We start from the raw sequence: 57,671 nt of genomic DNA, 5'->3' as shown, positions 1-57,671 counted from the left end.
CTTAAATGAGTCACAAGACCAATTTCTTTTGCATAATTCCCATCAAAAACACGGGCTGTTAAGGTGAGTTCTTTTGCAAGGTCAACACCAATTAAGCCTTTCAATGAGCGAGTAAGTCCCATATCTGGAACTAAGCCCCAACGGCTTTCCATAATCGACATTTTAGTGTCTGGATGAGAAATGCGAATATCAGCTGCTAAGGCAAGTTGCATTCCGGCACCAAAACAATATCCTTCAAGAGCTGCAATCACAGGTACAGGTAAATTTTGCCAAATAAGAAATGCTTTCTGGAAGAGGCTTTGGCCAGGTTTAACAAGCTCCCAAATGGCAAAAGCGGAGTTTTTCGGATTATTCAGATCAGATAAATCAATTCCAGCACTAAAAACTTGTGCTTCCCCTGTCAAAATCACACAGCGGATATCTCTATCTTTTTTAATGGCTTTTGCTGTTGAAACGAGTTCTTTGAGAAGGGCAAAACTCATGGCGTTACGTTTATCAGGGCGGTTTAGATAAACTGTTGCAATGCCATTATTCTTTTCAATACGTAAAAGTGCCATGAAATTCCCGCTTATTTTTTTATCGATAAGCGGAGCATAACATGGCTGTAATTTGGAAACATGACAGCTCAGTCATACCAGTTGGTAGATATGCTAGTCAGGAATCACCAAGATTTGATGAGCAGCACTTTCAACTTCTTTAACAACAAGTCCTAACTCATCAAAGCGTCTCATAACTTCTTCAATAAACCCTTCATCGGCTATACGGCGTTCTTTGCGTAGTGTTGAAATAAATTGCTCAAAATCACCTGTCACTTGTTGCAGTTTTGGAGTACCTACATAGCGGGTGGCGCCATAAAGACGATGTAAAACATGCTCAAGTTGAGGGAAGTCTTCGAGCTCGATGAGCTGCTGCATTTCGTCTAGCTCAGTTGGGAAACTATCAACTAACATTTTAAGTAAATCTTGAGCAAGATCTTCTTTATTTGCTGCAAGCTGCAAACTTTGTTGCCAGTTTAGAATTTCTGGGTCTAATGCTTCTGCAACGACATGATGGTCTTTATCTAGAGCTTTTGATGTAAAGTTGTTTTTGGTCCATTGCGTTAAAATTTGGATAATTTGTTCCATTTGAATTGGCTTGGTAACATAGTCATTCATGCCTACTTTGAGGAGTTTGTGCTTTTCATCAGCAAGGGCATGGGCGGTTAATGCAATAATTGGAAGCTGCATTTCACCATCTAAAGTCGACTCTAATGAGCGAATAGCGCGAGTTGTATCAATACCTGACATAACAGGCATTTGAATATCCATAAATACCAAATCAAATGGTTTAAGCTTCTGGTCAATTCGCTCTTGGATCAGGTTCAGCGCTTCTTGACCGCTGAGAGCTTTAGTTGTTCTAACGTTAAGTTCACCCAGTAGGGCTTCTAAAACAATTAAGTTAGGTAAGTGGTCATCGACTGCCAGAATGTGTAAACCTTGACCATTAAAATCTTGTTGCTCCTCTTCAAAAATAGGCTGATCATTTAATAATTGAATGAGTCCGCTTCGACTTAATGGTTGATAGAGAGGGCGAGCACGATATTCATTGAGCATATTTGGCTCAAGTGTCATTTGATAGCCATAGACTGCCAAATTGCCTTGATAACGACTACGGATTTCTTTTAATAACGCTTCAGTATCGCCGCTGTGGTCAACAATGAGCCATGTATTATCTTTTTGATCAAGATGTTTTAAACGACTAAATAAGTCCAGAATCGATTGTGTCTCGATATGAGGAACATGATAGTTCTCAAGGTAATAACGTAAAACACTTGCTGTAGCAGGGTGGGCAAGATAAGACACCACTTGTAAATGTTCAAAGTGCGGGTGTTCAATCTCGTAATCTTCATCTACCACAAATTGTGCTGTAAACCAGAAGGTCGAGCCCTTTTCTGTTGGAGCGCGTTCTTGGTTATCCTCAAAGCCAATTTGGCCATGCATCAGATGAACAAGCTGTTTAGAGATCGCAAGGCCTAAACCTGTACCGCCAAATTGGCGTGTAACAGATGCATCACCTTGCGAGAATGATTCAAATAATTTTTTACGATCTGTGCCGCTTAAACCAATACCACTGTCTTGAACACTAAAATGAAGTAGGCATTGTCCGATATCATCATGTTCCATACGAACACGAACAATAATTTCGCCATCTGGAGTGAACTTAATCGCATTTGAAATCAAATTAGTTAGAATTTGTTTAAAGCGTAAAGCATCACCAATCACTTGTTGTGGAATATTGTCCGCATAATAAAAAGCCATTGCGATATGCTTTTGAGCAGCCAGTGGAGACAACATATCCATGACATCAAAGACAGCTTCTTCTAAATCAAAGGGTGCTGTTTCAAGCTCTAACTTACCGGCATCAATTTTTGAGAAATCTAATACATCATTAATTAATGCTAATAAATGGGCAGATGATTTGCGAATAGTTTGCAGGTAAAGGTTTTGTTCGTTATTTAGATTTTGCTGACGAAGTAATAAATGAATAAAGCCATCAATACTGTTTAGAGGTGTTCGAAGTTCATGACTAATATTGGCAAGGAAAACTGATTTTGCTTGATTCGATGAAATCGCTTGGTCGCGCGCTTGACGATAAGTGATGTTTTGAACTTCTAAAGTATCTAAAGTTCTGCGTAAGTCTTCTTCGGTTTGTTCTGTGTGTTCTTTTAACTCTAAAAAGCTAAAATGTAAGCGTTTTACAACGTTTGCAATATCTCGCTGTAATAAGCGTAATTCACCTGTACTGTTAATGACCATATGCTGGTCCAACGTGTCTGCATTTAAACGTTGCAACTGCATGCGAATCTCGTACATCGGTGCAATCCAGCGACGCGAATAAAAATTCAAGCAAAGTAAAAGTAACAGTAAGGTCATTAAGCCAGTAATGACGAGGGCAATCAAAATACGGTAACGTGCCAATTCTAGGGGCTGATTATCCATTTCAATGACGAGCCAGACAGGTGCTTTTCCGGGTGTGTCGCTAATCCGCTGTCCATAAATATTGTTGTGGTTATAAGATATTGGACCAAAAAAATTACTACTTTGCGTAAAGTTTGGCCAGTAGCGATTGTCGCGATAACCGATACTTAAATAGGTCTGGCCATTACTATCAATTAAAGCAGCACGTTTTAGATTTTTTTCACTAAACATGCTTTGCATGATGTGCTGGGCGTGATCATATTCATCGGGCTCTAGTTCAACAAGCTTATATAAATCGATCGCGATTTGATTGTAGCGAGCTAAAATTGCTGAGGCATGATGTAGCTGTTGTTGTTTTACTGAATGTGAGGTTTCAGTTAAAACCAGAAAAGCACCAACACACGTTAAAATCATGATGGGCACAAAAATAAGAGCAATTAATTGTCCATATGCATGATTCAGACGTAAGCGTTTCGATAAGGTTTTATTGAAATTAGACATGGCTACATCAGATTTATCTCTCTGTAGGGCATCTTATCACGCTTTATTTTAAAACAGACGGCATTTTATAAATGACCGAGCTTTAATCGCTTTCATGAAAAAGCATATTGAAATGGGTGCAGTACCGAGCATTTTTTCATACAATAGGCCCACCTCGATATAGGTGTTGATCATGAGTAATACACAACCTGATTTTTTAGCCGACGAATTTTTGTTAGATCACTATGTAGGTAAGACGCCTCTAGTTCGTTTGCAGCGATTAGCTTCTCATACGCAAGCGATAGTTTTAGCAAAATTGGAAGGTAATAATCCGGCAGGTTCTGTAAAAGACCGTCCTGCATATAACATGATTATGCAGGCAGAAAAACGTGGTCAAATTAAACCGGGTGATACATTAATTGAAGCAACCAGCGGTAATACAGGTATTGCTTTGGCTATGGTTGCGGCAATGCGCGGCTATAAAATGAAACTTATTATGCCGAACAATATGAGCCAAGAGCGTAAAGACGCAATGTTGGCTTATGGCGCAGAGCTGATTGAAGTGACACCACAGCAAGGAATGGAAGGTGCACGTGATTTAGCCTTACAAATGGAAAAAGAAGGTAAAGGTCACGTTTTAAATCAGTTTGGTAATCCTGATAATGTTGAAGCTCATTATCTGACGACTGGTCCTGAAATCTGGAAACAAACAGGCGGTAAAATTACCCATTTTGTGAGTTCAATGGGCACAACCGGTACCATTATGGGTGTTTCTAAATATTTAAAAGAACAAAACCCAGATATTCAAATTGTTGGTTTACAGCCTGCAGACGGATCAAGTATTGCCGGTATTCGCCGTTGGCCAAAAGAATATTTGCCTACTATTTTTGATAGTAGCCGTGTTGATCGTATTATCGATATTCCACAAATTGAAGCTGAAAAAACTATGCGTAAATTAGCTCGTATGGAAGGTGTTAGTGCTGGTACATCTTCAGGCGGTGCAGTTTGGGCATCAATCAAAATTGCAGAAGAAAATCCGGATGCTGTTATTGTTTGCATTATCTGTGACCGTGGCGATCGCTACTTGTCTACAGGTCTGTTTTCAGTACAGGACGATAACTCATAATTGAGAGAAATAATGCGTTTCCCTACCTTAGTTTTTGATATTGAAACTTTAACTGATTTAAAAGCGGGTGCGCATTTATATCATCTTGATTTACCTGAGGCCGATGTAGAGCAAGCATTGACGAAAATCCGTCGTCAAGAATCTGGTATGGACTTTCAGCGTTTGCCTTTACATGAAATTGTTTGTATTTCTGGCTTATGGATCGATGAGTCTGGTTTTCGATTATTTTCTTTTAGTCGAGAACAATATTCTGAAGCAGAAATTTTACAGAAATTTTTATCTATTTTTGATAAGCGCCATCCGACTCTAGTAAGTTGGAATGGTTCGCAATTTGATTTACCAGTTATCCTATTTCGCGCTATGTATCATGGGCTATCTGCCCCCGGTCTGTTTGATCAAGGCGAGATTGATAGCCAGAAGCGTTTTAATAATTACCAAAACCGTTATCACCATCGCCATATAGACTTAATGGACGTTATGGCAATGTTTAATGGCCGTAATTTTCAAAAGCTTGACGATATTGCCTGTATTTTAGGTTTGCCGGGTAAGCGTGGTGAGTCGGGTTATCATGTGCCTGAATATGTTCGTAATCAACAGTGGTTAAAATTAACGAGCTATTGTGAAGGGGATGTGCTCAATACGTGGTTTATTTATTTGCGTTGGTTAGTACTAAAAGGCCAATTAAATGCAGATGAACATAACCATTGGATTAGTTCGAGTATTGAATATTTACAGACCATGCCACAGCAGGCTGATTTCCTTGAAGTATGGGAACGCACTTCAAAACATACTGAATTTACTTCTCACTATTTTAATTCTTCAGATTTTTAGGTTCATTCTTTGAAACAACAAGCCAAATCCCGCAACCTTCAACAACCAGAATATATTTTTCAGGTTGAAACACTTTCTCATGAGGGGCGGGGAATTGCGCATTATGGTTCTCATCCAGATCATCCGGCAGATAAGCATGGTAAAAAAGTTTTTATTCGTTATGCATTGCCAGGAGAAACTGTAAAAGCTCGGATTACCCATCAAGCGAAGCGTCTTGAAGAAGCTGAAATGTTGCAGTTGTTAGGAGAACCTTCATCATATCGTATCGAGGCAATTTGTCCTCATTATGGGATCTGTGGTGGATGTAGCATGCAGCATATTCACCCTGATGAACAAATCCGTTTAAAACAAAGTGTACTTCAGTCACATTTACAGCATTTTGCAGGTATTCAGCCTGAACAGTGGCTAGAGCCGATTCGATCTTTACAAAGCGATTATCGTCGTCGTGCTCGAATCGGTGTGCGCTATTTGCCAAAACCAGATCGCTTAATTATGGGTTTTCGCGAACATCATAGTAATCGTCTAACTTCGATTCATAGCTGTAGTGTTTTGGATAAAAACTTATCAAATAGTCTGCCTGAGTTACGCACTTTACTCCAAAGTCTAAAAGGCAAAGCACATATTGGTCATGTAGAATTAGCAAAAGGTGATCATGAAGTTTCTTTATTGGTTCGTCATGTAGAAAAATTAAACAATTTTGATGTCAACCAATTAAAGCAATTTGCGTTACACAAAGGGTGGCAATTGTATTTGCAACCTAAAGGTCCGGAAAGTATTCATCGTATTGATGATGAACAAGGTGCTTTACGTTTACATTATGCCTTGGAGAGGTTTAATGTAAATTTTGCTTTTTCGCCATTGGATTTTACTCAGGTCAATGCCACAGTAAATCAACAGATGGTTCAATTGGCATGTGAATTGCTTCAGTTGCAACCAGGTGAAAAGGTACTTGATCTATTTTGCGGTTTGGGCAATTTCTCACTCCCGTTAGCACGATGTGTTGGTGAGAGTGGTCAGGTTGTCGGTGTTGAAGGGAGTGAAGAAATGGTGCAGCGAGCAACAGCTAATGCGAAATGCAATAGTTTGGTGCAAGCAACCTTCTTTTCACAAGATTTAACAAAAGATTTTTCGCATCATTCTTGGGCAAATCAAGGATTTGATGCATTATTGATTGATCCTCCTCGTGCTGGTGCATATGAAATTATGCAGTATGTATCAAATTTTGGAGCAAAAAGAATCGTTTATGTATCATGTAATCCAGCTACACTGGCAAGGGATGCGGGTGTTTTGGTCCAATATGGTTACCAGTTAAAAAAAGCAGCAGTGATGGACATGTTTACGCATACCGAACATGTTGAATCCATTGCACTATTTGAAAAAATTCAAGAGATAAACGATTAAAAACATGAGTTACATATTGAGGAGAATGGTATGGTCACAGTACGTGAACAGTTACCTGAACAACTAACCGAGTTGTCAGAGGAAACGACTGTAGAGCATGCCGCCGAAACGCAAATCGGTTTAGCCTCATGGTTGGATCGGGTGCGTGAAATATTAGATGGGGCGGAGCTTGAACAACTTGAAAAAGTCGCTCATTTAACCCTGCAAAAAGAGTTAGATTCAACGGTTAATCATCGTTCCAATACTTTTGCTACAGGCGTTGGAATGGCCGATATTCTGGCACATCTTCACGTAGATGAAGATACTTTATCAGCAGCAATGCTTTATCGTAGTGTGCGTGAAGGCATTACCGATATAGAAGAAGTAAAACAGAAATTCGGAGAGCAAGTTTACAACCTTGTCAAAGGTACTTTGGCAATGGGTAAACTCTCAGAACTTATTGAAAAAAATAAACGGTTAGAAGATCACTTTAATAATAATCAACGAGAACATCTAAGCGGCATTTATAAAATGCTGATTTCGGTGACCGAAGATGTTCGTGTTGTTTTAATTAAACTTGCTGAACGTACTTATTCTTTGCGAGAGCTTGCAAATTCCTCTCGTGAACGCCAAGAACGTGTAGCGCGTGAAATCCTTACTATTTATTCGCCGTTGGCACATCGACTCGGTATTGCTCAGCTTAAATGGGAACTTGAAGATCTAGCGTTTCGCTATTTGGCTCCAGATCGTTATAAAGAGATTGCTTCATTACTCAATGAAAAGCGTTTAGAGCGTGAGCATTATATTCAGTTCGTCATTGACCGTTTGAAAAATGAGTTAGCGTCTTACGGCATTGAAGCTGAAATTACAGGGCGTGCAAAACACATTTATTCGATTTATCGAAAAATGAAGAGCAAAAACCTGAGCTTCGACCAACTTTATGACATTCGTGCCTTACGTGTGTTGGTCAATAGTGTGCCAGAGTGCTACCACTCTTTAGGTATCGTACATCAAATCTGGCGTCATATTCCGCATCAGTTTGATGACTATATTACCAATCCGAAAGCCAATGGTTATCGTTCTTTGCATACGGCTGTAATTGCTGAAAACAAATCTCTTGAAGTGCAAATTCGTACTCACGAGATGCATGATGAAGCAGAGTTAGGCGTATGTTCACACTTTAACTATAAAGAAGGGTCAAAGAATACCGACCATTCCTTTAACCATCGTTTGCATTCATTGCGTGCCGTTTTAGAACACTATCAAGAACGTAATGAAACGACGGTACACCAAAACGAAGATGAAACAGAAGGCTTTGAACAGTTACAAGACTTTGAAGGCTTTGAGAAGATTTATGTTTTCAGTCGTGATGGTGATATTAAGGAATTGCCGCGTGGCTCAACAGTTTTAGATTTTGCTTATCATGTGCATACAGAAGTAGGGAATAAGTGTTATGCAGCGCGGGTCAACCAGCGTTATGTGCCACTTACCTATACTTTAAAAACGGGTGAGCAGGTTGAAATTTTAACTAAAAAAGATCGTGAACCAAACCGTGACTGGTTGGTGAACTCTCTGGGTTATATTAAAACCTCTCGTGCACGTGACAAGTTGCGTCATTGGTTTAGACAGCAAGACCGTAGTAAGAATCTTGAAGTAGGCCGAGAACTGCTTAATAAAGAGTTAGCTCGTCTTGCGATTCACCCAAAAAGTATCGACTTAAACGATTATTCATCACATTTTAATGTGAAGACTGGCGACGACATTTTGGTGAATCTGGTCAGTGGCGATATTAGCTTACATGCCCTGATTAATCAGGTGAACCGCCAAATGCATCTAGATCAGGATGAGCCTGAACTAGTACTTAAACCAACGTTAAATCCGCGTGCTAGCCATACGCTATCAGCACATGGCATTTTAATTGATGGTTTAGATAATGTAGAGCTGCACATTGCTCAGTGCTGTCAGCCGGTGCATGGTGAATCAATCGCTGGATATATTACTTTGAACCGTGGTGTCAGCATCCATAAAGTCATTTGTTCTGACTATCAGCGTATGATTAAGCAAGAGCCAGAGCGTGCTGTTGAAGCTGATTGGGAAATGCAGCCAACACGTGGTCAAAGCGTTCAGATTGTGGTGGAAGCTTATGATCGTCGTGGTCTGCTTAAAGACTTAACTCAAGTGATTTTCTCTGACCAAATCAATATTCGTCAGGTTAATACAATTTCTGAGGCAGATGGTATTGCTAATATGAAGTTACTCATTGAGGTTAAAGGTTTAGCACAGCTTTCTCGTTTATTGGCTCGCCTAGAGCAGCAACCTGGAATTATTAGTGCTCGACGCATGATTCAAGGCGTTTAATAAATTAAGTAAAAAGGCTGTCAAATGACAGCCTTTTTACTGCAAATTACTTTCTAGATAAATAAATATTAGTGAGTCGATTTAGAAACTGAGGGCTCAACGTTGATAGTTGATAAAGCAGTTTGGTTTTTATACCCACTGGAGTGTGGGTAGGTGTCCAAAAATGAGCCTTTTTCTCTACAAGCGTAAGCACCTGCTGAGCAATATCATTTGGGGTTAAATCTATCCCCATATTCTGAATGGTGCCTGCATCCATATTGTTAACCATTGCAGTTTGTACAAATAGCGGCATCACATCTAAAACGCGAATACCATATTTTTTCCATTCCACATCTAAACCTTCAGTAATTCCACGAACTGCAAATTTACTAGCAGAATAAGAAATCAAATCAGCTTGACCATAAATTGCAGAGGCTGAAGAGAGGTTGATAACGCGTGCAAAAGACGCTTGCTTTAAGTAGGGGAGAGCAGCGTGACAGCCATTGATTACGCCGTTTACATTAATATTTATTGTTCTTTGATGAGCTTTAATATCAGTTGTTTCAAATGCACCAGAATATAAAATACCGGCATTATTTACCAAGATATTAAGTTCACCAGCCCATTCGGTAAATTCTTTTAATATGTGTTGCCACTGGCTGTAGTCACTTACATCTAGATAGCCGGCACGGGCATTTGGCCCTAAGTCATTTGCTAGTTCCTGAGCAAGCGATTCATTAATATCATAAATGCCTACTTTATATCCTTGTTTGTAGAATACGCGTGCAATTTCAGCCCCAATACCTTGAGCGGCACCACTAATCAGAATACTGTATCTCATCTTTTTTCTCTTTGTCAGTACAATAGTGCGACTGATTTAATCGCTTTGATTTTGATCATAACAAATTAAAATCTTAGTTTGACTGACCGACTTTTTAAACTTGAGGGTTACCATGGATAAATTGCTTAAAATCATGCAAGAGTTACGTGAAAAATGTCCGTGGGATCAACAACAAACCCCAATGTCACTGACTAAATATGCGATTGAAGAGGCGTATGAAGTCGAGGCGGCCATCCGTCAAGGTGATATTAATGAAATTAGAAATGAACTAGGCGATTTGTTATTGCAAGTTGTGTTTCAATCACAAATGTTTAGTGAGCAAGGCGCTTTTAACTTTCAAGATGTTGTTGAGGCAATAAGTGAAAAGTTAATACGCCGTCATCCCCATGTTTTTCAGGCAGATCAATTTAATACTTTAACACCCGAACAAGTAAGTGAGCTTTGGAAACAAATTAAGCAACAAGAAAAACAAGGCAAGCGGCAATCAAGATTAGATGAAATTAAACATGGGCCAGCTCTGTTACAGGCACAAGAAATTCAAGCAAATGTAGCTAAGGTTGGGTTTGATTTCGAAACGGTAGAAGATGCTTATGAAAAACTAGAAGAAGAGTTGGATGAGTTTAAGCAGGCCCTAAAAAATCAAAATATTGATGAAATTCAAGACGAATTTGGAGATTGCCTGTTTTCATTAGTCAATGTTGGACGTAAACTTGCGATTTCAAGTGAAACATCACTTTTATCGACAATACATAAATTTAGAAGCCGTTTTGCTTTTATTGAAGATCAAGCGCAAAAACAGCAAAGAACATTAGAGGACATGACCTTGTTTGAAATGGATGAATTGTGGAATCAGGCAAAGCGGCAGTTAAAGTTAGGGGAAAAAACACATGCAGCTCAGCATGAATCTTTGGAAGAATAAGCACAACATTTTCATTGTTTTATTTTGGAGCCTGATTTCTTCAACCTTTGTTCAGGCTCAATCTTTTGATCAAAATTTTAAGGAGTGGAAGGCTAAACAGCAGATGTATGATCAGAAGTTGAGCATGCAACAAGCCTCTCATTCTAATAGTCCAAAAAGCTCAGTTATGACTGATTCGTCAGGGCAAATACACTTGAATCAAGCCAATATTGATGAGCTCCAAAAGCTAAAAGGTATTGGTGAGAAAAAGGCTCAGGCGATTGTAGAATACCGTCAAAAGAATGGTGGCTTTAAAAATATTGATGAATTTAAAAACGTAAAGGGCATTGGTCCAGCCATTTTTGAAAAGAATAAAACGCGTTTGACTTTATAAATCATCTGTCTGTCAATTATCATTTCATGCGCAAACTACAGAGAATCAAATTGCCCTTTGTGTGCGTTAGAGCTATGATTAGCGACAACTTGTTATTTACGTCCTGACGTAGGAGACAGCGTCTTTTGCAAACCTTGCGAGCGTCAAAATGTGGTTTGTCCACAGCCCAACTTCCTTCTTCGATTTTAGATGTGATCGATAGCCTGACTAAAGCTGGCTATGAAGCTTATATTGTTGGGGGTGGTGTCCGTGATTTAATGCTAGGGCTTAATCCTAAAGATTTCGATGCAGTCACTAATGCAACACCTTCCCAGATTAAAGAAGTTTTTGGTCGACGTTGTCGAATCATTGGCCGTCGATTTGAATTAGCACATGTCTATTCAGGGCGTGAGCTTATTGAAGTTGCAACTTTCCGTGCTCCTCCAAAAAAAGCAGTCACTAGTGCTTCAGGCATGATTTTACGTGACAATAACTGGGGAACCATCGAACAAGACTTTGCTCGCCGTGACTTTTCAATCAATACGCTATATTACCAACCGCGTAAGAGTGTTGTGCTTGATTTCTGCAAAGCAATTGACGATGTAAAAAATAAAACTCTACGTTTATTGGGCGATCCGGCACAGCGCTTTGAAGAAGACCCTGTGCGTATGCTGCGGACTTTACGTTTTGCAGCGAAGTTAAATTTTAAAATTGATTCAGATATTCTCGATATATTTGATGCAGAGATGACGCAATTATTACGTGATGTTTCTCCGCATCGTTTATATGATGAATCTCAGAAGCTCTTTACAATGGGACATTTGGCGCGTGTTTTGCCAATGTTGATTGAGTTTGGTGTTTGGAAACAACTCTTTGCCGATATTCAGCCTAACCTCACTCCATTTATTTTAAGAGCAGCAAAGAATACAGATCAGCGTATTCAAGTGGGTAAAACAATTAACCCTGCATTTTTCTATGCAGTCTTATTGTGGCAACCATTTTTAGAGCGTTGTGAATTTTATTTATCTAAAGGTGTGGTACCAGCTGAAGCGCGTGCACAAGCTGGTTTAGATGTCTTAAAACGTCAGGCAACCCGCACTGTGATTCCTCGTTTTGCAGAAACTTTTATTCGTGAAGTTTGGGAAATGCAGACCCGTTTGCTTAATCCGAAACCACAGCAAATTGAAGCATTGGCTGGACATGCGCGTTTCCGTGCAGGTTTTGACTTCTTGTTACTTCGTGAAAAGTCAGGTGATGACACAACACAGGGAATGGGAAGCTGGTGGGAAGCGTACCAAGAAATGTCGAATGACGAAAAAGAAGCTGCAATTAGCCAGTACAATCGTCAGAAGGCTAGAAACCGTCGTAAAGCCGTTGCTGAACCTGTTGAAAACAATAAAGTTGAGACAGAAATCGAACCTTTGGTTGATATTCCTGAACCACGCAGCCGTCGTGGGAAAAAAGAACGTGCTCGACAAGAGCAATCGATGGGTCGTTTCGTTGAAAAAGCCTCTGCTTCAGAAGCTGGAGTGATGAGCGACCATCCGATTTTGAAGCGTAAGCGTGTACAACGCGATTTAAGCCAAGTTATTTTTGGGCCAACGCAATGACAACGAAGACCTATATTGGCTTAGGAAGTAATTTGGGTGATTCGCGCCAAATCTTATCTGAAGCCATTGCTAAGCTTAAAACTTTAGGTGGAGTGAAAGTTTCTAAACTTTATCAAAGTCCACCTATGGGGCCTCAAGATCAACCAAATTATTTAAATGCAGTTGCAGAGCTAAATACGGATCTCACTCCTTTAGATTTGTTAGACCAGTTACAACGATTTGAGCAAGAAGCTGGTCGTGTACGTCTTCGTCGTTGGGGAGAGCGTACTTTAGATCTAGATTTGCTTATATATGGTGATGAAAAAATTCAAAATGAGCGCTTAACTGTGCCACACATTGGAATTCTAGAGCGAGATTTCGTTGTAATTCCTTTATTAGATTTAGACGCTGATTTACATATTAATGATCAGCCACTTAAAAATTTAGAACTCATACAGCAGCCTACGCTGACTGTACTTGCTGATGAGTCTTGGGCTTAAAGCCTGACTTATTACGTTCTGCAAACTCCTGTAGAGGATACCATCATGATTAGTCTAAGTGACTTAAGAAAATTTAAAGCCGAAGGACGTAAGTTCTCTTGTCTAACTTGTTACGATGCGAGTATGGCAAAAGCAATGGAACTTGCTGAAATTGATACAATCTTAATTGGTGATTCTCTTGGAATGGCAATTCAAGGTCGTGACTCAACTTTACCTGTAACTGTTGAGGACATGGCTTATCATACGGCGGCAGTGCGTCGCGGTAACCAGCATGCTTTGATTATGACTGACTTACCATTTATGAGTTATGCCACTTTAAATGATGCTTTGCAAAACGCAAGAACAGTTATGCAAGCTGGTGCCCAGATGATCAAAATCGAAGGCGGCGCTTGGCTAAGTGAAACTGTACAAGTGTTAACTCGTAATGGTGTACCTGTGTGCGTACATTTAGGTTTAACTCCTCAATCTGTACACGTATTTGGTGGTTACAAATTACAAGCTAAAACACGTGAAGCAGCTGATCAACTTATTGCTGACTGTACGGCAGTGGTTGAAGCTGGCGCAGCAGTTCTATTGCTTGAATGTGTTCCTGCTCAGTTGGGACAAGAAATTGCTGAACTATTTCCAAATACACCTGTGATTGGTATTGGTGCGGGTAATGCGACTGATGGTCAGGTACTTGTAGTACAGGATATGTTGGGCTTAACTTTTGGTCGAGTTGCGCGTTTTGTCCGTAACTTTATGAAAGAACAATCTGGCGAAACAGCAATCTTAGACGCTTTTAAAGCTTTTCATGCTGCTGTGCAGGACCAGTCATTTCCAGCCAAAGAACATACTTTCCACGTTGAGCTGTAATTCATGAAAACAGAAACCACCATACAAGGTCTTGCAGCTTCTTTAAATCCTGCTAGAGCTGCGCGTAAAATTATTGGTTTTGTTCCAACCATGGGAAATCTACATGAAGGACATCTCACACTTGTTCGTGAAGCGAAAAAGTTATGTGATGTTGTGGTTGTTAGTATCTTCGTAAATCCAACCCAATTTGGACCGGGTGAAGATTTTGATAACTATCCTCGTACTTTAGAACAAGATAGTCGTTTATTAGCCGATGTTGGTTGTGACATTATTTTTGCGCCATCGGTTGAGCAAATGTACGGTACTCAGCCTCGTTTAACCAACATAAGTGTCAGCCAAATTACTGATACTTTATGTGGTAGCTCGCGTCCAGGTCATTTTGATGGCGTAGCTTTGGTGGTCACCAAACTCTTTAATATTGTGCAACCTAACTATGCTTTCTTTGGTCAAAAAGATTACCAACAGTTAGCAGTGATTCGCCAGTTTGTACAAGATTTAAATATCCCGCTAGAAGTCATTGGTGTGCCAATTGTTCGTGCAGCAGATGGTTTGGCCCTTAGCTCAAGAAATGGTTATTTAAGCCCAGAACAACGTCAAGTCGCTCCAGTTATTTATCAAAGTTTAAAGCAAGCTGAACAGCAGTTACATCAAGGTAAAGATCTACAACAAGTTTTAGAAGATATTAAAACTCAGTTGACAGATAATGGCTTTGTTGTGGATTATGTCGAAGCTCGTCAATCAAATCTGTTACCTGCTACTCAGTTTGATCGTGATATTGTGTTGTTTGTCGCGGCAAAATTAGGTGCAACACGTTTGATTGATAATTTAGAAGTTGCCTTTACACCCTAATAAACAGATCAAAGGACAGCCATGCCATGAAGCGTATACTTATCGTGACAGGACAGTCTGGTTCAGGAAAATCTTCGGCTCTCCAAGTGTTAGAAGATTTGGGTTATTACTGTATTGATAATTTGCCTTTGGCATTGCTGCCCGAAATTGTGGCAAAGCTAGATCATGAAAATAATCTAGAGCAGTTGGCATTAGGTGTGGATGTTCGAAGCACTCGTGCAGATATGCAAGAGTTCGATCATGTTTTTGAGCAACTACAAAAACATGGCACAGTTGATGTGATTTATCTGACTACGCAAGATCAGGATTTGATCGCACGTTTTAGTGCATCGCGTCGTCCGCATCCATTGGCCAATCGTTTTAAAAGTCTGTTGCAATGTATTCATGAAGAAAAGCAGTTACTGCTGCCAATTCAGTTCCGCGCTACGGTTCATATTGATACAACGGATAAAAGTGTTCATGATTTAAAGCATATTTTACTGTCTAAATTGGGGCAGTCAGATAAGCTCATCGTGATATTGCAGTCATTTGGATATAAACATGGCATTCCTTTAGATGCTGATTATGTTTTTGATGTACGGCATTTACCAAATCCGCATTGGGATTTAGAATTGAGACGTTTTTCTGGTTTGGATGAGCCAGTAAGACAATTTTTAGAAGCAAGTCCGCAAGCAAACGAAATGTTTGATGATATTCTTCACTTCTTAAAAAAATGGCTTCCAGCATTTGCTGAAGGACATCGTCACTATATGACGATTTCTATTGGTTGTACTGGTGGTCAACATCGTTCCGTTTATATCGTAGATAGACTAAAACAAGCACTTGAGGCAGAATGGTCTGTTCAGGTCTTACACAGAGAAATGAAGCACTGGTCATGATAGACACAACTGTTGATGTAATTAATAAACTCGGTTTACATGCTCGTGCATCAGGAAAACTGATAGAGGTCACTACAAAATTTCGTTCGTCAATCCAAATTGGAAAAGGCGATCATTTAGTAGATGCAAAAAATATTATGTCTTTGCTGATGTTAGGTGCAGGTAAAGGGACCACTTTACGATTGGTCATTGATGGTACCGACGAAGAGCAGGCATTAAATGAAGTACAGGCGTTATTCGCCGCAAAATTTTATGAGGCAGATTAATCGTGGCACGTCGTCCCCAACGTTATACTGAAGAAGATTTTGGCTCTTTAGAAGGACGTGCAAGTAAGACAGAACAGAAAAAAGCAGTTCAACGTATGGCTGCTTTAGGCGAGCAGTTAGCACAACTTTCTATTAAACAGATTCAAAAACTCCCAGTAGATGAACGTTTAATTGATGCGTTAATGGAAGTACAGAACATTAGTTCTTTTGAAGCTCGTCGTCGTCAGTTTCAACGTATTGGTAAATTATTGCGCAATGAAGATGAGACCGTTATTTTGTCTTATCTAACTCCGCAGCAAGGCGCAAAAAAGCAGGCTCAATTGATGCGTTGGGTTGATCGTATGATCGAACAAGGCGACCCTGCAATTAATGAATTTAGCAAAATTTATAATGCATCGGAACGTCACACATTGCGTCAGCATGTGTTGAGAATCAAGCGTGATAAGACTCAAGAAGTGAGTGAAGCAGAGCTTGAGGCATCAAAAGGTAAATTTGTTAACTATGTGCAGCAAATTGCCTTATTGTCTGATCAAGGCTAATTGCTCTTCAATAGTAAAAAGCGACGCTCAAGGCGTCGCTTTTTTTATTTATATATTTTCAGCTCGTTCTTTTGCCCATTCGCGCAAAATGAATTTCTGTAATTTACCTGTCGATGTCTTTGGAATTTCAGTAATAACTACATCTTTAGGCACTTTAAAGCGCGCTAACTCTTTTTGGCAATGTGCAATAATCTCTTCAGGTGTTGCTGTAGTACCCATCTTTAACTCAATAAACGCGCAGGGTACTTCTTGCCAACGGGCATCAGGTTTAGCAACTACCGCAGCAGTTAATACAGCAGGATGTTTATATAAAACGTCTTCTACTTCTAAAGATGAAATATTTTCTCCACCAGAAATAATGATGTCCTTCGAACGATCAGTAATTTTTGCATAACCATCTGGGTGGCAAACAGCCAAGTCTCCCGTATGGAACCATCCACCTGCAAATGCTTCTTGAGTTGCTTTAGGGTTCTTTAAATAGCCTTTCATGACAATATTGCCACGGAACATAATTTCTCCCATGGTTTGACCATCATTAGGCACAGGTTCCATAGTCTCGGGATCTAACACACGCATACTATCTTGTAATGGGTAGGGTACGCCTTGGCGCGAATGAAGCTGGGCTTGTTCAGCAATTGATAGCTCATTCCATCCAGATTGCGAAGCACATAGAGCAGAAGGTCCATACGTTTCTGTTAAGCCATATACATGGTTTACGTTAATTCCCATGTTCCGCATCCCTTCAATAATGGCAACAGGGGGAGCTGCCCCAGCAACCATGACTTCAACATGGTGATCAAAGCTGGTTTGTTTTTCTTTAGGTAAGTTAAGAATCATTGAAAGAACAATAGGCGCACCACAGAAATAATCAACTTTGTGTTCTGCAATCAATTGCATGACTAATTCAGGATCGACTTTGCGTAAACAAATATTAGTTCCACCACTTGCTGCTATGCTCCATGCAAAACCCCAGCCATTACAATGAAAGAGCGGCAGTGTCCATAAATACACAGCACGCGGTTTCATTCCACAAGCCAAGATATTGCTTGCAGCATTAAGATAAGCCCCGCGATGATGATAGACCACACCTTTAGGATTACCTGTAGTTCCAGATGTGTAATTTAAGCTAATCGCATCCCATTCATCTTCTGGTAAATGCCAAGAGAAGTTAATGTCACCTTGAGCGATCCATTCTTCATATTCAAAGGAACCCAAAAACTGATTTTCGCCTTCATATTCGGTATCAGCTACATCAATTACAATAATGTGTTGATTAGGAATAAGTGAGAGAGCCTCTCTTGCCAAATTCACAAATTCAGGATCAACCAACAGCACTTTACTTTCAGCATGTTCCAACATGAAAGCGATTGTTTTTGCATCTAAACGTGTATTGAGGGTATTAAGTCCCGCCCCAGCCATAGGAACTGCAAAATGCGCTTCAATCATGGCTGGAATATTTGGCAATAAAACGGATACCGTATCATTTTTCTCAATTCCCAGTTGCTTGAGCTGAGATGCAAATTGACAGCAGCGCTGATAAGTTTCTTTCCATGAAATTTGGCGCTTACCATGAATAATTGAAGCTTGATCTGGGTAAATATAAGCCGCACGCTCTAGGTAGCGTAGAGGTGATAACGCAACAAAATTTGCGGGTGTGCGTGGTAACTCATCATAAGCACTAACCATGTGAAACAACTCCGTGTTCTATTTTTAATTCATTCTTTGAACATATGATGTAATATTAATCAAAGCATCTATGCTTTAGTCTTAAAGGCGATACCCTCCAGTCAAAAAATGAGCAGAAATGCTATTTTCTTCATCTTAAACCACTTGTGTTAAACATGTTTAAAAATCATCTCAATATATTTTTAAGTCATTTATTGCTGTTTACGCGATAAGCAAAATGTATTTATGATTTTATGGACTCAAAGGTTTTCACATTGCTTGAACAAGTGTAAAATCTTTCAGGTTTTTTAACTTTGATTTACACCGTTTTTATATTTTGAGGTTCGCCTCGATCATAATCTCGCGGTGAAATGCTCCTTCGTATAGGGCATCACTCCTTAAGGATTTTTTTATGCCAATTATCACATTGCCAAATGGCGATCAAAAGAGTTTTGATCACGCTGTATCTGTTATGGAAGTTGCCCAAAGTATTGGGCCTGGTCTAGCAAAAAATACTGTTGCTGGCCGTGTAAATGATCGCTTAGTTGATGCATGTGACTTAATTACCGAAGATTCGACCTTACAAATTATCACTCCAAAAGATGAGGAAGGTCTTGAAATTATTCGCCATTCTTGTGCACACCTTGTAGGGCATGCTGTTAAACAGCTTTTCCCGGAAGCCAAGATGGTGATTGGTCCAGTCATTGAAGAAGGTTTTTACTACGACATCTGGATGCCACGTCCTTTTACCTTGGATGATATGGCAGCTATCGAAGAGCGGATGAAAAAGCTCATCGATCAAGATTACGATGTCGTTAAAAAAATGACACCACGTGATGAAGTTATTGCTGAATTTACTGCGCGTGGTGAAGAATATAAATTACGCTTGATTGCAGACATGCCTGAAGAAACACAAATGGGCTTGTACTACCATCAAGATTATTTGGATATGTGTCGTGGTCCACACGTACCGAATACCAAATTCTTAAAATCGTTCAAGCTCACTAAAATCTCTGGTGCATACTGGCGTGGTGATGCGAAGAACGAACAGCTTCAACGTATTTATGGTACAGCTTGGGCAGACAAAAAACAGCTCGCTGCATACATCAAACGTATCGAAGAAGCTGAAAAGCGTGACCATCGTAAAATTGGTAAAGCTTTAGACTTGTTCCATATGCAAGAAGAAGCACCGGGTATGGTGTTCTGGCATCCAAATGGCTGGACTATTTACCAAGTACTTGAACAATACATGCGTAAAGTTCAGCAAGACAATGGTTACCTTGAGATTAAGACACCACAAATCGTAGATTTTACATTGTGGGAAAAGTCAGGTCATGCGGCGAACTATGCTGACAACATGTTTACGACTCATTCTGAAAATCGTAACTATGCCGTTAAACCAATGAACTGCCCATGTCACGTGCAAGTTTTCAACCAAGGTTTGAAGTCTTACCGTGATCTACCGATTCGTTTAGCAGAGTTTGGTTCTTGTCATCGTAACGAACCATCAGGTTCTTTACACGGCATTATGCGTGTACGTGGCTTTACACAAGATGATGCACACATCTTCTGTACTAAAGAACAGATCGGTCAAGAAGTTGCTGACTTTATTAAGCTGACTTTAGAAGTTTATAAAGATTTTGGCTTTGAAGAAGTGCAAATGAAACTTTCTACACGTCCAGAAAAACGTGTGGGTGATGATGCACTTTGGGATATGGCTGAAAAATCTTTAGCAGATGCTTTAGATGCAGCGGGTCTCGAATGGGAATTACAACCTGGTGAAGGCGCGTTCTACGGTCCGAAAATTGAATTCTCATTGAAAGACTGTCTCGGACGTGTATGGCAGTGTGGTACTATTCAGTGTGACTTCAACTTACCAGAACGTTTAGATGCGTCTTACGTGACTGAAGACAATGATCGTGATCAGCCTGTGATGTTGCATCGTGCAATTCTTGGCAGTTTTGAGCGTTTTATTGGTATACTAATTGAACACTACGCTGGTTTCATGCCACCTTGGTTGTCGCCGTTACAAGCATGTGTCATGAATATTACGGACTCTCAAGCTGAAGCTTGTGAGAAAGTCGTAGCAAAACTCAAAGAAAATGGCCTTCGTGCTATTTCTGACTTGAGAAATGAAAAAATCGGATTTAAGATTCGTGAGCGTACTCTAGAGCGTATTCCTTACCTATTAGTTCTTGGTGATCGAGAAGTTGAAGAAGGTACAGTGAATGTGCGTACCCGCTCAGGAAAAAATTTAGGTACTATGTCAGTAGATGCATTCATTGACTTAGTGAAGTCTGCCGTCGCCGAACGTGGCCGGTATATTGTGGAGTAAGAAAGATTAAACAGCCTGACCGTAACCAACAACAAGGTGCAAAAAGCAACCGTCCAGCAATTAACGACGAGATCCGTGCAAAAGAAGTACGCCTCGTTGGTGCTGATGGTGAGCAAAAAGGAATTGTTTCATTAAATGAAGCACTGCGCGCTGCTGAAGAGGCAGATCTTGACCTAGTTGAGATCGTTGCAAACGCCGAGCCGCCTGTTTGTAAAATTATGGATTACAACAAGCACTTGTTTGACCTTAAGCAGAAGCAAAAAGATGCGAAGAAAAAACAGCATCAAGTGCAAGTGAAGGAAATCAAACTGCGCCCTGCAACTGATGTTGGTGATTATCAAGTTAAGCTTCGTGCTATTTTGAAATTCCTTGAAGAAGGAAACAAAGTGAAAATCACTTTACGTTTCCGTGGTCGTGAAATGGCTCACCAACAACTTGGCTTAGCTCAATTACAAAAAATTGAAGCAGATGTCGCTGAGTTTGGGGTTGTGGAACAAGCACCTAAAATGGAAGGCCGTCAAATGGGTATGTTACTTGGACCGAAAAAGAAAAAGTAATACTCAAAAAAAGCACTGCAAAAGCAGTGCTTTTTTATATCCTTATCATAATAAAAAAGATGATTAAATTTTCTTTGTTCAGTTTTCTTTAAGACAATTGCGATATCTTTTAAAAGAAATTCAATTCTTGAATTTTATGTATTTTTTAGTGTTGGAAACCTCATCGTTTCTCTTAAAACATGCTATAACGCAAGATGCAGTCATGATAACGATGAATAGGAAATAGAATGATTGATCTCTATTATTGGGGAACTCCCAATGGACATAAAATCACAATTGCCTTAGAAGAAATGGGACTGGATTATACTCTTTACCCCATCAATATTTTAGAAAATGATCAATTTCAACCAGACTTTCTGAGAATTTCTCCAAATAATAAAATTCCGGCAATTGTTGACCAAGATGGACCACGTGGTGAGCCAATTTCGATATTTGAATCAGGCGCTATTTTGCAATATTTAGGTCGGAAAACTGGATTATTTTATCCAGCAGATGAGCAAGAGCGAGTTGAAGTTGAACAATGGCTCATGTGGCAAATGGGTGGACTAGGACCTATGCTTGGGCAGAATCATCATTTTAACCGCTTTGCACCAGAAAAAATTCCATACGCTATAGACCGCTATGTAAATGAGACTAAACGTTTATATGGCGTTTTGAATAAACAGCTCATTGGTCAGAAATTTGTTGCAGGTGAATACTCGATTGCTGATATGGCGATTTTACCTTGGATCTTGCGCTATGAATGGCAGGGTATCCAATTAGAGGATTACCCTTATGTCCAAGAATACATTGTTCGCTTAACGGCACGTCCTGCGATTCAAAAAGCATTGTCTATTAAAGTAGCTTGATTTTTGCGTGGATTTAATAAATGTTTAAAGCAAAAAGTCATTTGGTTTGATGAGTTATGCTGAGTTACTTTTTGCTTTTTTTAAGTGCTTTTGGGGCGGCCACATTATTACCGTTACAATCAGAAGCTGTGCTCGCTACCTTATTATTAAAAAAAGAACACTCAGCTTTTCTTCTCATTTCTATTGCCACTTTCGGAAATGTACTGGGCTCGTGTGTTAACTGGTGGCTTGGTTTAAAAATAGAGAAGTTTAAACACAAAAAGTGGTTCCCAGTTTCTGAAAAACGCTTAGAACAAGCTCAGCGTTTTTATCATAAGTATGGGTTTTATTCGCTGCTTCTAAGTTGGACACCTGTGATTGGTGACCCAATTACTTTAGTTGCGGGCTTATTCAAAGAAAATTTTTGGCGTTTTTTAATTATAGTTTTGATTGCTAAAGCAGGACGCTATATTTTTATTTATTGGGTGATTGCAGATTTTATTTAAGATAAAAGCATCCGAAGATGCTTCTATTAAAACGATTTAATTAGTCTTCTGAGCTTTTAGTAATATCGACTTTAAATAGATCATTGGTTTTTAGCCAACAGAAGGTGACCACTGCAAGTGTCATACAACCACCAAAAATGGTCGCTGCAATCGTTCCTAAATATTTAGCTGCCAACCCTGACTCAAATGCACCAAGCTCATTACTTGATGAGACGAACATCCCGTTTACGGCAGCAACGCGTCCACGCATATTTTCTGGCGGAAAAATTTGCAAAATGGTTTGTCTAACCACAACTGAAATGCTGTCACAAGCACCTGTCATAGCCAACGCAAATAGTGATAACCACATGTTATTTGAGAACGCGAAAAGAATCGTGAAAACACCAAATCCTGCAACAGCAAGTAGCATGTTACGCCATGCATGCTGAGTTGGTGGGAAGCGAGTCAAAGCAATCATAGTGACGAGCGCTCCAATAGAGGGTGCCGCACGCAAATATCCCAGTCCTTCTGGGCCGACTTTTAAGATATCTTCTGCAAAAATTGGTAATAATGCGATGACTCCACCAAATAAAACAGAAGCTAAATCAAGAGAAATTGCCCAAAGAACAATTTTAGTTTTCCAGATAAAACGGAAACCATCTCCTAAACTTTCTAAAACATTAGCAGTTTCAATTTTAGGGAAAGTACGCTTATGCAATAGGTTAATTAAGATAAAACAAATAGCAAGTAAAACCGCAACACTAAATAAGCTTGTTTCTCGGCCTAAATAGGCAAGCATGAAACCACCAAGCATTGGCCCGATAATTACACCACTTTGCCAACCGATTGTCGTCCATGTTGCACCATTTGCATACAGTTCACGAGGTATCAAAAATGGTTTTAAAGACGTTGCAGAAGGATTGTAAAAGCCACGAATTGTACCCAAACCAAAAATAACAGCATAAATACCCCATGAAAGGAAATTTACGCTGATATGACCTAGACCATGCAGATGGAACAGCGACCATAGTACTAAAGGAAGAGGAACCGAGAAAAATAAACAGATTTTCATAATAATCTGTTTATTAAACCGATCTGCAAAATAGCCACCCCAAAGAGAAAGAGCAATAAAAGGAATGGCTTCTGCAAGTCCTATTAAACCTAGAGTCAGAGGATCTTTGGTGATTTGATAGAGTGAGTAAGCAACAATAATTTCTTGAATCAGAATTGCTAAAGTTAAGCAAAATTGATTAATCGTAACAATTGAGAAATCTCTGTAGCGTAAGGCAGCAAATGCATCATGTTTCTGCATTAGGAATATCGTATGTTGATAATTTGATCGTATTATAAATGGAAAAAAGCACAGGTGCTTTATTTATTATTGATATTGTTGGCACGGTTGAATTTGGAAAAGTCTTTCCTGCACTCATAAAAACAGTAACTAATAGTTTTAATTTTAGTCAGCATGCTATAAAATACGCGCTTCCTTACCTGCAGGTCGATTTTGCAATGGTGCAATCGCGCCGAACAGGTGCCTAAAAGAGGTTACTATGGCTAAGTTAAAAACTCGCCGTGGTGCAGCTAAACGCTTCAAAGCGACTGCAAACGGTTTTAAGCGCAAACAAGCATTCAAGCGCCACATTTTGACCAAAAAATCTGCTAAACGTATCCGTCAATTACGCGGCTGTGTAATGGTTCATGTTTCTGACATGAATTCAGTTCGTCGTATGTGCCCATACATCTAAGGAGATTATAAATGGCTCGTGTAAAACGTGGTGTAGTGGCTCATCGTCGTCACAAAAAAATTCTTGCTCGCGCTAAAGGTTACTACGGTGCTCGTTCACGCGTTTACCGCGTAGCGTTCCAAGCGGTAATCAAAGCTGGTCAATACGCTTACCGTGACCGCCGTCAAAAGAAACGTCAATTCCGTGCTCTATGGATTGCGCGTATCAATGCTGGTGCTCGTCAAAACGGTTTGTCTTACAGCCGTATGATCGATGGCTTGAAAAAAGCTCAAGTGATCATCGACCGTCGCGTATTAGCTGACATCGCTATGCATGATGCAGTAGCATTTGCTGCTTTAGCTGAAAAAGCTAAAGGCGCATTAGCTGCATAAGCTTAGAGATTCAAAGAAAGACCGCTTTTTAGCGGTCTTTTTTATTATTTATCTAAAGGCCAAAATAATAAGCCAAAGCACAAATAATAATCGTTAGAATAACCAGTTTAATAACGCCTGAACTAGTGCCTTTATGGTGCTGAGACTTGAGATGCTGTGGATTTTCATTTGATTGCTCAAATGGAGATGACTTAACTACAGGCACCATCTGAGCTGTCTGAAAATGGTTGGCAACTTTTACAATAAGCTTGGCAAACAAATCATCAGTTTTTTGTGTAAAGTTTCTTAAATTGATGAGTTGCTCTTGGTCTAGTTCTTCTCCCAAAGGATCATTTGCAAGGCGTTTCTTTTGTTCTAAATAATCAGCTAATGCTTGAGTACGATATAAAAGTTGATGGGCATAATCTGCGGGATAGCTCTCGGGAATTAATGCAAGTTTTGGCTCTAAGCTTTTAATATTTGTACCATCAAAAAGTGCATTTTGAAGTTCTGGCTCCTCAAAGCCTGCTGCATATTTACTACGAAATAATTCACTATCCATAAAATCAGCTATTTCTTGCCATGGCGGATTTTTTAAATCAGCTTCAATTTTTTTTGATAATTTTTCATTGAGTTCAAAACGCCAGAAAGTTTCTAAACGAAGCTCACAGGTTTGTGAGGCAGGGGCTTCAAACTCATTATCATTGTTATACCATTCGGCAAGCTCATGGCCAAAAATCCAAGCAAATTTCTTATCATTCTGATGGCTCACGATAAAATGAGTATAAGGTAAGAGCTCGACATTACCGTTTGGATTTTGCTCTTCATTGAGAAGGCTTGATAAATGTAAGCTGAGTTTTGAGGTGCCTTGTTTTTTTAATGCTTCTAGCCAGACTTGAAAGTGTTGGGCCAACAAATGTTGAGAAGTTAAGTCACGAAACTGAAAACTATGATGGTCGAAAATATGATGTTGTCGCCATTGGTTAAAGCTTAAATTCTGACGAAGGTATTCATTACCATATGTCACAAGCGTAAGTTGTTGTTTCCAAATCTGATTAAGCGCCATAATAGTTGATCTCATTGACGATGCTACTATCTTATACGTTTTATCTTTTTGTTGCCTAATACATTTTTCATGATGGATAAACTTCATCAATTCGATGAAAAACTGTTAGAATGCAGTGTTTTATTATATTTTTTAAATTTGTTGCTTTGAGAGTTAATATGTCACTGGAAGCCCTGACCACAGAAGCGCTTGCTGCCATTGCAGCAGCTCAAGACCTTGTTGCACTTGATCAGGTGCGTGTGCAATTTACAGGGAAAAAAAGCCAGCTTGCAGAACAATCGAAAGCATTAGGGAAAATGGACCCTGAAGAACGCAAAGTACAAGGTGCTGCGATTCATGCTGTTCGAGAAACAATTAATACTGCATTAACAGAGCGTCAAGCGGCACTACAACAGGCAGCACTTGCACAAAAGCTAGCAAGTGAAACGATTGATATTACATTGCCGGGCCGTGGTCAACGTATTGGTACAGTTCATCCTGTTACTCAGGTACAAGAGCGAATTTGTCAGTTCTTCACTAAAGCTGGTTTTACAGTAGCAACCGGTCCAGAAGTTGAAGATGACTATCACAATTTCGAAGCATTAAATATTCCTGGTCACCATCCGGCACGTGCTATGCACGATACTTTCTACTTTGATGCTACTCACTTGCTACGTACGCATACCTCTGGGGTACAGATTCGTACAATGGAGACGGGTGAGCCGCCAATTCGTATAGTATGCCCTGGCCGTGTTTACCGTTGTGATTCGGATCAAACGCATTCACCAATGTTCCACCAGATCGAAGGCTTATATGTTGCTGAGAACACAAGCTTTGCTGAATTAAAAGGTTTATTGATTAACCTACTGAATGAATTTTTTGAGAAAGATTTAAAAGTACGTTTCCGTCCTTCATATTTCCCATTTACAGAGCCTAGTGCAGAAGTAGATATCATGGATGAGCGTGGACGTTGGTTAGAAGTTTTAGGCTGTGGCATGGTACATCCAAATGTATTGCGTGCTGCGGGTATTGATCCTGATAAATACAAAGGCTTTGCTTTTGGTTTAGGGGTAGAGCGTTTTGCAATGTTGCGTTATGGCATTAATGATTTGCGTATGTTCTATCAAAATGATGTGCGTTTCTTACGCCAATTTGCCTAACATTTTTTCAGGATTAAAAAAGGTTTATAAAGATGAAGATTAGCGAAAATTGGCTACGCACATGGGTTAACCCGGCAATTGATAGTGAGACATTGTCTGATCAGTTAACTATGCTTGGTCTTGAAGTTGATGAACTTGCACCTGTTGCTAAGCCATTTACTGGCGTCGTGGTCGGCGAAGTTTTAACAGTTGAGCAGCATCCAGATGCAGATCGTTTGCGTGTAACGACAGTTAATATTGGTTCGGGCGAGCCTTTACAAATTGTTTGTGGGGCACCGAATGTTCGTGCTGGCATGAAAGCTCCAGTTGCAACGATTGGTGCTGTATTACCAGGTGATTTCAAAATCAAAAAAGGTAAACTTCGTGGAGTTGAGTCACAAGGCATGCTTTGTGGTGCTTCTGAAATTGATCTTGAAGATAAAATCGATGGTTTGCTTGAGTTACCTGCCGATGCTCCAGTAGGGATAAACATCCGTGAATACTTAAAACTCGATGATAACGTCATCGATATCAGTATTACACCAAACCGTGGTGACTGTTTCAGTATCCGTGGTATCGCTCGTGAGATTGCAGTAATTAACCAACTGCAAATGAATGAACCTGATATTAAATCAGTTGACGCGACAATTGCTGATGAGAAGAAAGTAGTGATCAGCACTGAAGGTGCTCCACGCTATTTAGGACGTGTAATTAAAAACGTTAATGTAAAAGCTGCTACTCCTGAGTGGATGGAGCAGGCTTTAGCTCGTTCAGGAATTCGCACGCACAGTATTTTGGTTGATGTGACGAACTATGTCCTTATGGAACTGGGTCAGCCAATGCATGCTTTCGATTTAGCTAAAATCGAAGGAACTGTACATGTGCGTCAAGCTCAGCCACAAGAAAAACTACAACTTCTTAATGATCAAGAAGTTGAGTTGCAAGAAGATATAATGGTGATTGCTGATGACCAGAAAGCTTTGGCAATTGCCGGAATTATGGGGGGGTTAGCATCAAGCGTAACTGATGACACAACTGACATTTTCCTAGAAAGTGCATTCTTCGCGCCACTTGCTATTGCTGGACGTGCTCGCCGTTTTGGCTTGCATACTGATTCTTCACAGCGTTATGAACGTGGTGTAGATTTTGAGTTGCCGTTAATTGCCATGAACCGTGCTTCGCAGCTTATTCAAGAGTTGGCAGGTGGTGAATTTGGTCCAATTACTGTGGCTGAAAAAACTGAAATTTTACCAAAGCGTGAAGCAATTGAACTGAAACAAGCTCAGGTAGACCAATTGTTGGGATATCAATTGACGGCTGATTTCATTGCAGATGCTTTAACTCGACTAGGGTGTGAAGTAACTGTTAAAGCTGAAGGTGAGTGGAATGTAGTACCTCCATCACATCGCTATGACATGGTTATTTATCAAGATTTAATTGAAGAAGTGGCACGTATTGATGGTTATGACAATATCCAAATTAGCTTACCATGCATGGATGTTCAATTAGCTAAATATCAAGACCGATTTGAAATTGCAGAGTTACGCCAAACTATCGTGACTTTAGGTTATCAAGAAGCAATTAGTTTTAGCTTTGCTGATGCAAAACTTGAAAAGCAATTGAACCCGCAAGTAAATCCGTTAATGCTAGCAAATCCAATTTCAAGTGATTTGGCTGCAATGCGTAGTACTCTACTTTCAAGTTTAATCCCTTGCGTACAATATAATCTCAATCGTCAACAAAGTCGTGTTCGTTTCTTTGAATTAGGACTTCGTTTTGATTATCAAAATGCTAAAAGTATTGAAGATCTAAAACAGATTCCAACTTTAGCTTTGGTTGCAGTAGGTTCACAACAATCTGAATCTTGGCATGTTAAGCCTCAGCCAATGGATTTCTTCGACTTCAAAGGAGAAATTGAAGAGATTTTAGCTGCTGGTCGTGTCAAAGTTGAATATGTACGTTCAGAGCGTGCATGGTTGCATCCAGGGCAGTCTGCTGAAATTTTAGTTGATGGGCAACCAATTGGTTATTTAGGCCGTCTGCATCCATCTTTAGAAAATGAGCTAGATTTAAGCACAACTTGGGTTGCTGAACTTAATCAAACAGCCGTTTTGCAATCTTATGTATCTAATTTTACAGAATTATCACGTTTTCCTTCGATTAGACGTGATATTGCGCTTTTAATCTCTGATAATATAAATGTTAGAGATATTCAGCAGTTAATCGAAAAAACTGGTGGAGAGCTTTTAGACTCTACATGGTTATTCGATGTGTATACGGGGCAGGGTGTCGAAGAAGGTAAGCGCTCATTGGCGTTTGCATTATTATGGCAACATCCTTCACGTACGCTTGAAGATGCTGAAATTAAATCTGGTATGGACAATATAATCCAAGTGTTGGAAAACACTTATCAAGCGACATTGAGGGCCTCATGACAGCATTAACTAAAGCAGACATGGCTGATCATTTAAGTGAGTTAACCAGCTTAAATCGCCGTGAAGCAAAACAAATGGTCGAGTTGTTCTTCGACGAGATTAGCCAAGCGCTTATTGCAGGGGAGCAGGTTAAGCTTTCTGGTTTTGGTAATTTCGAGTTAAGAGATAAACGCGAACGCCCAGGACGTAACCCTAAGACAGGCGAGGAAATTCCAATTTCTGCGCGCCGTGTAGTTACGTTCAGAGCGGGTCAGAAGTTTAGACAGCGCGTTGGAAATGAGCAGATCGATTGATCTGCTTTTTTTATATTTTAAATAGCTTTATATAGTTTCTTGGGCAGCAATATAGGACCGCTTAATCTTAGAAAATCAAAATTTAGATATAAAAAAAGAGGACAAAATGTCCTCTTTTTTATCTAATCTAGAATATAGATTAGTGTGCAGCAGAAGCAGCAGCAACGTCAGAAGCAGCAGCAGCAACGTCAGAAGCAGCAGCAGCAGTTTCAGAAGCAGCAGCGTCAACAGCTACAGCAGCTTCAGAAGCAGCAGCAGTAGCTTCAGAAGCAGCAGCTACAGCTTCAGAAGCAGCAGCAGGAGCTTCTTCTTTCTTAGAACAACCAACGAAAGCTAAAGTAGCAGCAACAGCAGCAGCAACAGCGAATTTTTTGAATAACATGGCATCACTCTCACAAAAAAGATTTGAGATTAAAAAAACCTAAGTTGGACTGTTTTGCTTTTATTATTCCTAAAACGTAGCTAGGTAACAACGCATGGAGCAGTCTAACTGGTCTGCCGCTATGCTATCACTGCAAATGCTGAAATACTACTGTCGTCTGTCAAAAAAACGTATGAAAAAGAGAAAAACAGACTGTTTTTTAACAGAAAAAAACAATTAATCAGCTCGTATATATTGGAAAAGGTAGAGGTAAGCTACTAAAAAAATTAAGCTTTTTTATGCAAAAATATTTATTATCAAAAACTTATAAATAATTTTACATAAAAATCAGCGAAATGTATTTTTGTGTAAAGCTTGTCAACCAAATAAAAAACCACTCAAAAGAGTGGCTTTTTATTAAGGTTTAAGCAATTAAGTTGAAGCTTTACGTTTCATTTGATCAAAGAAATCATCGTTTGTTTTCGTTTCTTTCATACGGTCAAGTAAGAATTCCATTGCTGCTAATTCATCCATAGGGTGAAGTAGCTTACGGAGGATCCATACTTTGCGTAATTTATCCTCATCCATTAAACGCTCTTCACGACGTGTGCCAGATTTTTTGATATTCATAGCAGGGAAGACACGTTTTTCAGCAATACGGCGATCAAGCGTAATCTCTTGGTTACCTGTACCTTTGAATTCTTCATAAATTACATCATCCATTTTACTGCCTGTTTCAATCAAAGCAGTAGAGATGATCGTAAGTGAACCACCTTCTTCGATATTACGTGCTGCACCGAAGAAACGTTTAGGGCGCTCTAATGCATGAGCGTCTACACCACCAGTTAATACTTTGCCTGATGACGGAATAACAGTGTTGTAAGCACGTGCAAGGCGGGTAATAGAGTCAAGAAGAATCACAACATCTTTTTTATGCTCAACAAGACGTTTAGCTTTTTCAATTACCATTTCTGCAACTTGTACATGGCGAGCTGGTGCTTCATCAAATGTTGACGCAATAACTTCACCGCGAACAGTACGCTCCATTTCGGTTACTTCTTCTGGACGTTCGTCAATTAATAGAACAATCAAGAATACTTCTGGATTGTTTCTAACAATCGATTGAGCAATATTTTGAAGTAACATTGTTTTACCCGCTTTCGGCGGTGCAACAATAATAGAACGTTGGCCTTTACCAATTGGCGCAACTAAATCAACGACACGAGCAGTTAAGTCTTCTGTCGTACCATTACCTAATTCCATAACCAATTGTTCGGTCGGGAAAAGGGGAGTTAAGTTTTCAAATAAAATTTTATTACGAGAATTTTCTGGCGTGTCGTAGTTAATCTGGTTAACTTTGAGCAACGCAAAATAACGCTCACCTTCTTTTGGAGGGCGAATAGTACCTGTGATGGTATCACCTGTACGCAAGTTAAAGCGTCGGATCTGTGAAGGGCTCACATAAATATCATCCGGACCTGCTAAATACGAACCTGCGGCAGAACGCAAAAAACCAAAACCATCAGAGAGAATTTCGAGAACGCCATCACCAAAAATTTCTTCGCCATTCATTGCATGGCGTTTCAAAATGGCAAAAATAATATCTTGCTTTCTGTTACGAGCCATACCTTCCAGGCCCATAAATTCAGCAATTTTAATTAGTTCGCCGATTGGTTTTTTCTTGAGTTCAGTTAAATTCATAAGGGTCAGAATTAGGAAAGAGTAGAGTGTGGTTTAAAAAGAAGAAAAATCGCTCGCATACAAAAAAGATTATCGCAATTGTATTTACACAATAACAATTCAGAAGTCTGATTAATTGTTTCGAAGAGAAATGTGAAAAAACAATTTCTGTTGCCGAGTGGCGATCTTTATGTTTGTGTCTTGTAAGAAGCCGGACGAAGATGATTCCCTTCAGTGCCTCTTGAGCATGCAATATAAGCCAGCCTAGCAAATTTGTCAATTTATAGGCGAAAAAAATACGCTATAAAAAAGTATAGCGTATTTTCTTTTTTAGCATTTTGACTTAAACATTTTCATCAATAAAGCTAACAAGTTTAGAGCGAGGTACAGCACCAATTTGTTGAGCTACAACTTCACCGTTTTTGAAAAGTAGTAAAGCAGGAATGTTACGGATGTTGTATTTCACTGCTGTATCTTCGCAAGAAGTCACATCAACTTTAACAATTTTTACTTTACCTGCATATTCACTTGATAGATCTTCAAGAACAGGTGCGATTGCTTTACAAGGTGCACACCATCCTGCCCAGAAGTCAACAAGTACAGGGGTTTCAGCATCTAAAACATCTGCTTGGAAGTTATCATCAGTTGTATTTACAATAGTCGCAGACATGGTACGGCTCCAATTTTTAGAAAAAAGTGCTATTACAGGAGAAATTATCTCTATCAGTATTACATAGCTACTTAGTTCAATGTAAGGGTTTGATGCTATTATTCAAGGCTTAACTAAATTTGTCTAATGGATGCTCACGATATTCATCATCGACTTGTACAATCAACTTATAAATAGAAAAATTTAAATGACAGCTAATTGTTGATGAAAATGGCTTTTCAATTGCATTCTTGTGAATTACTCTAGGCGTGAATTGTTATGGGTTTAGTTCAATAATGTCTGATTTTCTGATTGATGAAGAATTACTTGCCGCCATAGATATGGGGTCGAACAGTTTTCACCTTGCAATTGCACGGGTAGATCATGGCGAAGTTAAAAAAGTTGCTTCGATGTCAGAAAAAGTACAGCTCGCAGCTGGTTTAGATGAGAATAAAAACCTAACGGAAGCCGCTCAGCAACGAGGCTTAGCCTGCTTGGCGCGTTTTGTAGGGAGATTAAGTTCTGTTCAACCAAATCGCTTACGAATTGTGGCGACCAATGCTTTGCGTCAGGCAAAAAATGGCCATGAATTTATTCAAAAAGCAGCAGAAATTTTGCCTAAACCTATTGAAATTATTGCCGGACGAGAAGAAGCACGCCTGATTTATCTTGGCGTATCGCATACCATGGCAAATGGTGGTCGACGTTTAGTTGTAGATATTGGTGGTGGTTCTACTGAGTTCATTATTGGTGAAGAGTTTGAGCCTATTTATACAGAGTCATTGCAAATGGGATGCGTGGCTTATACAAAAGCCTACTTTGCCGATGGCGAAATCACACAAAAAGCCTTTGATAAAGCAGTAGTTGCTGCCCGTAAAGAACTTTCAGCTATTGCAACAACGTATAAAATGGAAGGTTGGGATACTGTCGTTGGTTCTAGTGGAACGATTAAAGCTTGCCGCCAAATTATGGTGAATATGGGCTTGAGTGATGAGCAAGAAAACGTCACTCGAGAAGGGTTATATAAACTCAAAGATAAATTACTTAAGTTTAAAAATATTTCTGAAATTGATTTTGAAGGGTTAAGAGAAGACCGACGAGCAGTTTTGCCAGCCGGATTGGCAATTTTGTACGCAGTTTTCGAAGTTTTAGAAATTGATCGTTTGGCATATTCTGATGGTGCATTACGTGAAGGAGTCATGTATGACCTATTAGGTCGTTTTAAACATGAAGATATCCGTGATCGTAGTGTACAAGCCTTAATGGGACGGTATAACGCAGATCCAAAACAAGCAGAACGAGTTGTAAATACAGCACAACAATTATTTGATGGTGTTGCAGAATCTCTTAATTTAACCAGTGAAGACAGTGACTTACTGCGCCGAGCTGCCTATTTGCACGAAATTGGTTTAGCAATTAGTCATGGTGGGTATCACCGTCATGGTGCTTATTTATTGCAGCATTCTGATATTCCGGGCTTCTCACAAATTGATCAAAATCACCTTTCACATTTGGTCGCTCACCACCGTCGTAAATTGCGAAATGATGTAAAAAATGAAATTTTGAAGGCTGGTGGTCATAAATTACTTTATCTATGTTTATTACTTCGCCTAGCAGTTTTACTCAACCATAGTCGAAGTGATCAGATGCTTCCTGCCATTGAACTGACCATCATAAATGATCAACAATGGCAACTTAGTGTTTCTGGTGATGCCAAACAATGGCCATTGTTAGTTGCCGACTTGCATGATGAGCAAGAGCAGTTTAAGCATTGGGACATTGAATTGAATATTCAGTCGGAAAAATTTATCGATTAAAGGGATAATATTCGACCTATGAAAAAAGCTACTCAGTCCAAAGCGTGGACAACGGTTCAAATTGCACGTCATCCTGATCGTCCGCAGTTTCTAGATTATGTCGGTGAAATGTTTACAGAGTTTGATGCCTTGCATGGTGATCGTTTGTTTGGTGACGATGGTGCGATGGTAGGTGGTCTTGCTCGTTTTGATGGTCAACCTGTGATGGTTATTGGTCAACACCGTGGTCGTAGTACCCGTGAAAAATTAAAGCACAACTTCGGTATGGCTAACCCAGAAGGTTACCGTAAATCTCAACGCCTATTAGATATGGCAGAGCGCTTTAACCTTCCGGTCTTCACATTTATTGATACTATGGGTGCTTATCCAGGTGTTGGTGCTGAAGAGCGTGGACAAGCTGAAGCAATTGCAACTAGCCTTGCTCAACTTTCAAGTTTGAAAGTTCCTGTTGTCGCAACAGTACTTGGTGAAGGCGGTTCTGGTGGTGCTTTAGGTATTGGTGTTGCTGACCGAGTAATTATGTTGTCGCATAGTATTTATTCTGTGATTTCACCAGAAGGCTGTGCATCTATTTTATGGAAAACTGCTGAAAAAGCGGCTCAAGCAAGTGAAGCTTTAGGTTTGACTGCAGATAAATTACAATCTCTAGGTATTGTTGAATATGTAGTAGATGAAGGCGAAGGTGCTCATTTAGACCCTGAGCAAGTTATGCAAAACCTAAAAGTAGTTTTGAAGCAAGCTTTGGATGAGTTGCTACCAATGGATGCAAATGAACGATGCGAAGCACGTTATCAACGTTTAATGAAGTTTGGCAGCGAAAATTTAGGCATTGCGTCTTAAAACAGGCTCAAGAGTTTTCAGAAAATAGTACTTTCCTTATTGGATGTAGTGGCGGCATGGATTCAATGCTGCTGCTACATTTGATGTCTCAAATTTTCCCTCATAAGATCCGAATAATTTACATAGATCATCAACTGCAATCAAAAAGTGCAGAGTGGGGCGAACTCGTTGCTAAACAAGCGAGTCTTTTAAATATTCCTTATACCATTCAAAAAGTTCAAGTTACTGAGGGTAATTTGGAAGCGCAAGCACGTCAGGCACGTTATCACGCTTATCTACAACATTTGCAAGCCAACGAAATTTTAGTGCTCGCTCATCATCAGCAAGATCAGGCTGAAACGGTAATATTGCGTTTATTGTCGGGTGCAGGGGTTGATGGGCTTGCTGCTATGCAGTCTATTGATCATCGTGTTGATATGACAATTTGGCGCCCTTTTTTGGATTTAACCCGTGAGCAGATTGCCGAGTGGACTACTCAACTTGAGATTGAGTATGTAGATGATCCTACAAATTACGATATCCATTATGATCGGGCATGGTCGCGTGAAGAACTTTGGCCCTTCTTACAAAACCGTTTTCCAAAAATGCAGCAAGCACTTAGTCGTACTAGCTATTTGATGCAAGATGCTTCTGAAATTTTAGAAGAAGTTTTAAAAGCTGATTTGCAAAATTGTGGTACGGACGAATGTTTGGATTTAACTCAGCTATTAGAACTATCTTCTGCTCGACAGCGTCAATTGCTTTCGGTTTGGATGAAAGGTGATGGGCAATATCGCCCTGCATTTGAAATGGTTGAGCGGTTAAAAAATGAAGTAATTGATTCAAAGTCTGATGCACAAGCGGCATTACATTGGAACCAGTTTTACTATGTCCGTTATCAACATCATCTTTATAGATTGAGTCGACAAGTTTTTCTTGCTGAAAAATTAAACCCAGTTGAAACCGAGATGGAGTATTGTTTTCAACTAGGGGAAATAGTGGAATGCGCTTCAGGACAATTTCAAATTACTCAAAAAAATATGGGTTTGTCTGCATCTTTATTAAATAAAAAATTAAAAATTATTCGACGCCAAGGTGGTGAAAAGGTCCATTTATATGGTCGTGTTGGGCAATGGCCACTAAAAAAAGCAATTCAAGAAGCACATATTTTGCCTTGGCTTCGTCATACAATTCAAATATTAGTCATAGATAATGTTATGCTTGGGGTTTTTACACCGAAAGGATTTTGGTTGGCTCAGTCTCCGTATTGTGAGCAAGGAGGATGGCAACCAGATTTAATTTCTTATTCTTGTAATCTGGTAAATGGCGAAGATGGTTATGACAAGTGCAGTAAATAGTAATATCTGTTTTATTGGTGGTGGTAATATGGCCCAAGCTTTGATTGGTGGGCTCATTTCAAGAGGTTTACCGCCAACACGTATTACCGTTTCAGATCCTGTTGAGCAAATCCGCCAACTATTGCAAGAAAAAGAAGTCCATGTGACACAAGATAATGTAGCTGCAATTAAAAATGCTGATGTCGTTGTACTGGCAGTAAAACCACAAGTTTTGGCGACTGTTTTACGTCCTTTAAAAGGACTGTTATCAGATAAATTGGTTATTTCAATTATTGCTGGTGCTGAAATCCAAACGATATCAAACTTAATTGATAGCAATCGAATTGTTCGAGTTATGCCAAATACGCCAGCTCTAGTTCAGACGGGTGCACATGGTATCTATGCAAATGATGTAGTAGGTACTTCGGATCGTGAATTAACAAGTCAGATTTTAGCAGCCACAGGCTTAACAATTTGGGTAAACTCCGAAGCTCAAATTGATGCGGTAACAGCGGTTTCTGGCTCAGGTCCTGCATATTTCTTCTACCTCATGGAAAGTATGATCCGTGCGGGTAAAAATTTAGGACTTGATGAAAAAGTTGCAACTGCGTTGACTCTTCAAACGGCATTAGGTGCAGCTCAAATGGCAATTACGAGTTCAAACACTCCTTCTGAACTTCGTAAGAATGTGACATCGCCAAATGGCACAACTCAAGCTGCACTTGAAGTTTTTGACCGTGCACAAATCTCCCAAAATATTCAATCTGCATTGGCTGCTGCACAGAAGCGTAGTCAAGAATTGGCTCAAGAATTGAGTGACAGTGCGAAATAGCTTAAATAGGATAAGACAACTATGGGTGCAAATTCTGCGCTAATTTTTGGAATTTTAATTAATGTCGCGATTTTATTGGTCTTTTTCCGTTTTTTAATGCAATTGGCGGCAGTAAGTCCTTATAATCCTGTGGTTTTATCGACCGTAAAGGCGACTAAAATTGTTGATATTTTTGGCCGAATTTTTCCGACGGTCGCAAAAGGCCGATTTAATTTAGCTGCTTTGGTTCTTTTAATTATTTTATATTTGCTGAAAATTTTTGGCGTGATGTATCTTTCTGGTTCTATGCCAAATAGTCCGGTTCACTTAGTGATTCTGACATTTGTGACGATGATTCAGGACCTAATTCGTTTCTGCCGTTATTTAATTTTCGCGACAATTATTTTGAGTTGGGTGGTTATGTTCACTCAATCGCGTTCACCTTATATTGAAGTGATTCAAGATTTAGCTGAACCATTACTCGCGCCTTTCCGTCGTTTATTGCCTAATATGGGAATGATTGACTTATCTCCAATTTTGGCGTTTTTGGCGCTTTATATTGCCGAGATATTAATGAATGAAGTTGCAAAAGTTCTTTTAACGGGGCTTTAAGCTAACGCAAAAAAAGGGCTGTTAATACAGCCCTTTTTTTATTTCTACTAATTAATGGGCATCATCCCAGTTTTGCCCTTGCCCAACTTCAACAACTAAAGGCACAGAAATTTTTACTACAGATTCCATGACAGTCGCGATTTGCTTAGAGAGCTCTTCGGCAATGTTTTGATCTGCTTCAAATACTAATTCATCGTGTACTTGCAGTAGTAGTTTGGCTTGATCTTTTGGCAAGATTTTATCGACTTCAATCATTGCGAGTTTAATGATATCAGCAGCACTACCTTGTAACGGTGCATTAATTGCAGCACGTTCGGCAGCCTTACGTACCATTACATTTCGTGCATCAATATCAGGTGTATAAAGACGACGACCTAAAATAGTTTCAACAAAGCCTTGTTCCGATGCTACTTGGCGGGTACGTTGCATGTATTCGTAAATGCCAGGATAGCGCTGGAAGTATTGTTTGATATAGTTCTGTGACTCTTGACGTGTGAAACCTAACTGACGAATTAAACCAAACTCAGACATACCATACAGTAGACCAAAGTTTACTGCCTTAGCTTGACGACGTTGATCATTGGTCACATCTTCAATTGCAATGCCCAATACTTCTGCCGCAGTACGGCGGTGAACGTCTTGTCCATGCTGGAATGCGTGTACTAATGCTTCATCTTGAGAAAAATGAGCCATTAAACGTAATTCAATTTGCGAGTAATCGGCAGCCAATAGTACTCGGCCTTCTGGCGCAATGAATGCTTTACGAATTTGACGCCCAATTTGTCTACGAATTGGAATATTTTGTAAGTTAGGATCTGAAGAGGAGAGGCGACCTGTTGCTGTGAGCGCTTGGTGATAACTCGTATGTACACGATGCGTATCGTTATGAGATTGCTCAACTAGACGATCAGTATAGGTACTTTTCAGCTTTGCTAAACCGCGATGCTCTAGAATAATTTCCGCTAAAGGATGTTCAATTTTTTCTAAAACACTTTCACTCGTGCTGTATTGTCCAGTTGCAGTTTTTTTACCGCCTTTGATTCCTAATTTATCAAATAGTATTTCGCCTACTTGTTTAGGAGATGCAATATTAAAAGTTTCATCTGCAATTTCCATCGCCTGGTTTTCAAGCCCTTCCATCGTTTTTGCAAATTCAACGCTTAATTTATCTAAGAAGGCATGATCTAGACGAATACCATCTTCTTCCATACCCGATAAAATACGGGCAACTGGCATTTCGATGTTATATAAAATATTTTCTAGCTCAGGAAATGGCTTAAGTTTGTTTGAAAGCACTTCATACAAACGATAAGTCACATGAGCATCTTCTGCAGCATAGTGAGCAGCAATTTCAATCTCAATTTGATTAAACGTTTTTTGTTTAGCACCCTTACCAGCAATTTGTTCAAAAGTGGTGGTTAAGTGGCTTAAGTAGACACGAGCTACATCATCCATGCCGTGACGAGTTGCTGCTGCATTCAATACATAAGATGCAAGCATGCTATCGAAATACCAGCCTTTAAGTTCTATGCCATGATTGGCAAAGATATGCGCATCATATTTAAGGTGATGCCCAATTTTTTTAACTGCTTCATTTTCTAGCACAGGCTTAATTTGAGCCAGAATTTGGTCACGATCCAGTTGCTGCGGCGCATTTTCATAATCATGCGCTAATGGAACATAGTAGGCATCTTTCGCATCAAATGCGATTGAAAAGCCAACCATCTCGGCAATACGGTAGTCCAGACTTGTAGTTTCTGTATCAATAGCAAAATGATCGGCATTTTGCATGCGTTGCCAGAGCTGATCCCATGCTTCTTGGGTTAAAACAGTGTGATAATTTGCAGTTCCAAGCTGGTCATCTTGACTAGTTAAGCTTGCTTGATCTTCGGTTTCTATAGATTCAGCAGGTTTAACTTCATTTTGAACAACAGTCTGTGAAGCTTGTTGTTTATAGCTTGAGCTATTTGGATTGTTTGGATGATCAAGTGACTGTAATTGGTTTCTAAACTCAAGCTCAGTATAAAGATTACGTAGAGCCTCTACATTTGGATCAGTAAGCTTTAACTCATGCCAATCGAGTTCTAAAGGAAGATCACAGACGATACTAGCTAACTGGTGGTCAAGCTTAATATTGTCTAAGTTATCTTTAATATTTTGGCTAAGTTTGCCTTTAAGTTGGTCTGCATTGGCAATAATATTGTCTAAAGTGCCATATTCAGTTAGTAACTTAGCTGCTGTTTTTGCACCTACGCCAGGTACACCCATGATGCCATCAGACGCATCGCCCATAAGGGTTAAGTAATCGATAATTTGATTTGGCCAAACACCAAATTTTTCAAATACCCCGTCGGTATCCATTACGCGGTCTTTAAAGCTATCTTCAAGTTTTACATGATCATTGACGAGCTGAGCCATGTCTTTATCACCGGTTGAGATAAGTACATGGTGGCCTTCGAGTACGGCACGTTTAGCGAGTGTACCGATAATGTCATCTGCCTCTGCACCCGGAAGACTATATAAAGGAATCCCCTGAGCTTTAATCAATGCATGCAAATATGGAATCTGTTGAGATAACTCTTCCGGCATGGTAGGGCGATCACCTTTATAAATAGGTGAAAGCTTGTGGCGGAAAGTTGGCTCAGGCGTATCAAAAATGACAGCCATATGTGTTGGTTGCATACGGCGCATTAATTTTTGAATGGCAGAAATTGCCCCACGTATTGCATTGGTATGTAACCCTGTAGAGGTCGTCAATGGTGGTAATGCATGATATGCACGAAATAAAAAATAGGACCCATCAACCAAGACAAATGGTGGCATTGAACAATTCCTTAATCTGAATTACGGGTATTTTACGTGAAAACGGCTATGAATGCAGGTTTATGATTTTTGCAGTATTTTGTATGTATAAATATACGCTTGTATTGGCTTGAAGTAAGATGACCTGTAATGAAGGTGTCATATTGCTAAGCCCATGTATAAAAAAGACAAACAGGGAATGATCATTGTTTTGATCGCTTTGACTTTGTTTTTAGCCATTTCAATTGGTTTTAAATTTCAGAGTGCTGTTATTGCTTTATCTATTGCACTTACTGTCATTCTAGTTCAATTACTGTCAAATCTGCATGAGCGTTTAACTCATTTAGAACAGCAGTTTTCTCGGCAGAAAACGCCACTTTATTCTATTCACATGCAAAGAACAGTGATTTATGCAGCAGCCTTGGTTGCATTAGTTGCTTATATCAATCATTGGATGTGGATTGCTGGTGGGGCTTTACTGGTTTTATTGCTATGTTTGATTCAAACCATCAGTGCATTTCATACTCGACTATTATACCTCGAGTCAGCAAAACAAACTGTTCATGTAAATGAGACCATACAAACAGAAGTTATAAATCCTGTAATAGAACAAGTTAGTTCCAATAATACAGACACGCTAGTCCCAGCGGGAACGGCACCTTTAAATCAAACAGAACAATCAGCACATGTTCAGACCGCATGGTGGCAACCAGCCGTAGATTGGATGATTCATGGTAATCCAATCTTAAGAGTTGCTGTTGCTGTGCTTATGGTTGGGGTCGTGTTGCTATTACGTTTTGCAAGCGAGCATTGGCAACTTAGTTTAGGTGTGAAACTTGGATTTATTGCGATTGCTGGAGGTGTGTTAACGGCATTTGGGTATACATTGCAAAAGAAAAATCAGCTTTTTGCTGTGGCATTGCAAGGTGTCGGGCTGGCTGTTGTATTCCTGACACTTGTGTTCTCACATCATTTTGGTGTAATTGCCAACCTAACTACAGCGAGTATTCTGTTTACGATTTTATTAGCTATTACGGTATTCCTGAGCTTAAAACAAAAAGCTATTTATTTGGCAATATTAGCACTTGGTATGGCTTATGCGGCTCCTTTAGTTATTCCGCAATATCGCCCTGATGTAACTTTCTTATTTAGCTACTACTTAGTAATTAACTTAGCAGTTGCTGCGGTTAATTTTATTCAGCCTTGGAAAATCTTAAATCAAATAGCTTTTTTTGCCACAATGTTTATTGGTGGTAGTGCAATCGCATTTTATGCAGAACCCGCAAAATTTAATACATTAGACTGGATTTTGTGGTGCCATATCGCACTGTTTATTTGGCTTAGTGTTCGTTATAGCCAAAATATATCTCGGACGTCAGCAAGTGAAAAACAAGAAGGGATTCGTTTACCTCCGCTCTTAGATGTTGGTCTTATTTTTAGTGTGCCAGTACTGGGCTTTACCCTTCATGCCTACTTAGTACATGAGTCTACACAAGCATTGACGATTGGTGCAGCCGTCTTGGCAGGTACCTATGCAGTATTAACGTTCTGGATTAAAAAAACTCATCCACAGCTTTCGGTCCTTGCAAAAAGCTTTTTCATTCTCGCGGTTGCGTTTTTTGCCTTAATTTTCCCGCTTGCAAAAGGAGCACATTGGACAGCAATTGGTTGGGTTGCTCAAGGTACGGCTTTAATTGTGTGGGGAGTAACTGAGCGCTACCGTTTAAGCCGATATATTGGTGTAGTTTTAGTTTTACTTAGCTCTATTGCACTGTTTTATCAGGTGTGGGCAAATGAAGAGTTCCCAACGCTAAGCACAAGCATCTATGCAATTGCCCAATTTATTTCTGCCTTTTATTTATTGCAATACAACAGTAAAGAGCAACGCTATTTTAGCGCAAGCATGTTTAGTGGCATTTTCTTGTGTTTAGGAATGTATGCGGGTGCTGTAGCTGGTGTAGAAATCATGGCATGGCATCATCATGCTTTGAGTCCATATTTGATGTTCGCCGTAGTTCTAATCGCAATATTTAGCGCAGTTGTTCACTATAAACTTCGTGTGCAATGGCAAAGTTTGCAGTTAATTTTAATTAGCCTGTTACTGTTGTTAGTTTTGGGTGAAGCGTTTGCGAGTCAAATGTTTACGTTGTTTAAATGGGTAGACTCATTACAACAAACTACTTTCTTAGTCGCTACCATTATTCTTGGCAGCTTATTTATTATGGCTCAACCGCAGTCGGATGAGTCTGGGTACTTAAATGTCTGGGCTGGTTTAAGCTGGTTGGCGTTAGCAGTAGTTGGTTTGGCGATCTTTCCAAAAATGCCAGTTGTTGCTCTGGCTTTTATCCCTGTAGTTTATTCGCTTTGGGCGTATAAGGCTCATAAAACTGCATTGTTGCATCAAATTCCGGTTTGGTGTTTAAGCTTAATTTGGTTGCTAGTTGTGAGCGTTGATCGCCACTCTGCTGAGTACCTTTATTTTGTTCCTTTATTTAACTTAACTGATTTTCTTTCTATTGTAGTATTTGCAGGTCTGCTCTTTATTATTTATCAACATGCTTTTGATCAAGATAAATCACTGGAGTGGACTTTTAAAATTACAACAATTTTAGCTGGGTTGTTGGTATTCAGTAGTGTGGTTGTTAGGGGCTTACATCATTACTGGGGAACACCACTATGGAGCTTAGCAATTTGGACGAATGGTGAAGTGCAGTTAAGTTTGACATTACTTTGGGTTATTTTGGCATTTGTATTAACTACATTCTAAAGCCGTAAAATGATTCGTCAACTTTGGTTTGTAGGTGCTGCACTTTTAGGTATTGTGGTATTAAAGTTGATTTTGCTTGATCTATCACAAAGTGCGACATTAACTCGAGTCATTTCGTTTATTGGAGCAGGTGGAGTAATGTTAATTATTGCTTATCTTGCGCCATTACCCCCGTCATCTAACGCACAGAAGAATCAAGAGCCTAAGCTTTAGGCTCTCGTTTTAATTCTTTTTGATTGCTATATTGATCGATATCGTCTTCAGCAAAACCGGTAGACGGTCGATCAATCAAGCCCATTTTAGGAACAGGAATTTCAATTCGGTTATCTAAGAATCCATTTCGGATTCGTTCTTGCATTTCATCCCGAACTTTTAAAGAGTTCTCTTGTCGACACCACATCGTGAATAAAAGCTCAATTGATGATTCCCTGAATGCGGTAACCGTAACCGCAGGTTTGGGATCATCCAGTACAAGTGGATAATGAGCTGCTACATTCAGTAGAACTTCACGTACTTTAATAATATCTTCGTGAAAGTTAATTGCTAAAGTAATTGGAATACGTCGTATCGGATATTTAGATAAGTTGTGTACAGGCGCACGAATGAGTTGTTCGTTCGGTAAACGAATATAGACATTGTCGAGTGTAAGTAATTTTACCGAAAGCAAATCAATTGAGATGACTTCACCTTCAATTGTATTACCACGAATGAGAGTAATTTGGATCGTATCACCGACTTCAAATGAACCTTCACCAATCAAAAATAAACCACTAATCAAGTTACTGGCAGATGTTTGCGATGCAAAACCGAGTGCTACAGTTAAAATCCCTGCTGCACCGAGGAATACACTAAGTTTGAACCCAGCTTCTTTCAAACTCGTCATGATGAAGAGTAAAAAAATAAAATAAAAAATACCACGGCGCCATACAAGGCGTTGGTGAGCATTAAAACGTGAGCCAATGGTTCTAATAAACGTATTCGAAATAATACGAGCAAGAACAAAGCCAATGAAACACAGTACAACAGCGACTAAAATTTCACTAATACGTTCGGTATTGATATTGGTAAATATGCTTTTGAGGCTATCAGCGATATCTTTTGGAATATTTGAATCAGCCATATAAACCTCTTAAAAGAATGAATCAAACATATTGAATAATGCTCCACCAGGTGAACGTGGTGGGTGAACATAGGTCACTTCACCAGCAAGCGGGGGCGTACGGTTTTCAATACGAATACGTGCCGGACGATCAGAACCCTCATAATAAACTTTAATTTGAGAAGTCCATAAACGACCAGTACTTTCACTATAAAAAAGAGGTAGAGCAGTAACTGGCACATTCATACGATCAAAGCGTAATTGATGATTACTTGTGTTGTGAAAGTCGATTGGAGTAACAGCACGGAAAGCGCGTGGTGTTAATAGATTCAAATCAGTACGGCCATCCACGGAAGTGGCATAACAGATTTCTCCTTGCTGCGCATTAGGACCAAACCACGTATCTTTAGGCTGAATCACAGGAATCTCAAACAAAGGTTCATGCTGACTTTCAACTAAGCCTGCAATCCATAATGGTGTGCTGATATATAGAGTCCCACGTTGACCTGCTGGAATGTAAATAGGATCAACAGGTTTAATGACCACAGAACGATCTGCCAGACGTGGCATCAGTAAAAATTCTGGATTGGTCTTTCGAAACATGTAACGTTCTACTTGAACCGTATGCGGAAAGGCAAAATGTGGATCGGCAATTGGGTGCCAATCTTGTTCATTATCATCTTGGAGAGATGGACGATAATATTCGATGCGCCATTCTTTTATGCCACGTGTTAAACGAAAGAGCATTGAACCGAATTGCCATGCTTTGGACTGGTTAATTTCAAAGTGCTGTTCACCCCACCATTTTAAAGAATTCTGGGGGTGAGGCTGATATTCATTATTTTCAAACAAGACGCAAAATTCCTCTACCGAGTTGTTAAACAGACTTCACGCTGTAATCTGCTTAGAGTACACTCAAAATCATCTTACTCATCATTATAAATTGTGATGCAAATATTGAAACAAATACAAGTTCCATATAGTTTTGCCAAGCGTCATGGTGTTTTATTTCGTTATGACGGTGATCAGGTATTTATTATTAGACGTCAAAACACTGAAAAAATTGCATTACAGGAAGCAAGACGCATCTTGGGTAAGCCAGCTCATTATCAATTATGTACTGAACAAGAATTTAATACGCTCTTAAGTACGAGTTATGCAGGTGATACAGGGGAGTCACAACAAGTTGCAGCTGGTTTAGAAGATCATCCGGACTTATTGAGTTTGGCCGACCAGGTTCCCGAAACAGAAGATTTGATGGACCAAGAAGATGACGCACCTATTGTTCGTCTGATCAATGCACTTCTCTCTGAAGCAATTCGAGTAGGGGCTTCGGATATTCATATTGAAGCTTTTGAAAAGAAATTATCTGTACGATTGCGGGTAGATGGACAATTACGTGAGATTGTACAACCACGCCGTGAGTTGGCGCCTTTACTAGTCTCGCGTATTAAAGTTATGGCGAAGCTCGATATTGCTGAAAAACGTGTACCACAAGATGGTCGTATTTCTTTACGTCTTGCTGGTCGTGAAGTGGATGTGCGTGTTTCAACTTTGCCATCGTCACATGGTGAAAGGGTCGTTATGCGTTTGCTTGATAAACAAGCGGGCCGACTCAACATGACTCACTTGGGTTTAATGGCTAATGACTATGAGCGTTTAACTCAGTTAGTGCATCGTCCTCACGGTATTATTTTGGTCACAGGGCCTACTGGTTCGGGGAAAACGACCACCTTATACGCAGCCTTATCTGATCTAAACGACAATACCCGTAATATCTTAACTGCTGAAGATCCAATCGAATATCAACTCGAAGGCATTGGTCAAACTCAAGTGAATACCAAAGTGGATATGACATTTGCTCGGGCTTTAAAAGCAATGTTACGTCAAGATCCTGATGTGGTGATGGTGGGGGAGATTCGTGATTTAGAAACTGCTGAAATTGCGGTTCAAGCATCTTTAACAGGCCATTTGGTTTTATCGACACTACATACCAATACCGCTATTGGTGCAGTTACTCGTCTTAAAGATATGGGGATTGAACCCTTCTTGTTATCAAGCTCTTTAATTGGGGTGATTGCTCAACGTTTGGTTCGTACTTTATGTCCACATTGTATGACATGGCGTGAAGCCGATACTTTTGAGAAACAGGTTTTTCAGCATATTCATAATGAACCGTTGTTGCAGTTACCTGAAGCCAAAGGGTGCGATCATTGCTCACATTTAGGTTTTAATGGACGTACAGCGATTTATGAAATCGTACCAGTTGATGAACCCATGCGCCGTCTGATTCATGGTAACGCAGCTGAATATGAATTAGAAAATCATGCTCGTGAGTATTCAGGTTCTATTCGTGACGATGGTTTGCGCAAAGTACTTACAGGTAAAACTACACTCGAAGAAGTACTTCGCGTAACCAATGAGGCAAGTGAAGCATAATATTTAAGATGTAAAAAATGCCCGATTTGATTCGGGCATTTTTTAAAAATCAAAACTTATTCAGTCACAATATTAAACGTCACATCAATATTATTGCGAGTTGCATTTGAATATGGGCAAACAATATGAGCTGCTGCAACTAACTTTTCAGCTTCTTCACGATCCATACCCACTAAGTAAACATTTAAAGTCGCTTCGATGCTAAAACCTGTAGGAATTGGACCAATACCTACTTCACCTTCTACATAAGCGTCTTTGCTAATGTTAAATTTATCGCGGTTTGCAACAAATTTTAAAGCACCTAAAAAGCATGCTGAATAACCAGCTGCGAATAGTTGCTCTGGATTTGTTACAGCACCACCAGCGCCACCCATTTCTTTAGGTACACCAAGTTGTACATCTAATACGCCGTCTGATGAAGTCGCACGGCCATCACGACCACCGGTTGCTTTAGCTTTTGCACGATAAACAACTTTTTCTAATGACATCGTTTTTATTCCTAAAATAAATTGAATACAAATATATCGTACACGACATAATTATTTTGACAAGTATATTTTTTAAAAAAATTGCTGTTTATTTGACTAAGTTTGTACGGAGTTTAGTAAGTTGATCTTTAAGGCCTAGTAGTGTTGTCATATCACATGAACTTGCTTCTAATACGCCTGATGGAATATGGATTGCTTGATCTTTTAATTTTTTTCCTTCATCACTTAGCGTAATAATCACTTGTCTCTCATCTTGAGTTGAACGGATACGATGAAGTAAATGCGAGGCTTCTAACTTTTTCAAGATAGGAGTGAGGGTAGATGATTCTAAAAAAAGTTTAGCTCCAATTTCTGAAACAGTCACTTCATCCTGCTCCCATAACACTAACATCACTAAATATTGGGGATAGGTAATGCCCAAAGGTGCTAGAAGTTTTCTGTAGAGTTGATTAAGCGCTAAATTCGTTGAATAAATGAGGAAACATAATTGATTCTCAAGCTTTAAGTTTTGACAGTCTTGGTCCATATCTTCCTCAAAGAAACTAGTATTGCTTTTGTAGTATATCGCGTTCTATTCAGTTTCTTAAATGTTCATAAGAATAGGTTATGAATAAAGTAAATTAAGGGATATAAAAAATGGAATAATTACATCAATTATTCCATAAGATAAAAATATTCTAGATGAAAGTGTTTACCACAAATCTGCAATCTTTTTCATTAAACGCGCACGATACTTCGCAGTAGGATTATTTGCATTGCGTTGCTGCTCTTGTTCATAAAAATCTTGCCATGCAGTAATCATTTCAAGCGTAGTTCCTTGTTTTTTAATTACAGAAACATCTGCTGGCTGAATATTTTCTAAACGTTGTCTTGCACCTTCTGCGCCTGTACCCCAGCCAATAATTCTTTGGCCAAAAGCGGGCAAGGGGATATTTTTAGGAGTTGCTGGAAGAATATCTGAGTTGAGCTGTGCAGCAGGCGAAACAAAATGGTTTGTTGTACCAAACTCTGCATAACAATGAATATTTGCCCCCAAGCAAAAAATGCTAAATAAGTATTTCCACATGAATAATTAAACTTTTAATAATGAATCAATTTACGGTGAGTCATCAGAGGCATTGAAGAGCGGACGAGTTCTTGTGCTGTTAAATCAAAGGGTACAGTGATTAAACCACTCCCTTCATATCCAATCATACTTAAAATTTGGCCACGACTATCTGTTGCCCCAGAGTGTCCCCAGGTTTGTCGTTTTTCACCATGCCAGCCCTGTTGTGCTGCGCCTAAAACATAACATTGGCTATCCATTGCCCGAGCTTGTAGCAAAAGCTGCCAGTGCATTTGTCCAGTTGTATAAGTAAATGCAGCAGGAGCAGTAAGAATATGAGCGCCTTGTTGTCTCAGAGTTAGAGCAAGCTCTGGAAAACGTAAGTCATAACATACCATTAAGCCAATATTGCCAAAAGGGGTAGATGTGACTACTACGTCTGTTCCAGGTTCAAAGAAAAGAGACTCTTGATAACCACCGACAGCATCACCCACTTGTACATCAAATAAATGGATCTTGTCATAACGTGCTTCTGTGCGCTCAGGGCTAATACAAAGACTAACCGTCCGGACTCGACCATCTTGAATAGTAGATCCATCTGGACGAAATGGGCATGGTAAGGTACCGGCCACAATCCAGATTTGATATTGATGTGCTAGCTTCTCAAGCCGTTGTTGAATAGACTCAAATTGCTCAGCTGTTTCGCGTTGTTTTCCAGCTGCAAAACATACAAAGTTTTCGGGGAAAACAATCAGGCTAGCATTTTGCGCCTTACTTTGTTGAATCAACGACTCAATGACTTGAAAATTATTTTCAATATCATCTTGAGAGTTCATTTGAGCAACAGAAATAAGGGTCATATTCTAATCCAGCTTAATGATTAAAGTCAGGCATTTTGCTTATCTGATACCTGTTCAAGCGTATCTTGTTCTTTCTGTAACTGCTTAACAAGTGGCTCAAACATGTTCTGATTGTTTGCATTGAGTTTCATCAATGTCTTATGTGCATCCAGAACTGTTCTTAGCATTGCATTATGAGTGATCTGTTCATCAGTTAACGTTAATGTGCAAACGTTAGGATCGCCACAGTAATTCAAAATGACAAAAACCTGCCCTAGCCCCATACTGTTGGCTAAGGTTGTGATATCTGGATTGGTAGATAGCATCACAGCTTGAATATGATGAGTTTGTTTAAGCTTTAAACCTAGCTTAGCCAGGATGCCTAACACCGTACTATCAATAAATGTTGTTTGGGTTAAATCAACGATTGCACCAACAACATTCTCTTGCTGTTCAATTCTGTTTAAAAGTTTGTCTAGACTTATACAAGAATGGGCTCGCACTTCACCAATAAGTTTGAAAATATGCGTTCCATTTAAACTTGCATATTCAACATGACCTGTTGACATATAAATGCCATTTTCAGAGAAGGATAGAAAAATTATCACATAGTGCCATCGCAGACTCAAGAGTCCTTAAGTCGTATATTATGTAATTAATTGATTCGTAAATTAATTCATTCGACAAAGACTGAAAATGGCAATGTCATCAGCCACATGATCGGGTGCTTGGAATGATTGATTTTGCAAATGATGAACCAATTGTTGGAACTGATCATTTAACCCACCATCAAAAGGTTCAAGTGCTCCATCTGAGCAAACAATGAAACGTGCTTGGTGATTTAATGTACAAACATGCTCTTCAACTTCGAGTTCATCAGTCAAGCCTAATGGGAAGCTACTTGTTGTTAGAATTTTGGGAGCTTGATTGGGTTCAAAAATGATAGGAGGAGGGTAGTGCCCAGCACTTGACCAACGAAGTGTATGTGTTTCAAGGTTTAAAATACCCACCACAATCGTAATGTGCTTTTCAATATTCTCTTGAACCAACATTCCATTTAATTTTTTTATTAATTGTCTTGGGGTTTTAGAGCGGCCATGGAAAGCTGCCATCCATGATGTTAATAAACTACTGGTTACACCATGTCCTGAAACATCGGCAAGATAAAATAAAACTTCCTTATCATTTAATTTCCAGTAGTCATACCAATCACCGGAGAGATAAGCTGAGGGTTGGAAGAAAGTTTCGACTTGATAATTTAATAAATCAATTGGATTAGGCAGTAATCGTTTTTGCAGTTCAGCAGCCGAAGGTAAGTCACGACTATCTTGGTTACGCTTATATTGAGCATCAATTCTTGATAATGCTTTATTTAAATCGTTAGGTAGTTGATTCCATACCCAACCTGCAAGAGCACCCGCTTCCCAAGCTTGAGCTAAAGCGCTACCTTCATGTTCAAAAGCAATGACAATCGTTGGTAAATTCCATTTATATGTCAGGAAATCTTGTACATCTGCTATTGCAATGATGGTTGGATCATATAAATCTAAATCATCTATGTTAATGACTTGTAAGCCTGGCAATTTATCCAAAGCTTGCTCTAAATAAGGGATAGAGCGTGTCGGTTTAATAAAATACATAGAAGAGATGGTAGTCCTTTTATATGATCACTTTATTCATCATAGAGTATGTATGATCAAAATCAAGGTATTGCCGAACTCTTAATCCGAGCAATACCTCGATTTCATCTTTTAAGGGTTTTGATTCTCATCTGGCGTATCTTCTGAGTCATCATCAATGAAAGATACATCAGCTGAGTCACCCTTTTTCTCTGCAATTTGGAATGCTTTACGTTGGAGGTATAAATCTCGAATCATGGCGTATTGATCACCTTGTAAGGTCTGATCTAGATCCAGATATTGAGCGCGCGTATCAACCGCTTGTAACATATTACTTGACCAATAAAGACCCTCTTGATCATCCATAACATATTTTTGTGGACGTGCTTGGGCGTCTACTGCTAAACCAAAACCATCACGTAAGGTACTTGGACCGAAAAAAGGCAACATTAGGAATGGGCCAGACGGAACACCATAGTAACCGAGAGTTACACCAAAATTCTCTTCTTCAGTCGGTAAACCTAAACGGCTGGCAGGGTCAGCTAAACCAAGAGTAGTTAACGTATTAATTGTAAAGCGACCTAGGGTTTTTGCCGCACGACCAGGGCGACCTTGAATAAGCTGGTTAACAGCATTCCAAGGTTCTCCAAGATTTTTACGGAACTGACGATAAGAACCACGTACATCTTCTGGAGTCTTTTCTCTATATTGCACAGCAACTGGACGTAAAAAATTTCGGTCCAACATGTCGTTAAATGAGTAAATTGGACGATTTAATGACTGTAATGGGTCTTTTACAGGATCTGGTTGTGCTGCATTCGCATTAATTTTTAAATCTTTAACTTTAATATTTTTTAAATCTTTAATAATTTGTGAGCGCGTATGAGTCGGTGCTGTTTCTTCTAGTGAGCTAGCATCAGAAGATTCACTTATAGTATTTTCTTGAGCATATAGAGAGGTACAAACACCTACAGATAATACGCTTAGTAAAATTAAATTAGAATAATTCATATAATTCCTTAACCGCCAGCCAGGCTAATACTTAAATGTGCAGTTGGGTGGAGATATGTTTTAATACAAAATTGATAACCTATTATCAATGTAAAATTGATCAAATAATATAGATAAAATGCTAAAAAGCTTAAAAAGTATTCAGTTGATGATATTGATTTAAAAAAAGGGTTGCAAAGGGAATGAGATGGTCTATAATGCACATCCATCGGCGGTGATGCAGATAGAAACTTGTTGAAAAACAGTTACTTGTGATTAAGTTGATTACTTTAAGTGATGAATTTGATGGTAAGTTGGTTTGAGAGATGAGTTTTAAAAATATCGAAATTACCTGTTGACTTTTAAGAGATTAAGAGTAATATAGCCGACCTAGCTTGCTGGTGGCGAACCAGGAAGAAGATCATTAAGAGAATTGAAGAACAACTTGTGTGGATTTTTACTGATTGATTAATCGAAATAATTTTCATTGATTGATTGGTTTAAATTACTCGAAGTTTATTTGAGCGAAATTTAAGTCAGTAATTGATGAGCCAGAATTGGCACCTTGTCTTTAAATAAGGTGCAAAATGATTTTAACTGAAGAGTTTGATCATGGCTCAGATTGAACGCTGGCGGCAGGCTTAACACATGCAAGTCGAGCGGAGAGAGGTAGCTTGCTACTGATCTTAGCGGCGGACGGGTGAGTAATGCTTAGGAATCTGCCTATTAGTGGGGGACAACATTTCGAAAGGAATGCTAATACCGCATACGTCCTACGGGAGAAAGCAGGGGATCTTCGGACCTTGCGCTAATAGATGAGCCTAAGTCGGATTAGCTAGTTGGTGGGGTAAAGGCCTACCAAGGCGACGATCTGTAGCGGGTCTGAGAGGATGATCCGCCACACTGGGACTGAGACACGGCCCAGACTCCTACGGGAGGCAGCAGTGGGGAATATTGGACAATGGGCGCAAGCCTGATCCAGCCATGCCGCGTGTGTGAAGAAGGCCTTATGGTTGTAAAGCACTTTAAGCGAGGAGGAGGCTACTTTAGTTAATACCTAGAGATAGTGGACGTTACTCGCAGAATAAGCACCGGCTAACTCTGTGCCAGCAGCCGCGGTAATACAGAGGGTGCAAGCGTTAATCGGATTTACTGGGCGTAAAGCGCGCGTAGGCGGCTAATTAAGTCAAATGTGAAATCCCCGAGCTTAACTTGGGAATTGCATTCGATACTGGTTAGCTAGAGTGTGGGAGAGGATGGTAGAATTCCAGGTGTAGCGGTGAAATGCGTAGAGATCTGGAGGAATACCGATGGCGAAGGCAGCCATCTGGCCTAACACTGACGCTGAGGTGCGAAAGCATGGGGAGCAAACAGGATTAGATACCCTGGTAGTCCATGCCGTAAACGATGTCTACTAGCCGTTGGGGCCTTTGAGGCTTTAGTGGCGCAGCTAACGCGATAAGTAGACCGCCTGGGGAGTACGGTCGCAAGACTAAAACTCAAATGAATTGACGGGGGCCCGCACAAGCGGTGGAGCATGTGGTTTAATTCGATGCAACGCGAAGAACCTTACCTGGCCTTGACATAGTAAGAACTTTCCAGAGATGGATTGGTGCCTTCGGGAACTTACATACAGGTGCTGCATGGCTGTCGTCAGCTCGTGTCGTGAGATGTTGGGTTAAGTCCCGCAACGAGCGCAACCCTTTTCCTTATTTGCCAGCGAGTAATGTCGGGAACTTTAAGGATACTGCCAGTGACAAACTGGAGGAAGGCGGGGACGACGTCAAGTCATCATGGCCCTTACGGCCAGGGCTACACACGTGCTACAATGGTCGGTACAAAGGGTTGCTACCTAGCGATAGGATGCTAATCTCAAAAAGCCGATCGTAGTCCGGATTGGAGTCTGCAACTCGACTCCATGAAGTCGGAATCGCTAGTAATCGCGGATCAGAATGCCGCGGTGAATACGTTCCCGGGCCTTGTACACACCGCCCGTCACACCATGGGAGTTTGTTGCACCAGAAGTAGCTAGCCTAACTGCAAAGAGGGCGGTTACCACGGTGTGGCCGATGACTGGGGTGAAGTCGTAACAAGGTAGCCGTAGGGGAACCTGCGGCTGGATCACCTCCTTAACGAAAGATTGACGATTGGTAAGAATCCACAACAAGTTGTTCTTCATAGATGTATCTGAGGGTCTGTAGCTCAGTTGGTTAGAGCACACGCTTGATAAGCGTGGGGTCACAAGTTCAAGTCTTGTCAGACCCACCATGACTTTGACTGGTTGAAGTTATAGATAAAAGATACATGACTGATGATGTAAGCTGGGGACTTAGCTTAGTTGGTAGAGCGCCTGCTTTGCACGCAGGAGGTCAGGAGTTCGACTCTCCTAGTCTCCACCAGAACTTAAGAGAAGTTCGGATTACAGAAATTAGTAAATAGAGATTTCGGTCTTGGTTTATTAACTTCTGTGATTTAAGTATCACGGTATTAAGCATGACCTGACGAAGGCGTGTTTATTCATTAACAGATTGGCAAAATTGAGTCTGAAATAAATTGTTCACTCAAGAGTTTAGATTAAGCAATTAATCTAGATGAATTGAGAACTAGCAAATTAACTGAATCAAGCGTTTTGGTATATGAATTTAGATTGAAGCTGTACAGTGTTTAAGTACACAGACAACAGATAGTAGCGATGAAGAATCGCACGGACAACACTCACTTGTAGGTGTTGACGACTGTTTGGGGTTGTATAGTCAAGTAATTAAGTGCATGTGGTGGATGCCTTGGCAGTCAGAGGCGATGAAAGACGTGATAGCCTGCGAAAAGCTCCGGGGAGGCGGCAAATATCCTTTGATCCGGAGATTTCTGAATGGGGGAACCCACCTACTTTAAGGTAGGTATTGCAACATGAATACATAGTGTTGCAAGGCGAACGAGGGGAAGTGAAACATCTCAGTACCCTTAGGAAAAGAAATCAATTGAGATTCCCTCAGTAGCGGCGAGCGAACGGGGATCAGCCCATTAAGTTATGTGTGTTTTAGTGGAACGCTCTGGGAAGTGCGAACGTAGAGGGTGATATTCCCGTACACGAAAGGGCACACATAATGATGACGAGTAGGGCGAGGCACGTGAAACCTTGTCTGAATATGGGGGGACCATCCTCCAAGGCTAAATACTCCTGACTGACCGATAGTGAACCAGTACCGTGAGGGAAAGGCGAAAAGAACCCCTGTGAGGGGAGTGAAATAGATCCTGAAACCGCATGCATACAAGCAGTGGGAGCACCTTCGTGGTGTGACTGCGTACCTTTTGTATAATGGGTCAGCGACTTATATTCAGTAGCAAGGTTAACCGTATAGGGGAGCCGTAGGGAAACCGAGTCTTAATAGGGCGTTTAGTTGCTGGGTATAGACCCGAAACCAGGCGATCTATCCATGAGCAGGTTGAAGGTTGGGTAACACTAACTGGAGGACCGAACCCACTGTCGTTGAAAAGCCAGGGGATGACTTGTGGATAGGGGTGAAAGGCTAATCAAGCCTGGTGATAGCTGGTTCTCCCCGAAAGCTATTTAGGTAGCGCCTCGGACGAATACCATAGGGGGTAGAGCACTGTTTCGGCTAGGGGGTCATCCCGACTTACCAAACCGATGCAAACTCCGAATACCTATGAGTACTATCCGGGAGACAGACTGCGGGTGCTAACGTCCGTAGTCAAGAGGAAAACAATCCAGACCGCCAGCTAAGGCCCCAAAATCATAGTTAAGTGGGAAACGATGTGGGAAGGCATAGACAGCTAGGAGGTTGGCTTAGAAGCAGCCACCCTTTAAAGAAAGCGTAATAGCTCACTAGTCGAGTCGGCCTGCGCGGAAGATGTAACGGGGCTAAAACTATGTGCCGAAGCTGCGGATTTGACATTAGTCAAGTGGTAGGGGAGCGTTCTGTAAGCCGATGAAGGTGTATTGAGAAGTATGCTGGAGGTATCAGAAGTGCGAATGCTGACGTGAGTAACGACAAAACGGGTGAAAAACCCGTTCGCCGAAAGACCAAGGGTTCCAGTCCAACGTTAATCGGGGCTGGGTGAGTCGACCCCTAAGGCGAGGCCGAAAGGCGTAGTCGATGGGAAATTGGTTAATATTCCAATACTTCTGTGTAATGCGATGAGAGGACGGAGAAGGTTAAGTCAGCCTGGCGTTGGTTGTCCAGGTGGAAGGATGTAGGTATGTATCTTAGGCAAATCCGGGGTACTCTATACTGAGATCCGATAGCAAGCTGTACTTGTACAGCGAAGTGGCTGATACCATGCTTCCAGGAAAAGTCTCTAAGCTTCAGTTACACAGGAATCGTACCCGAAACCGACACAGGTGGTCAGGTCGAGTAGACCAAGGCGCTTGAGAGAACTCTGCTGAAGGAACTAGGCAAAATGGTACCGTAACTTCGGGAGAAGGTACGCTGTTGTTGGTGATGGAACTTGCTTCCTGAGCTGACGACAGCCGCAGAAACCAGGCCGCTGCAACTGTTTATTAAAAACATAGCACTCTGCAAACACGAAAGTGGACGTATAGGGTGTGATGCCTGCCCGGTGCTGGAAGGTTAATTGATGGGGTTAGCGTAAGCGAAGCTCTTGATCGAAGCCCCAGTAAACGGCGGCCGTAACTATAACGGTCCTAAGGTAGCGAAATTCCTTGTCGGGTAAGTTCCGACCTGCACGAATGGCATAATGATGGCGGCGCTGTCTCCAGCAGAGGCTCAGTGAAATCGAAATCGCTGTGAAGATGCAGTGTACCCGCGGCTAGACGGAAAGACCCCGTGAACCTTTACTGCAGCTTGACACTGAACTTTGACCTTACTTGTGTAGGATAGGTGGGAGGCTTTGAAGTTGGAACGCTAGTTCCAATGGAGCCGTCCTTGAAATACCACCCTGGTAATGTTGAGGTTCTAACTCTGTCCCGTTATCCGGGACGAGGACCGTGTCTGGTGGGTAGTTTGACTGGGGCGGTCTCCTCCTAAAGAGTAACGGAGGAGTACGAAGGTGCGCTCAGCGTGGTCGGAAATCACGCGTAGAGTATAAAGGCAAAAGCGCGCTTAACTGCGAGACCCACAAGTCGAGCAGGTACGAAAGTAGGTCTTAGTGATCCGGTGGTTCTGTATGGAAGGGCCATCGCTCAACGGATAAAAGGTACTCTGGGGATAACAGGCTGATACCGCCCAAGAGTTCATATCGACGGCGGTGTTTGGCACCTCGATGTCGGCTCATCTCATCCTGGGGCTGAAGCAGGTCCCAAGGGTATGGCTGTTCGCCATTTAAAGAGGTACGCGAGCTGGGTTTAGAACGTCGTGAGACAGTTCGGTCCCTATCTACCGTGGGCGCTGGAAATTTGAGAGGATCTGCTCCTAGTACGAGAGGACCAGAGTGGACGAACCTCTGGTGTACCGGTTGTGACGCCAGTCGCATCGCCGGGTAGCTATGTTCGGAAGGGATAACCGCTGAAAGCATCTAAGCGGGAAGCCTACCTCAAGATAAGATTTCCCTAGGAATTTATTCCTCTAAAGAGCCGTTCGAGACTAGGACGTTGATAGGTTGGATGTGGAAGCATAGTGATATGTGAAGCTGACCAATACTAATTGCTCGTGAGGCTTGACTATACAACACCCAAGCAGTTGTATATGAAGCATCAATCAATTCATAAATATGCAAAGCAACTTGATTTAGTTAAACACTTAGCTAAAATGAACAACGAAAATCAGACCAATCAGCCCATCTGTAAAGATTTGGAAAACGCAACGTATCACACAGTGAATAAAACGAAGCAAGTATCCATAAACAGTTGTGCTGGCGACCATAGCAAGAGTGAACCACCTGATCCCTTCCCGAACTCAGAAGTGAAACCTCTTAGCGCTGATGGTAGTGTGGGGTTACCCATGT

General features: G+C 40.3%; 49 protein-coding genes, 2 tRNA genes, 3 rRNA genes and 1 pseudogene (1 of these 55 running past the window's edge). 36 read left to right on the top strand and 19 right to left on the bottom strand.

The annotated features are described in order from the left end of the window. Together J663_RS09370 and J663_RS09365 are read right to left on the bottom strand one after the other, a co-directional pair. Window positions 1–557, bottom strand: the 5' portion of a protein-coding gene (locus J663_RS09370; RefSeq protein ID WP_033849297.1) for a crotonase/enoyl-CoA hydratase family protein. 232 nt of this gene lie to the left of the window's left edge; the window shows 557 of its 789 coding nt (coding positions 1–557); its start codon is at window positions 555–557; its stop codon lies off the left edge, out of view. Between the two features lie 93 nt (window positions 558–650). After that, the gene (locus J663_RS09365) at window positions 651–3,458 is read right to left on the bottom strand and encodes an ATP-binding protein (protein WP_033849295.1); all 2,808 of its coding nucleotides are present in this window, start codon (window positions 3,456–3,458) and stop codon (window positions 651–653) included. 172 nt (window positions 3,459–3,630) lie between these two features. Between J663_RS09365 and cysM the strand changes: the two genes are divergently transcribed. Genes cysM through J663_RS09345 form a run of 4 tightly spaced genes read left to right on the top strand, consistent with a single transcriptional unit; the run spans window position 3,631 to window position 9,132 of the window. Next, window positions 3,631–4,563: a cysteine synthase CysM gene (gene cysM, locus J663_RS09360; RefSeq protein WP_002117176.1), complete on the top strand. Its 933-nt coding sequence runs from the start codon at window positions 3,631–3,633 to the stop codon at window positions 4,561–4,563. Between the two features lie 12 nt (window positions 4,564–4,575). Continuing rightward, the gene (locus J663_RS09355) at window positions 4,576–5,394 is read left to right on the top strand and encodes a 3'-5' exonuclease (protein WP_005066255.1); all 819 of its coding nucleotides are present in this window, start codon (window positions 4,576–4,578) and stop codon (window positions 5,392–5,394) included. Between the two features lie 9 nt (window positions 5,395–5,403). After that, on the top strand, window positions 5,404–6,795 hold the full coding sequence (gene rlmD / locus J663_RS09350) for a 23S rRNA (uracil(1939)-C(5))-methyltransferase RlmD (RefSeq protein WP_033849292.1): 1,392 nt from the start codon (window positions 5,404–5,406) through the stop codon (window positions 6,793–6,795). Window positions 6,796–6,825: 30 nt separating this feature from the next. Next, window positions 6,826–9,132: a RelA/SpoT family protein gene (locus tag J663_RS09345; RefSeq protein ID WP_002117181.1), complete on the top strand. Its 2,307-nt coding sequence runs from the start codon at window positions 6,826–6,828 to the stop codon at window positions 9,130–9,132. Between the two features lie 46 nt (window positions 9,133–9,178). Here J663_RS09345 and J663_RS09340 read toward each other — a convergent pair whose 3' ends face one another. After that, window positions 9,179–9,952, bottom strand: coding sequence for an SDR family oxidoreductase (locus J663_RS09340; RefSeq protein WP_017399923.1), 774 nt, complete (start codon window positions 9,950–9,952; stop codon window positions 9,179–9,181). A 112-nt stretch (window positions 9,953–10,064) separates the two neighbouring features. On the opposite strand from J663_RS09340, the gene mazG reads away from it, so the two are divergent. The 9 genes from mazG (at window position 10,065) to yjgA (ending at window position 16,699) form a co-directional block, all read left to right on the top strand. After that, entirely contained in the window at window positions 10,065–10,871 is an 807-nt protein-coding gene (mazG, locus tag J663_RS09335; protein WP_002117253.1) for a nucleoside triphosphate pyrophosphohydrolase, read from the top strand. Further along, on the top strand, window positions 10,840–11,244 hold the full coding sequence (locus J663_RS09330) for a ComEA family DNA-binding protein (RefSeq protein ID WP_002117268.1): 405 nt from the start codon (window positions 10,840–10,842) through the stop codon (window positions 11,242–11,244). The genes mazG and J663_RS09330 overlap by 32 nt, the downstream gene beginning before the upstream one ends. A 125-nt stretch (window positions 11,245–11,369) precedes the next feature. Beyond that, window positions 11,370–12,833, top strand: coding sequence for a polynucleotide adenylyltransferase PcnB (gene pcnB, locus J663_RS09325; protein ID WP_033849290.1), 1,464 nt, complete (start codon window positions 11,370–11,372; stop codon window positions 12,831–12,833). Beyond that, window positions 12,830–13,312: a 2-amino-4-hydroxy-6-hydroxymethyldihydropteridine diphosphokinase gene (gene folK, locus J663_RS09320; protein WP_032057517.1), complete on the top strand. Its 483-nt coding sequence runs from the start codon at window positions 12,830–12,832 to the stop codon at window positions 13,310–13,312. Before pcnB ends, folK begins: the two co-directional genes overlap by 4 nt. Before the next feature lie 45 nt (window positions 13,313–13,357). Continuing rightward, entirely contained in the window at window positions 13,358–14,167 is an 810-nt protein-coding gene (panB, locus tag J663_RS09315) for a 3-methyl-2-oxobutanoate hydroxymethyltransferase (protein ID WP_002117298.1), read from the top strand. Between the two features lie 3 nt (window positions 14,168–14,170). Next, window positions 14,171–15,016 carry a pantoate--beta-alanine ligase gene (gene panC / locus J663_RS09310; RefSeq protein ID WP_033849289.1) on the top strand — a complete coding sequence of 282 codons (846 nt, stop codon included), beginning with the start codon at window positions 14,171–14,173 and terminating at the stop codon, window positions 15,014–15,016. A gap of 26 nt (window positions 15,017–15,042) precedes the next feature. Beyond that, the gene (gene rapZ / locus J663_RS09305) at window positions 15,043–15,894 is read left to right on the top strand and encodes an RNase adapter RapZ (protein WP_005066272.1); all 852 of its coding nucleotides are present in this window, start codon (window positions 15,043–15,045) and stop codon (window positions 15,892–15,894) included. Continuing rightward, on the top strand, window positions 15,891–16,160 hold the full coding sequence (locus tag J663_RS09300) for an HPr family phosphocarrier protein (protein ID WP_000567533.1): 270 nt from the start codon (window positions 15,891–15,893) through the stop codon (window positions 16,158–16,160). The genes rapZ and J663_RS09300 overlap by 4 nt, the downstream gene beginning before the upstream one ends. A 2-nt stretch (window positions 16,161–16,162) precedes the next feature. Further along, complete coding sequence (yjgA, locus tag J663_RS09295; RefSeq protein WP_019767969.1) at window positions 16,163–16,699, top strand: ribosome biogenesis factor YjgA; 537 nt, start codon at window positions 16,163–16,165, stop codon at window positions 16,697–16,699. A 48-nt stretch (window positions 16,700–16,747) separates the two neighbouring features. Here the strand turns inward: yjgA and J663_RS09290 are convergent, their stop codons facing one another. Next, on the bottom strand, window positions 16,748–18,385 hold the full coding sequence (locus J663_RS09290; protein WP_033849286.1) for an acyl-CoA synthetase: 1,638 nt from the start codon (window positions 18,383–18,385) through the stop codon (window positions 16,748–16,750). Between the two features lie 391 nt (window positions 18,386–18,776). Between J663_RS09290 and thrS the strand changes: the two genes are divergently transcribed. The 4 genes from thrS (at window position 18,777) to J663_RS09270 (ending at window position 22,589) form a co-directional block, all read left to right on the top strand. After that, entirely contained in the window at window positions 18,777–20,699 is a 1,923-nt protein-coding gene (gene thrS / locus J663_RS09285) for a threonine--tRNA ligase (RefSeq protein WP_002117224.1), read from the top strand. A gap of 5 nt (window positions 20,700–20,704) precedes the next feature. Beyond that, window positions 20,705–21,256, top strand: coding sequence for a translation initiation factor IF-3 (gene infC, locus J663_RS09280; RefSeq protein WP_075383312.1), 552 nt, complete (start codon window positions 20,705–20,707; stop codon window positions 21,254–21,256). A gap of 227 nt (window positions 21,257–21,483) precedes the next feature. Next, a complete protein-coding gene (locus J663_RS09275; protein ID WP_033849283.1) occupies window positions 21,484–22,104 on the top strand; it encodes a glutathione S-transferase N-terminal domain-containing protein in 621 nt (206 codons plus the stop codon). Window positions 22,105–22,160: 56 nt separating this feature from the next. Continuing rightward, entirely contained in the window at window positions 22,161–22,589 is a 429-nt protein-coding gene (locus J663_RS09270) for a YqaA family protein (protein WP_033849281.1), read from the top strand. Between the two features lie 40 nt (window positions 22,590–22,629). Here the strand turns inward: J663_RS09270 and nreB are convergent, their stop codons facing one another. Continuing rightward, window positions 22,630–23,880: a nickel resistance MFS transporter NreB gene (gene nreB / locus J663_RS09265; RefSeq protein ID WP_032062465.1), complete on the bottom strand. Its 1,251-nt coding sequence runs from the start codon at window positions 23,878–23,880 to the stop codon at window positions 22,630–22,632. Window positions 23,881–23,918: 38 nt separating this feature from the next. On the opposite strand from nreB, the gene J663_RS09260 reads away from it, so the two are divergent. The 3 genes from J663_RS09260 to rplT are packed head-to-tail and all read left to right on the top strand — an operon-like array spanning window position 23,919 to window position 24,684. Further along, window positions 23,919–24,107 (top strand): hypothetical protein, encoded by a 189-nt coding sequence (locus J663_RS09260; RefSeq protein WP_033849278.1) that lies wholly within the window; start codon window positions 23,919–23,921, stop codon window positions 24,105–24,107. An 11-nt stretch (window positions 24,108–24,118) separates the two neighbouring features. Continuing rightward, a complete protein-coding gene (rpmI, locus tag J663_RS09255; protein ID WP_002054552.1) occupies window positions 24,119–24,313 on the top strand; it encodes a 50S ribosomal protein L35 in 195 nt (64 codons plus the stop codon). An 11-nt stretch (window positions 24,314–24,324) separates the two neighbouring features. Next, complete coding sequence (gene rplT / locus J663_RS09250; protein ID WP_000124858.1) at window positions 24,325–24,684, top strand: 50S ribosomal protein L20; 360 nt, start codon at window positions 24,325–24,327, stop codon at window positions 24,682–24,684. Between the two features lie 52 nt (window positions 24,685–24,736). On the opposite strand, the gene J663_RS09245 is transcribed toward rplT, so the two are convergent. After that, window positions 24,737–25,729, bottom strand: a complete 993-nt coding sequence (locus J663_RS09245) for a hypothetical protein (protein ID WP_033849275.1) — start codon at window positions 25,727–25,729, stop codon at window positions 24,737–24,739. 158 nt (window positions 25,730–25,887) lie between these two features. On the opposite strand from J663_RS09245, the gene pheS reads away from it, so the two are divergent. From pheS to J663_RS09230, 3 genes are read left to right on the top strand one after another with little or no spacing between them, the layout of a single operon-like run. After that, window positions 25,888–26,868: a phenylalanine--tRNA ligase subunit alpha gene (gene pheS, locus J663_RS09240; RefSeq protein WP_033849273.1), complete on the top strand. Its 981-nt coding sequence runs from the start codon at window positions 25,888–25,890 to the stop codon at window positions 26,866–26,868. Between the two features lie 32 nt (window positions 26,869–26,900). Continuing rightward, on the top strand, window positions 26,901–29,282 hold the full coding sequence (pheT, locus tag J663_RS09235; protein WP_033849272.1) for a phenylalanine--tRNA ligase subunit beta: 2,382 nt from the start codon (window positions 26,901–26,903) through the stop codon (window positions 29,280–29,282). Beyond that, complete coding sequence (locus J663_RS09230) at window positions 29,279–29,575, top strand: integration host factor subunit alpha (protein WP_000126166.1); 297 nt, start codon at window positions 29,279–29,281, stop codon at window positions 29,573–29,575. Before pheT ends, J663_RS09230 begins: the two co-directional genes overlap by 4 nt. 139 nt (window positions 29,576–29,714) lie before the next feature. Here J663_RS09230 and J663_RS09225 read toward each other — a convergent pair whose 3' ends face one another. Then, a complete protein-coding gene (locus J663_RS09225; RefSeq protein WP_017387628.1) occupies window positions 29,715–29,957 on the bottom strand; it encodes a hypothetical protein in 243 nt (80 codons plus the stop codon). A gap of 94 nt (window positions 29,958–30,051) precedes the next feature. Here J663_RS09225 and J663_RS18885 point away from each other — a divergent pair, with 94 nt between their 5' ends. Then, window positions 30,052–30,177 (top strand): hypothetical protein, encoded by a 126-nt coding sequence (locus J663_RS18885; protein ID WP_002117184.1) that lies wholly within the window; start codon window positions 30,052–30,054, stop codon window positions 30,175–30,177. A gap of 191 nt (window positions 30,178–30,368) precedes the next feature. On the opposite strand, the gene rho is transcribed toward J663_RS18885, so the two are convergent. Continuing rightward, window positions 30,369–31,637, bottom strand: coding sequence for a transcription termination factor Rho (gene rho / locus J663_RS09220; protein ID WP_002117304.1), 1,269 nt, complete (start codon window positions 31,635–31,637; stop codon window positions 30,369–30,371). 322 nt (window positions 31,638–31,959) lie between these two features. After that, entirely contained in the window at window positions 31,960–32,286 is a 327-nt protein-coding gene (gene trxA / locus J663_RS09215) for a thioredoxin (RefSeq protein WP_002054512.1), read from the bottom strand. Window positions 32,287–32,561: 275 nt separating this feature from the next. Between trxA and ppx the strand changes: the two genes are divergently transcribed. The 5 genes from ppx to J663_RS09190 are packed head-to-tail and all read left to right on the top strand — an operon-like array spanning window position 32,562 to window position 37,661. Then, a complete protein-coding gene (gene ppx / locus J663_RS09210; protein WP_033849270.1) occupies window positions 32,562–34,082 on the top strand; it encodes an exopolyphosphatase in 1,521 nt (506 codons plus the stop codon). 18 nt (window positions 34,083–34,100) lie between these two features. Beyond that, on the top strand, window positions 34,101–34,922 hold the full coding sequence (locus tag J663_RS09205) for an acetyl-CoA carboxylase carboxyltransferase subunit alpha (protein WP_033849268.1): 822 nt from the start codon (window positions 34,101–34,103) through the stop codon (window positions 34,920–34,922). Beyond that, entirely contained in the window at window positions 34,859–36,259 is a 1,401-nt protein-coding gene (gene tilS, locus J663_RS09200; protein ID WP_081404689.1) for a tRNA lysidine(34) synthetase TilS, read from the top strand. Before J663_RS09205 ends, tilS begins: the two co-directional genes overlap by 64 nt. Further along, on the top strand, window positions 36,234–37,070 hold the full coding sequence (proC, locus tag J663_RS09195) for a pyrroline-5-carboxylate reductase (protein ID WP_005804294.1): 837 nt from the start codon (window positions 36,234–36,236) through the stop codon (window positions 37,068–37,070). The genes tilS and proC overlap by 26 nt, the downstream gene beginning before the upstream one ends. A 21-nt stretch (window positions 37,071–37,091) precedes the next feature. Further along, a complete protein-coding gene (locus tag J663_RS09190) occupies window positions 37,092–37,661 on the top strand; it encodes a YggT family protein (RefSeq protein ID WP_000501183.1) in 570 nt (189 codons plus the stop codon). 51 nt (window positions 37,662–37,712) lie between these two features. Here the strand turns inward: J663_RS09190 and polA are convergent, their stop codons facing one another. Then, a complete protein-coding gene (polA, locus tag J663_RS09185) occupies window positions 37,713–40,484 on the bottom strand; it encodes a DNA polymerase I (protein ID WP_033849264.1) in 2,772 nt (923 codons plus the stop codon). Window positions 40,485–40,638: 154 nt separating this feature from the next. On the opposite strand from polA, the pseudogene J663_RS09180 reads away from it, so the two are divergent. Next, window positions 40,639–43,443, top strand: a pseudogene (locus J663_RS09180) (DUF2339 domain-containing protein). Here J663_RS09180 and J663_RS09175 read toward each other — a convergent pair. Then, on the bottom strand, window positions 43,433–44,350 hold the full coding sequence (locus J663_RS09175) for a mechanosensitive ion channel family protein (RefSeq protein WP_005066312.1): 918 nt from the start codon (window positions 44,348–44,350) through the stop codon (window positions 43,433–43,435). The pseudogene J663_RS09180 and the gene J663_RS09175 overlap by 11 nt on opposite strands. Window positions 44,351–44,359: 9 nt before the next feature. Continuing rightward, window positions 44,360–45,181: a hypothetical protein gene (locus J663_RS09170; protein ID WP_005804297.1), complete on the bottom strand. Its 822-nt coding sequence runs from the start codon at window positions 45,179–45,181 to the stop codon at window positions 44,360–44,362. Window positions 45,182–45,277: 96 nt separating this feature from the next. Here J663_RS09170 and gspE point away from each other — a divergent pair, with 96 nt between their 5' ends. Next, window positions 45,278–46,768, top strand: coding sequence for a type II secretion system ATPase GspE (gene gspE, locus J663_RS09165; RefSeq protein ID WP_017399932.1), 1,491 nt, complete (start codon window positions 45,278–45,280; stop codon window positions 46,766–46,768). Between the two features lie 56 nt (window positions 46,769–46,824). Here gspE and J663_RS09160 read toward each other — a convergent pair whose 3' ends face one another. The 7 genes from J663_RS09160 to J663_RS09130 form a co-directional block, all read right to left on the bottom strand. Then, on the bottom strand, window positions 46,825–47,256 hold the full coding sequence (locus J663_RS09160) for an organic hydroperoxide resistance protein (protein ID WP_005066315.1): 432 nt from the start codon (window positions 47,254–47,256) through the stop codon (window positions 46,825–46,827). Between the two features lie 88 nt (window positions 47,257–47,344). Further along, entirely contained in the window at window positions 47,345–47,782 is a 438-nt protein-coding gene (locus tag J663_RS09155; RefSeq protein WP_033849262.1) for a MarR family winged helix-turn-helix transcriptional regulator, read from the bottom strand. A 165-nt stretch (window positions 47,783–47,947) separates the two neighbouring features. Continuing rightward, window positions 47,948–48,322: a DUF4951 domain-containing protein gene (locus tag J663_RS09150; protein ID WP_005804300.1), complete on the bottom strand. Its 375-nt coding sequence runs from the start codon at window positions 48,320–48,322 to the stop codon at window positions 47,948–47,950. Between the two features lie 14 nt (window positions 48,323–48,336). Further along, on the bottom strand, window positions 48,337–49,161 hold the full coding sequence (locus J663_RS09145; protein ID WP_033849261.1) for a carbon-nitrogen hydrolase family protein: 825 nt from the start codon (window positions 49,159–49,161) through the stop codon (window positions 48,337–48,339). Window positions 49,162–49,187: 26 nt separating this feature from the next. Next, window positions 49,188–49,709: an anti-anti-sigma factor GigB gene (gene gigB / locus J663_RS09140; RefSeq protein WP_002117273.1), complete on the bottom strand. Its 522-nt coding sequence runs from the start codon at window positions 49,707–49,709 to the stop codon at window positions 49,188–49,190. A 102-nt stretch (window positions 49,710–49,811) separates the two neighbouring features. Then, window positions 49,812–50,780, bottom strand: a complete 969-nt coding sequence (gigA, locus tag J663_RS09135) for an RsbU family protein phosphatase GigA (protein ID WP_002117221.1) — start codon at window positions 50,778–50,780, stop codon at window positions 49,812–49,814. A gap of 111 nt (window positions 50,781–50,891) precedes the next feature. Continuing rightward, a complete protein-coding gene (locus tag J663_RS09130) occupies window positions 50,892–51,770 on the bottom strand; it encodes a VacJ family lipoprotein (protein WP_016803114.1) in 879 nt (292 codons plus the stop codon). A 573-nt stretch (window positions 51,771–52,343) separates the two neighbouring features. Between J663_RS09130 and J663_RS09125 the strand changes: the two genes are divergently transcribed. The 5 genes from J663_RS09125 to rrf form a co-directional block, all read left to right on the top strand. Beyond that, window positions 52,344–53,881: ribosomal RNA gene (locus tag J663_RS09125) — 16S ribosomal RNA — on the top strand. 59 nt (window positions 53,882–53,940) lie between these two features. Next, window positions 53,941–54,017 (top strand) — tRNA-Ile (locus J663_RS09120). 55 nt (window positions 54,018–54,072) lie between these two features. Continuing rightward, window positions 54,073–54,148, top strand: a tRNA-Ala gene (locus J663_RS09115). A 352-nt stretch (window positions 54,149–54,500) separates the two neighbouring features. Further along, window positions 54,501–57,391: ribosomal RNA gene (locus tag J663_RS09110) — 23S ribosomal RNA — on the top strand. A 186-nt stretch (window positions 57,392–57,577) separates the two neighbouring features. Next, window positions 57,578–57,671 (top strand): 5S ribosomal RNA (gene rrf, locus J663_RS09105); the annotation flags it as partial.

It is taken from the genome of Acinetobacter sp. 826659 (assembly GCF_000588515.1).
GTDB classification, from domain to species: domain Bacteria; phylum Pseudomonadota; class Gammaproteobacteria; order Pseudomonadales; family Moraxellaceae; genus Acinetobacter; species Acinetobacter pittii.
Note: the sequence above shows the minus strand (reverse complement) of the source record. Positions and strands in the feature narration are given on the sequence as shown.

Excerpts from the sequence above, each read along its gene's own strand:
- mazG (WP_002117253.1), top strand. The coding sequence starts at position 10,065 with ATGGATAAATTGCTTAAAATCATGCAAGAGTTACGTGAAAAATGTCCG.
- gigA (WP_002117221.1), bottom strand. The coding sequence starts at position 50,780 with ATGTATTTTATTAAACCGACACGCTCTATCCCTTATTTAGAGCAAGCT.
- J663_RS09340 (WP_017399923.1), bottom strand. The coding sequence starts at position 9,952 with ATGAGATACAGTATTCTGATTAGTGGTGCCGCTCAAGGTATTGGGGCT.
- ppx (WP_033849270.1), top strand. The coding sequence starts at position 32,562 with ATGTCTGATTTTCTGATTGATGAAGAATTACTTGCCGCCATAGATATG.
- folK (WP_032057517.1), top strand. The coding sequence starts at position 12,830 with ATGACAACGAAGACCTATATTGGCTTAGGAAGTAATTTGGGTGATTCG.
- J663_RS09275 (WP_033849283.1), top strand. The coding sequence starts at position 21,484 with ATGATTGATCTCTATTATTGGGGAACTCCCAATGGACATAAAATCACA.
- panC (WP_033849289.1), top strand. The coding sequence starts at position 14,171 with ATGAAAACAGAAACCACCATACAAGGTCTTGCAGCTTCTTTAAATCCT.
- J663_RS09245 (WP_033849275.1), bottom strand. The coding sequence starts at position 25,729 with ATGGCGCTTAATCAGATTTGGAAACAACAACTTACGCTTGTGACATAT.
- J663_RS09175 (WP_005066312.1), bottom strand. The coding sequence starts at position 44,350 with ATGGCTGATTCAAATATTCCAAAAGATATCGCTGATAGCCTCAAAAGC.
- rapZ (WP_005066272.1), top strand. The coding sequence starts at position 15,043 with ATGAAGCGTATACTTATCGTGACAGGACAGTCTGGTTCAGGAAAATCT.
- J663_RS09330 (WP_002117268.1), top strand. The coding sequence starts at position 10,840 with ATGCAGCTCAGCATGAATCTTTGGAAGAATAAGCACAACATTTTCATT.
- J663_RS09145 (WP_033849261.1), bottom strand. The coding sequence starts at position 49,161 with ATGACCCTTATTTCTGTTGCTCAAATGAACTCTCAAGATGATATTGAA.
- J663_RS09270 (WP_033849281.1), top strand. The coding sequence starts at position 22,161 with ATGCTGAGTTACTTTTTGCTTTTTTTAAGTGCTTTTGGGGCGGCCACA.
- cysM (WP_002117176.1), top strand. The coding sequence starts at position 3,631 with ATGAGTAATACACAACCTGATTTTTTAGCCGACGAATTTTTGTTAGAT.
- nreB (WP_032062465.1), bottom strand. The coding sequence starts at position 23,880 with ATGCAGAAACATGATGCATTTGCTGCCTTACGCTACAGAGATTTCTCA.
- panB (WP_002117298.1), top strand. The coding sequence starts at position 13,358 with ATGATTAGTCTAAGTGACTTAAGAAAATTTAAAGCCGAAGGACGTAAG.
- rplT (WP_000124858.1), top strand. The coding sequence starts at position 24,325 with ATGGCTCGTGTAAAACGTGGTGTAGTGGCTCATCGTCGTCACAAAAAA.
- thrS (WP_002117224.1), top strand. The coding sequence starts at position 18,777 with ATGCCAATTATCACATTGCCAAATGGCGATCAAAAGAGTTTTGATCAC.
- gspE (WP_017399932.1), top strand. The coding sequence starts at position 45,278 with ATGCAAATATTGAAACAAATACAAGTTCCATATAGTTTTGCCAAGCGT.
- pheT (WP_033849272.1), top strand. The coding sequence starts at position 26,901 with ATGAAGATTAGCGAAAATTGGCTACGCACATGGGTTAACCCGGCAATT.
- J663_RS09190 (WP_000501183.1), top strand. The coding sequence starts at position 37,092 with ATGGGTGCAAATTCTGCGCTAATTTTTGGAATTTTAATTAATGTCGCG.
- trxA (WP_002054512.1), bottom strand. The coding sequence starts at position 32,286 with ATGTCTGCGACTATTGTAAATACAACTGATGATAACTTCCAAGCAGAT.
- tilS (WP_081404689.1), top strand. The coding sequence starts at position 34,859 with ATGCGAAGCACGTTATCAACGTTTAATGAAGTTTGGCAGCGAAAATTT.
- J663_RS09225 (WP_017387628.1), bottom strand. The coding sequence starts at position 29,957 with ATGTTATTCAAAAAATTCGCTGTTGCTGCTGCTGTTGCTGCTACTTTA.
- polA (WP_033849264.1), bottom strand. The coding sequence starts at position 40,484 with ATGCCACCATTTGTCTTGGTTGATGGGTCCTATTTTTTATTTCGTGCA.
- rpmI (WP_002054552.1), top strand. The coding sequence starts at position 24,119 with ATGGCTAAGTTAAAAACTCGCCGTGGTGCAGCTAAACGCTTCAAAGCG.
- J663_RS09160 (WP_005066315.1), bottom strand. The coding sequence starts at position 47,256 with ATGTCATTAGAAAAAGTTGTTTATCGTGCAAAAGCTAAAGCAACCGGT.
- J663_RS09155 (WP_033849262.1), bottom strand. The coding sequence starts at position 47,782 with ATGGACCAAGACTGTCAAAACTTAAAGCTTGAGAATCAATTATGTTTC.
- J663_RS09150 (WP_005804300.1), bottom strand. The coding sequence starts at position 48,322 with ATGTGGAAATACTTATTTAGCATTTTTTGCTTGGGGGCAAATATTCAT.
- J663_RS09205 (WP_033849268.1), top strand. The coding sequence starts at position 34,101 with ATGAAAAAAGCTACTCAGTCCAAAGCGTGGACAACGGTTCAAATTGCA.
- J663_RS09355 (WP_005066255.1), top strand. The coding sequence starts at position 4,576 with ATGCGTTTCCCTACCTTAGTTTTTGATATTGAAACTTTAACTGATTTA.
- J663_RS09300 (WP_000567533.1), top strand. The coding sequence starts at position 15,891 with ATGATAGACACAACTGTTGATGTAATTAATAAACTCGGTTTACATGCT.
- J663_RS09345 (WP_002117181.1), top strand. The coding sequence starts at position 6,826 with ATGGTCACAGTACGTGAACAGTTACCTGAACAACTAACCGAGTTGTCA.
- pheS (WP_033849273.1), top strand. The coding sequence starts at position 25,888 with ATGTCACTGGAAGCCCTGACCACAGAAGCGCTTGCTGCCATTGCAGCA.
- J663_RS09365 (WP_033849295.1), bottom strand. The coding sequence starts at position 3,458 with ATGTCTAATTTCAATAAAACCTTATCGAAACGCTTACGTCTGAATCAT.
- proC (WP_005804294.1), top strand. The coding sequence starts at position 36,234 with ATGGTTATGACAAGTGCAGTAAATAGTAATATCTGTTTTATTGGTGGT.
- J663_RS09130 (WP_016803114.1), bottom strand. The coding sequence starts at position 51,770 with ATGAATTATTCTAATTTAATTTTACTAAGCGTATTATCTGTAGGTGTT.
- J663_RS09230 (WP_000126166.1), top strand. The coding sequence starts at position 29,279 with ATGACAGCATTAACTAAAGCAGACATGGCTGATCATTTAAGTGAGTTA.
- J663_RS09260 (WP_033849278.1), top strand. The coding sequence starts at position 23,919 with ATGGAAAAAAGCACAGGTGCTTTATTTATTATTGATATTGTTGGCACG.
- rho (WP_002117304.1), bottom strand. The coding sequence starts at position 31,637 with ATGAATTTAACTGAACTCAAGAAAAAACCAATCGGCGAACTAATTAAA.
- gigB (WP_002117273.1), bottom strand. The coding sequence starts at position 49,709 with ATGTCAACAGGTCATGTTGAATATGCAAGTTTAAATGGAACGCATATT.
- J663_RS18885 (WP_002117184.1), top strand. The coding sequence starts at position 30,052 with ATGGAGCAGTCTAACTGGTCTGCCGCTATGCTATCACTGCAAATGCTG.
- J663_RS09290 (WP_033849286.1), bottom strand. The coding sequence starts at position 18,385 with ATGGTTAGTGCTTATGATGAGTTACCACGCACACCCGCAAATTTTGTT.